The following is a 56351-nucleotide window of genomic DNA, read 5'->3' on the forward strand; positions in this document are numbered from 1 at the left end:
CTTCGTGCGTGAATTTATCGGAACGGAGCGGATCGAGCGACAGCGCACGTTCAATCTCCAGCAGCTGCATGAATTCCGTTTCCTGTTTACTGCCGGGAAGGCGGCAGAGGTGCTTCCGATTGCAGGAAGTGCAACTATCGAGCACGCGTTCGAAGCGCTTGAAGCGAGTGGCTCGAGCTTGCTTGCGATCGAGCTGGAAGACGGAGAAATCGTTTATGCAGGGCACCGGGAATTGATGCAAGCTGCACTTGCTGCGGGGAAAGGGGAGCGGCATGGCCAACTTTCTTGAACTTGTATCAGCACGGCAGGACATGATTTTGGACGCATTCATGGAACATCTGTATTTATCATTCATTGCAGTTGCGGTGGGCATCGTCATCTCACTGCCGCTCGGGATTTTCGTCGCGCGCTACCGTAAGTTTGCAGAGCCCATCATTGGCGTCACAGCAGTTTTCCAGACGATTCCGAGTCTCGCGCTATTCGGCTTCCTCGTGCCGATCTTAGGCATCGGCTCGACGACGGCACTTGTTGCACTGATCATTTACGCACTTTTACCGATTTTACGGAATACATTCACAGGTATCACGACGGTCGACCAGTCAATCATCGAAGCGGGACGCGGAATGGGCATGACCCGCACACAAATTTTGCGCCAGATCGAATTGCCGCTAGCCTTGCCATTCATCATGGCGGGGATCCGGACCGCGACGGTGCTGACTGTCGGCATTGCGACGCTGGCAACATTTGTCGGAGCGGGTGGTCTTGGGGATATCATCTACCGCGGGCTGCAATCATATAACAACGGCCTCGTCTTGGCAGGAGCACTGCCGGTGGCGATCCTAGCCATCGGATTCGATCTGGTCCTGAAGTGGATCGAGAAGAAATCGACGCCGAAAGGCTTGAAAATGTGAGGAGGAGAAGTGATGAGGAAAGTTTCAGCAGCGATTGTGCTATCTGTCGGCCTACTATTATCGGCTTGCGGTTCAGGAGGGGAAGACCCAATCATCATCGGGGGCAAACCTTGGACCGAGCAATACATCTTGCCACATATTTTAGGGCAATACATCGAAGGGAACTCGGACTATACGGTCGATTACAAGGAAGGGCTCGGCGAGGTATCGATTTTGACGCCAGCTTTGGAACAAGGGGACATCGACCTGTACGTGGAATACACGGGAACTGGCTTGAAGGATGTCTTGAAGCGTGAATCGGAAAGCGGCCAGTCCGCTGAAGAAGTGCTCGCGATTGTCCGTGAAGGCTATGAGGATGAGCTCAGCGCGACGTGGCTGGACCCGCTCGGCTTTGAAAACGGCTATACGCTCGCCTATGCGAATGACAGCGGCTTCAACGCTGAGACCGCCTCTGAGCTAGCGGAAATCAGCCGCAATGAAGACTTGGTATTCGGAGCACCGCACTCTTTCTACGAGCGCCAAGGAGACGGCTACGATGATTTGACGGCGACGTTCGGCTTTGAATTCGCAAGTACGGAAAGCTTCGATCCGTCGATCATGTACGAAGCACTGTCGTCAGGACAAGTGGACGTCATCCCGGCCTTCACGACGGACAGTCGGATCGATATGTTCGAGCTGAAGACGACGGAAGATGATCTGTCGTTCTTCCCGAAATATGAAGCGGCACCAGTCGTCCATTTGGACACGCTGGAAGAATATCCGGAACTGGAGGATTTGCTGAATGAATTGGCTGGCCAGATTTCGGAAGAGGAGATGCTCGCGATGAATGCACGCGTCGATATGGATGGTGACCAGCCGCAAGATGTGGCAAGAGATTTCCTCGTTGAAAAAGGGTTGATTGAGAAATAAATGCACGCATCCATGATGGTTTTAAAAAAGGAAAGGTTCTTCCGGAACTTTCAGACTTGACGGAATTCGGTGAATACGTTAAGGTAGGAAACAACTTATCCAGGTAGCTGGTTAAGTTCATTTGAGAGATGAGCAGAGTGTCGAGTGAGAAGAGCAGAGCGCAAAATCTGAGACTGAGACGAGTAGGCAGGAGAAGGCATGAAGAGAGTCAGCGGCTGGTGGGAGCTGATTGTCGTCCCTGTGCGAATGGACTTAGGAGAGCTTACCTGAAAACGGACGTGAGTAAGGGAGACGTATCCCTGCGTTAAAGGGCAAGGCGAAGAGCCTTTAGTTGAGTGAGTGCAAAATTGCATTAATGCGTGGTGGTACCGCGGTTTATTCCGTCCCCGCAACCGGTGATATCCGGTTGCGGGGATTTTTGTATTCCCAAAAAGACGAGACGAGCAGAGGAGAGATCGAGATGAGAAACTTCACAGAACAAGAAATGATGGGCCGGGCCTTGCAGATGTTGGAAGGCAAGATGGTAAAAGAAGAGATGGTGGAGCTATTGAAGATGCTGCACGCCAAAGGGGAAACAGCCGATGAAGTCGTCGGATTCGTCAAAGCGATGCGACAAAAAGCGGTGCAGTTTCCGGCACTGCCGCAAGCGCTTGCGGACATTTGCGGCACAGGAGGCGACCGCTCGAACAGCTTCAACATCAGTACATTGACAGCATTCGTCCTGGCGAGTGTGGGCGTACCAGTCGTCAAACATGGCAACCGCAGCGTCTCGAGTAAGACAGGCAGCTCGGATGTATTGGAGCGCTTGAACATTCCGATCGGCGCAGAACCGGAGGAATTGCCGCATCTTCTGGACCAAAGCGGGCTTGTATTCTTGCATGCACCAGCGGTTCATCCGGCGCTCGGACCGCTTCGGGAAGTACGAAAGGCAATCGAGACACCGACCATATTCAACTTGGCGGGTCCGCTCGCAAATCCATTGCCGATCGCTTATCAAATGACAGGAGTCTACGCGGAGCAGCTATTGAAGCCGGCTGCGGAAGCACTTGTCCGTCTCGGCAGAAAACGTGGCGCAGTCGTCCACGGTGCCGGTGGCTTGGATGAATTGACGCTTGCTGGAACGAACCAATTGATGGTTTTTGATGAAACAGGGGTGCGTCACATGACGTTGCACCCGGAAGAAGTGGGATTACAGACAGCGCCGATCGAGGCGATCAGAGGCGGCGAGCCAGAGCAGAACGCAGAGATTTTCCAGCGTGTCCTCGCCGGCGAACACGGTGCATATGTCGACACGATCGCATTGAACGCAGGTGCATTTCTCCACGTGAGCGGAGCAGCAACGACATTTGCAGAAGGCGTGGCACAGGCGAAGGATGCCATCGTCTCCGGGCAGACAGCGAAGACATTCGAGATACACCGCCTTGCAGCCGGGGTGCTTGTATGAACATCCTGGAGCGGATCATCGCAACGAAGCGTGAAGAAGTGGCAGTCATGGAGCGGGAGCTTGCACCTGGGGAAGTGCAGCAACGGCCGAAGCTGAAGGAACGGCTGCTCGAAGCGAACGGCGTCATCGCAGAAATTAAACGGGCTTCTCCGTCAAAAGGGAATATCCGGTTGGACGTTGACGTCGTAGCGCAAGCGAAGATTTACGAACAGGCTGGCGCTGCAGCCATCTCGGTGCTGACGGACGAAACATATTTTAAAGGATCGATTGAAGATTTGAAGCAAGCAGCAGCGGCGGTTTCGATTCCAGTGCTGTGCAAGGACTTCATTGTCGATGAGCGTCAGATTGACCGTGCAAGGAATGCAGGAGCTTCGATTATCCTGTTGATCGTGGCAGCTTTGGAGGATGCAGAATTCAGATGCCTGCACGACTATGCCGTAAAGCTTGGTCTGGAAGTGTTGGTGGAAGTGCATACGGAAGAAGAATTCGAGCGGGCACTAGCAGTCGGAGCGGAAATCATCGGCATCAACAACCGGGATTTGAAGAGCTTCACGGTGTCGCTTGAACGGACACTGGAAATCGCTGCGAAATTCCCGGCAAATAGCGGGCGTGTGCTGATCAGCGAAAGTGGCATCAAGACGGCAGTAGATGCAGCATACGTTTTCGGACACGGAGCTTCCGGCATCCTCGTCGGCGAAAGCTTGATGCGTGCGCATAATCCGGGCCAGTGGATCGGACAAGCGACAGGGGTGAATGTGTAATGGCGAAAGTGAAGATTTGTGGATTGATGGAACCATTACACGTCCAATCAGCGAAAACGGCTGATGCGCTCGGCTTCATGTTTGCACCGAGTAAGAGACGTGTCGAAGTGGAGCAAGCCGTGAAGCTTGCGCGGCTTGTGCCAGAAGGAACGGAGAAGATCGGCGTCTTCGTCAATGAAGAAATTGCAGAAATTGAGCGCATTGCCGAACAAGTACCGCTGACGATGATTCAATTGCATGGAGATGAGTCGGATGAATTCGTCCAGCTAATCAAGCTGCCGGTCATCAAAGCCTTCTCGATCCGGACGGAAGAAGATGTGGAGCGGATGGAGCAGTCGTCAGCGGATTACGTCCTGGTCGATGCACCGGGTGTGGAATTCCGCGGCGGCAGTGGCAAAGTGTTCGACTGGTCGCTCTTGAAAGACAGCGCGATTTCCCGTGACCGGCTGATTCTTGCCGGCGGCCTCGGCTTGCATAATGTGCAGTCGGCAATCCAGCAAGTACAGCCGTACATGGTGGATGTATCGAGTGGCGTGGAAACGGACGGTGTGAAAGATTCAGCGAAAATAAAAGAATTTATTCGACAAGTGAGGAGGGCGAAATGATGGAAGCAACGATGAAGCAAAAAGGGTTTTTCGGTCAGTACGGAGGTCAATTCGTCCCCGAGACATTGATGGCGGCAGTGAAGGAATTGGAGAGCGCCTATGAAGAAGTGAAAGAAGACAAAGAGTTCCAACAGGAATATGCACACTACTTGAAAGAATACGTCGGACGTGAGCAGCCGCTGACTGTAGCTGACCGGCTGACGGCCGCTTGGGGAGGCCCGACCGTCTATTTGAAGCGGGAAGACTTGAACCACACAGGCGCACACAAAATCAATAACGCGCTCGGACAAGTACTTCTGGCGAAACGGATGGGGAAACAAAAGATTGTCGCGGAAACAGGAGCCGGTCAGCACGGTGTCGCGACCGCGACCGTTTGCGCATTGTTCGGACTGGAGTGCATCGTCTTTATGGGAGAGGAAGATATCCAGCGCCAGCAATTGAACGTATTCCGCATGAAGATGCTCGGTGCCAAAGTCGAAAGTGTCAAAAAAGGCAGTGCCACATTGAAGGATGCAGTAAACGAAGCACTCCGCTATTGGGTCGCGCACGTGGAAGACACACACTACTTGATCGGTTCTGCGCTCGGACCTCATCCGTTCCCTGAAATGGTCCGTGATTTCCAGCGGATCATCGGAGACGAGACAAGACGCCAGTCTCTCGAAAAAGAAGGACGTCTGCCGCATGTGGTCGTTGCATGCGTCGGCGGCGGCAGTAACGCAATCGGTATGTTCACAGCATTCCTGGAAGATGAGGAGGTTCGTCTCGTCGGTACGGAAGCGGCGGGAGATGGAGTGGAAACCGGCAAACACGCAGCGACGCTGACGAAAGGCTCGGTCGGTGTATTGCACGGCGCATTGATGAAGTTGCTCCAGACGGAAGACGGGCAAGTAAGCGAAGCACATTCTGTTTCTGCCGGACTCGACTATCCTGGAATCGGCCCGGAGCATGCGCATTTGGCTGACCTTGGCCGTGTCGAATACACGGCGATCGACGACACGGAAGCGCTGGAAGCGGCGATCGAATTGGCGCAGCTTGAAGGAATCATTCCGGCCCTAGAGTCGGCGCACGCGATCGCACAGGCAAAAAAAGAAGCGGCCCGTATGGAGAAAGGCGAGATTCTCGTTATTTGCCTATCAGGACGGGGCGATAAAGATATGGCGACATATGAAAAGCGTTTGGAGGGATTCGCATGAAGCAGCTGAAAGTGTTGAAGCAACGTGGAAATAAAGCGTTCGTCGCCTACATCATGGGCGGGGACGGCGGGCTTGATAAGCTGCGCGGCCAAGTGGCGGAGCTAGTTGAAGCGGGTGTCTCTGCTGTGGAGATCGGCATTCCCTTCTCAGATCCTGTAGCAGACGGTCCAGTCATCGAAGCGGCAGGGAACCGTGCGCTGAACGTCGGTGTGACGTTACGCGGCGTGTTAGAAGAGCTGGCGGGTTGGAAAGACGTCGGCGTGCCGCTCGTCATCATGACGTACTTGAATCCTGTGTTGCAGCTGGGCAGTGCACCATTCGCCGCTGCATGCAAAAAGGCAGGTGTTGCGGGTGTCATCATCCCGGATCTGCCATTCGAGCACCAATCACTCATTGGCCCGTCCTTGAAAGAAAACGGCGTGGCGCTCGTACAGCTCGTGACGTTGACGACAGAAGACAGTCGTCTCGATGCTATCCTGGAAGTGGCAGAAGGCTTCATTTACGCGGTCACGGTGAAAGGCATCACTGGCGCACGGGAAAGTCTTCCGGAGACTGTCACGGCGTTCATGGAGAAGCTGCAAGGCAAGACGGATCTCCCGGTCTATGCAGGCTTCGGAATTTCGAACGAGCGGCAACTGGAATCCTTGCGGGAGAATGTCGATGGATTCATCGTCGGCACGGCAATTGTCCAAGCTTTGCATGAAGGCCGCTTCGAAGAAGTCAAACCGCTTATCCGTGCAGCAACTGCACCTGTTTCGGTATAATCGAAGCAGGAGGGATGATGCATGTTCACACCTGTTGCAAAAGATTTCTTTGAAGGACCGACACTTGAATTGTCCCGGCGTTTGCTCGGACAGCTTCTCGTCCATGAACTACCGGAAGGGACGATTGCAGGTAGGATCGTCGAAACGGAAGCTTATATGGGAGCGGAAGACCGAGCGGCCCATAGCTTCGGCAACCGCCGCACGAAACGGACGGAAATCATGTTCGGGGAAGCGGGACTGACCTATACGTACCAAATGCATACACATACACTCGTCAACGTCGTAAGCGGACCGGTGGGCACGCCGCGGGCCATTTTGATCCGCGCAGTCGAACCGCTCGCAGGGCTGGAGGAAATGGCGTTGAGGCGCGGCGAAGGGATGCCGATGAAGCAATGGACGAACGGCCCGGGCAAGCTGACGAAGGCGATGGGCATCACCATGTCGGCATATGGCCATGACTTGCGTGAGACGCCTCTATACATCGCACAAGGCGATTCCGTCCATGCAGTCGCGGCTGGCCCGCGGGTTGGTGTCGGCGGTTCCGGTGAAGCAGCCGCTTACCCGTACCGCTTTTGGGAACAGGACAACCCATACGTATCCAAGTTCCGTGTTTAGAAATTTCCAGCCGTGGAATACAGGTAAGGGAAGATCAAATAAAAGGAGTGGTACGAATGGCGAAGATTGCAACGCTTATTACTGACATGTTTGAGGACATCGAATATACAGACCCGGCCAAGGCTTTCAACGATGCAGGCCATGAACTGTTCACGATCGAGAAGGAAGCAGGGAAGGAAGTGACCGGCAAGCAAGGCGAAGTGACGCTGACGATCGATCAAGGCATCGACGACGCGAATCCGGACGATTACGACGCATTGTTCTTACCGGGCGGCTTTTCTCCTGACCAGCTGCGCGCGGATGACCGCTTCGTGAATTTCACGAAAGCCTTCATGGACGCGAACAAGCCGGTCATGGCAATTTGCCACGGACCGCAATTGCTGATTTCCGCGAAAGCGCTGGAAGGGCGCAAGGCGACAGGCTATAAATCCATTCAGACCGACATGGAATACGCCGGTGCAAAACTCGTGGACGAAGAAGTGGCAGTGTGCCAGGACCAGCTGGTGACGAGCCGTCAGCCGGATGACATCCCGGCCTTCAACCGCGAATCGTTGCGGGTGCTTGAGCAAGCGTCGAACTGATAAATAGAAAAAGGACTGTCCCGCTTAGCGGGGCAGTCCTTTTTCATGTGGCACTTTTTTAAAACAGCTTGGCCATGTAGATTTCATCATGCGAAACGTCGTCGATCATCAACGCGCGTCTTCGGATGCCTTCTTTGACAAAGCCCATTTTCTCGTAAAGTTTGATGGCGGGGTGGTTCTCTGCCGCGACTGTCAGTTCCAGACGGGTGATGCCACGCTCTATCGCCCATGCTTCCGCCTGTTCCATAAGTTGCTGGCCGATTCCTTTGCCGTGGGCTTTTTGATGGATCCCGATGACGATGGAAGCACGGTGTGCAACGCGGTTCTGTGGATTGCCGATAACGAAGAGGTAACCGATATGCTCGCCGTTCAAGTTGGCCATCAAGATGGTTGAATGCCCTTCCTTCTTCCACCCGATAATGGTTTTGCGTGCTTGCTGTGTCGACTGGACGCGCTCATCCGCATCGTAGAGCATATATGGAGAGTGGGACTCCACCGCTTTTTGGAGCATAATCAGCGAACGGGCATCTCCGTGCTCTGCTGGACGGATCAGGAGGATATCGTGGTTGCCCTCATCTTCGTGTATAACTTCAGAATCGGTTGCATCCGCTTTTTGGAAAAGAACATAATTGTTCGTCTCGACTTCGCTGACAATATAGCCGGCATCGGTCCAAGCACGGAAATGTTTGGCAGGCAACTTGTTCTTCTTCCACCAGCTTTGGTTCAAATATGCGGCATTCGGCAATTGCTGACCGATGATCTGTTCGATCTCGCCGAATGTGAGGCGCATGGAGGACTTGGAAGCCGAGGCGAAATACGTAGCAAGGGGAATGTATTTCTTTTCCATTGTGTTAGTCATAGCAACCTTCCTTTGGGTTTATTATTTTCCTGTAAGATAGGTGGATTATACCATGAAAATTCAAAAAATGCGACTTTTAAGAGAAAAAAAGACCAATTCTATACAAATTCTTATAGCATACTTCAAACTACTGCTATGCAGTTTAGGTAAGAAGAGGGAAAATGTGGGAGAGATTCCCACAACCAAACTCTTTCTGCTTTTATCTTTTCAGACATTCGTTAAATTGTGGTAAAATGAAGCTCGAAAAGCAATCATAGTTTCAGGAGGTATTTATGATGGAAAAGGTTTTAGTGCTCGGACATAAAAATCCGGATACAGACTCGATTTGTTCAGCGATTTCATACGCTTATTTGAAAAACCAGCTAGGACTTCAAGCAGAACCGGTGCGACTAGGCGACACCAACAACGAAACGCTATATGCATTGAAGCAGTTCGGATTCGAAGTACCACGTCTGATTGAGAAAGCGGCGCCTGACGCGAAGCAAGTCATCCTTGTCGACCATAACGAGCGTCAACAAAGTGTGGATGACATCGAGGATGTACAAATCATTGAAGTGATCGACCACCACCGCGTGGCGAATTTCGAAACGGCGGAGCCGCTCTATTTCCGCTTAGAGCCAGTTGGCTGTACAGCGACGATCATCTTGAAGATGTACAAAGAAAATGGAGTGGAAATTCCAGCAGGCATCGCTGGATTGATGTTGTCTGCAATCATTTCGGATTCCCTTCTGTTCAAATCGCCGACATGTACGGAGCAAGACGTCGTAGCTGCACGTGAGCTAGCGGAAATCACTGGAATCGACGCAGAGAGCTACGGCCTCGAAATGTTGAAAGCCGGAGCGGACTTGAGCAACAAGACAATCGAAGACTTGTTGAGCATTGACTCGAAGGAATTCGAAGTGAACGAACATCGTTTCGAAGTGGCGCAAGTGAACTCGATCGGCGTCGATACGATCATCAGCCGCCAAATGGAATTGGAGCCATTGATCGAAGCGCAGATTGCGGAGAAAGAATTAGACTTGTTCATGTTCGTCGTCACGGACATTTTGACCAACGATTCCACGGCGATCGTCCTTGGTAAGAGAGCAGGTATCATCGAGGCGGCATTCAAATCGAGTGTCTTCGAAAACCGTGTGCTGCTGCCGGGCGTCGTATCACGTAAAAAGCAAATCGTTCCGGTTATTACAGAAGCATTGAGCTGATTCCCCCAGGGGAGTCAGTTTTTTTGTTGCGCTTCCGTTGAGCAAATTCATTGAGCGCTTTGAATGCACTTGCTATAGTGATTAGCAAGAGGTGAAAGACGATGAAAATTGAAGTATGGTCAGATTACGTTTGTCCTTTTTGTTATATCGGCAAACGGACATTAGAACAGGCACTTGAGAAATCAGGCTATAGCAGCCAAGCGGAAATCTCCTTCAAAGCATACGAACTTGATCCGCATACACCGCTTGATAGCAAGGTTTCGGTCTACGAAGGCTTGGCGAAGAAAACCGGACAGACAGTTGAACAAACAAAGAAAATGACGGAAGGCGTGGCAGCCCATGCACGCTCGGTGGGTCTTGAATATAATTTTGATCAAATGATGCAAGTGAATACATTCACTGCACATCGCTTAGTGAAATGGGCGGGAACGCAAGGGAAAGAAGCGCCGCTTACGGAGCTGCTGATGAAGAACTATTTCATCGAAGGCAAGAATGTCAGCGACCAGCATATCCTCGAAGGTGCCGCGGAGGCGGTCGGGTTGCCGCGTGAGCAGGCGACAGCAGTCATCAAGTCAACTCAGTTCGAACAGGAAGTGCGGGCGGATATCGAAGAAGCCCGTCAAATTGGTGTGCAAGGCGTGCCATTTTTCGTCGTGAACCGCAAATACGCGATTTCCGGTGCACAGCCGCTCGAAGCGTTCGTCGAAGCGCTCGAGCAGATTGGCGAAGAAGAAGGGGTCCGTCCGGCTTCAAAACCGCTCGGCCGGAAAAAAACACAATATTGCACAGGTGAGTCCTGCTCATCATGAATCCGCAGCAAAGAAGCCTTGAAGTGAAAAACTTCAAGGCTTCTTTGTGCTTATGCGGAATGCGGAAAGGGTAGGGAAGGAGTAAACAGCTTTGTAAGGAGGTTGACGTATGGCACAGGAGAACGATAATCGCACACGGAGAGAGCCGGGCTCATATTGGATGGCAACCAATGAAATTCCGACGTATCCATCACTTCAAAGCAATGAATCGACCGATATCGCAGTAATCGGTGGAGGCATCGCCGGTATCATCACTGCTTACTTATTGGCGAAGGAAGGAAAGGAAGTAACGCTTCTTGAAGCGGGGAGACTGGTGGGAGGCGTGACCGGCAATACAACTGCGAAGATTTCTGCGCAACATGGCACTATTTATTCGACGTTGATGAAGACGGCAGGAGAGAAAGAAGCACGCCTCTATTATGAAGCGAATCTGGAAGGCTTGCAGTGTATCGAAAATCTTGCTCAGGAACTTGGCATCGACTGCATGTTTTCACGAAGAGACGCATTCATCTATGCGAATACGGAAGCGGGGGCCAAGCTGCTTGAGAAAGAGGCGGATGCTTACTGGAAGCTCGGCATCGACGGAGAACTCGCAGTCGTGGACGCACAGGCGGAGCTGCCGTTCGATATCCGTCAGGCACTCGTCATGCGGAACCAGGCGCAATTCAATCCGGTGCAATTTCTCGGTGGACTCGTGAAGGAACTGGAGAAAATGAACGTCAAGATTTATGAAAACACACGCGCCGTCAAATTGCTCAGCAAACACGATCCGGTCATCCAGACAGAGAACTTGTCGCGCCTGATGTGCAATAAAGTGATCGTCGCTACCCACTACCCATTCAACGACAGTGATGGCCTATATTTTGCCCGGATGGCGGTCAATCGCTCTTACGCGATCGCTGCGAAAGTGTCCGGAAAAATTCCGCAGGGCATGTACATCAGTGTCGATCAGCCGAAGAGGTCTCTCCGGTCGATCGAACAGGAGGATGGCGAGTCCTTGTTGATGATCGGCGGGGAAGGACATGGCAGCGGGAAGCAGACAAAAGACACGATGGAATATTATAAGAATCTCGAGCAGACAGGGAGAGAGCAGTTCGGCCTTGAAGAAACGTTATATCATTGGTCTGCTCAAGACATGTCGACGCTCGACAAGATTCCATATATCGGGACCATCACAGCGGGCTACGACCACATTCTCGTTGCGACCGGCTTCGACAAATGGGGCATGGCGCACGGGGCAATTGCAGCCAAGCTGCTGACGGATCAAGTGATGGGTCGCGACAACAAGTACCGCGGGATGTACAAGCCGACGCGCTCCAAAATGAAGACGGTCGATGCGGTAAGTTTCCTGAAAGACAATGCATCCGTCGCCAAGGAATTGGTGAAAGGAAAACTGAAGATGCCGTCAAAAACCATCGACTCGCTCAGCAACGGTCAAGGTGCGCTCGTCAAACATCAAAATGAACGGGCCGGCGCATACCGTGACAAATACGGTCAGCTGCATCTCGTCGACGCAACATGCACGCACATGGGCTGCGAAACAAAATGGAATGAAGCGGAACGTTCATGGGACTGCCCGTGCCACGGCTCGCGCTTCTCTTATACGGGCGAAGTGTTGAATGGACCGGCTGTCAAACCACTCAAGAAGCTGGAAGAATAAAAAACCGGAGGAAATCAACTGATTTCCTCCGGTTCAATAAAGGCGGAGGCAAAGTTGCGCTCCGCTATTTTTGGGTTACTGAATTATTCAGCTTGTGTCGCCTCAAGTTCAAGGTTCAACTTGATGTCTTCGCCGACCATAACGCCGCCTGTTTCAAGCGCTTGGTTCCAAGTCAGGCCGAAATCTTTGCGGTTGATTTTACCTGCAGCGCTGAATGCTACAACTTCTGCGCCCCAAGGGTTTTTCGCTTTGCCACCGAATTCTACATCGAAAGTAACCGGTAGTGTCACATCTTTGACTGTCATGTCACCAGTCATTTTATAGTCATCGCCATCTTTTGCGATATCCGTTGCAGTGAAAGTGATGTGCGGATATTTTTCAGCTTCGAAGAAATCTGCTGATTTAAGGTGCGCATCGCGGTCAGCGTTATGCGTTGTGATGCTTGCTACATCGATTTTGAAATCGATATTCGCACCTTCCAAGTTGTTCTCGTCCGCTTCGATCGTTGCTTCGAAATCTGTGAAATTCCCTTTTACTTTTGAAATCATCATATGTCTTACTGAAAAACTAACTTCCGAGTGAGCGCCATCCAAATTCCATTTTTTCATCGTGAATTCCTCCTAAGATTTTTTATCTAGATTCACTATAACAAGTAATTATCTCGAAATCAATATATATTAATTAAAAGTTTTAATTTTTGTTTTGAAGCGGATTTGGAGAGGGTGGATTTGCGAATATCCACTCATCGCCAAATCTCCTGTCCTTTCGGCCTAATCCGCTTGTTTTCGCTTGTCAAGGCCGCTTGAAAATTGCATACTATTAAGAGCTGATTATCTTTGAAGGGATTTGCTTTGAATGACGAAACAAAAATGGGCGCAGGAGTTGCGTCAATTATTACCGGAAGAACGTATTTTAATGGACGAACCGTTAAGCTTGCATACCATGACGAAGATGGGCGGGCCAGCGGATATTTTCGCTTCTCCGACAAATGAGGACGAAACCGCAGCGGTCGTGAAGCATGCATATGAACATAAAATTCCACTCCTATTACTTGGCAATGGATCAAACATGGTCGTCCGCGATGGCGGCGTGCGCGGCATCGTTTTGAATTTGAAAGAGCTGGTCGATATCCGGATGGAAGGCACACGTCTTTATGCACAGGGCGGCGCGGATATTAAAGCCGTGTCACGTCTTGCGGCAGGAAGCGGCATGACCGGATTTGAATTCGCATGCGGCATCCCGGGTTCTGTCGGTGGTGCGATGGCAATGAACGCCGGCGCATACGGTGGCGAAATCAAGGACATCATCGTCCATGCGACCGTCTTGACGAAACAGGGCGAGAAGCTCGTTTTATCGAAAGACGAACTGGAGCTCGGTTACCGGAAGAGCATCATCACGAAACAAGGCTTCTACGTGTTGTCGGCAGAATTCGAACTTGAAGCCGGCGATCAAGCGTTGATCGATGCGAAGATGAGCGACCTTACGTACCAGCGCGAATCGAAGCAGCCACTCGAATTCCCATCAGCGGGGAGCGTCTTCAAACGCCCGCCGGGGAACTTCGCGGGCAAATTGATCCAGGAGAGCGGCATGCAGGGCCGCGGATTCGGTGGCGCGGAAGTTTCCACGAAACACGCCGGATTCATCGTCAACAAAAACAATGCAACGGCAAACGACTACATCCAGACGATCGAAATGGTGAAACGTGCGGTGTTCGAGAAATTTGGCATCGACTTGGAACTCGAAGTGAAGATCGTCGGCGAAGACGCAGTTCAATAATTCTATGAAGCAAACGGAGAAAAAGGGAGTGTCCTTTTTCTCCGTTTTTTTTGTGGTAAAGTTGTGCGATTGGCGATACTGCAACTAAATGCTCCTGCATCGCTTCGCTGCTTCAATCTTCTTTCGCCATCCGAAAGGGATTTGGAAATACTTGCCGAATCATTAAGTGAAGGTGAGAGAAGAAGGGGAGGAACACATCTTGAAGAAAAAATGGGTGAAGTGGGTACTGGGCATCGCCGGGGGATTGCTCGTGTTGGGGGTGCTGGCAATCATTCTTGTAAACGCTTACGTCAATAAATCGACACCACAAATTTCGGGGGAAATGAACGTCAATATTTTGGATGCGAACGTCGAAGTGACGAAGGATGATATGGGCGTGCCGCATATAGTCGCGGAATCGGATGCCGATTTGTACCGCGCGCAAGGGTTCGTCCAAGCGCAAGACCGGATGTTCCAGATGGATCTGTCGCGGCGCCAAGCGAGCGGGATGCTGGCGGAAGTGATCGGAGCGGATGCGGTCGATACGGATAAATTTTTCCGGACGTTCAGTCTGCGCAATGCTGCAGAAAAATCATGGGATGGCTACGACGAAGAAGCGCAGCAAGTGCTTGAATGGTATGCCGATGGAGTGAATGCCTTCATCGAGCAGGCAAAAGAGGAAGACACGTTGCCGTTCGAATTCACGCTGCTCGGCTATGAACCGAAACCATGGACAGCGATCGATTCGTTGACCATCGGGAAATTTATGGCGTATGACCTCGGCGGACACTGGACGTCACTCGCTGCACGCCACTGGGCATTGAACGAATGGCCGGAGGAGAAGGCACGGGAGCTGTTCATCACCTACCCGGAAAATGCGCCGGCAGTGATCGAGGCGAACCTTAAAAATCCGGTGAACGTTGCGGGCAATTTCGACTTGTCGCTCATCCCGCCTGAATTCAACGGCTCGAACAACTGGGTCGGGTCAGGAGATAAAACTGAGAGTGGAATGCCATTACTTGCGGACGATCCGCATCTTGGACTAAGCACGCCGTCGATTTGGTACCAGATGCACTTGCAGTCGCCGGACCAGAATGTCAGTGGTGTCATCTTCGCTGGAATCCCGGGCATCATTCTCGGGCATAATGAAGAAATCGCATGGGGCGTGACGAACGTCGGGCCGGATGTGCAGGATTTGTACATCGAAACGGTCAATCCGGACGACACGACGCAATTTCTTTATGAAGGGGAATGGGAGCAGGCGGAAGTGCGTGATGAACCGATTTTGGTGAAAGACGGCGAGATGGTCGACTTCAATGTCGTCGTTACGCGCCACGGCCCGGTCGTCTCGGATCTGCTGTATGAAGAGGAGGATCCGGAAGCAGTGTTCTCGATGCAATGGACTGCGCTGGAGCCGACACTCGAACTACAGGCGGTACTGAGCTTCAACAAAGCATCCGACTGGGAGGAATTCGAGCTGGCACTGGAAGATTTCCAGGCGCCTGCACAAAATTTCGTCTTCGCTTCGACGGACGGGACGATTGCCTATAAAGCGAACGGCCGCATTCCGATCCGTAAAAGTGGTGACGGACAGTTGCCGGTGCCAGGTGACTCCGCAGACTACGGCTGGGATGGCTATGTACCGTTCGACGAATTGCCGACCGTCGTGAATCCGGCGGAAGGCTTTATTGCGACAGCGAACAATGCGGTGGTCGATGAGTCATACGACTACCACATCACGGACTTCTGGGCACAGCCGTACCGCTATGAGCGCATTGTGGAAGTGCTCGAGGCGAACGATGATTTGACGAAAGAAGATATGATGGCACTTCAGATGGACCAGCAAAACTTGTATGCGGAAGAATTTTTACAGGACATGATCGCGGCAGTCAAAGAACAGACGGATGTGCACGACGATTTGTTCGACGTCTTGACTGCTTGGGATGGTGTGGACGGCGAAGACCAGGCAGCGCCGCTCGTCTTCCATAAATGGATGAAGCAGCTGCCCGAAACGATCCTGTCTCCGCAAATGCCAGAGGACGTTTATGAGATGCTGCCGGGGAAAAACCACATCACGGATGAAATGATGCGCGATGCCTTTGCCGGAGAGGCGGGCGTCTGGGTGGAAGAATATGGTGGCGTTGAAAAGTGGCTGACCGATGCACTAAATGAAGCGCGGGGTGACATCGAAGAAGCATTCGGTGACGATCCTGCAGACTGGCAGTGGGGCGAGTTCCATCAGCTCGTGTTCCCGCATCCGGTTGCCGGTGCTTCACCGATTCTTGAACAGTTCTTGAATCCGAAGCCACGTCCGGTCGGCGGCTCGAATGTGACGGTCCAAGCTGCTGCCTTCAATGAAGACGGGGAAGCGAACCACGGAGCGTCTTGGCGTTTCGTCGCAGACCTCAGTGATTTGCGGAGTGCGTATCACATTGTCGGGCCGGGGCAGAGCGGCCATTTCAAATCCGACTTTTTCCGCAACCAGGTGGATGATTGGGTCGAAGGCAAGTTCCATGAAACGCGCATCGATGGCAGTGCAGAAGGGGAAGTGCTGACACTAATCGCGGAATGATCGGAGTCGGAGAGGGAAGTCCGTCTGCAGTTTGCAGACGGCTTTTCTTTTTACATAAGAACAAGCGGCTTCCGTGCCTGCGATTCGACGAAGAAGGACAATTTGCTTATAATAGGGGGAAGTATTTCACAAGGACAGAAACCGGCTGCAGTTGAAGGGGCGGAAGAGATGGAGGATTTAGTGTTGAAGTTGATTGAATGGACGATGGAAGAGCAGGAACAACTGATTGAATTCATGACGACCAACTCCTGGCCGTACCACGGGCATGAGCACCCGGTGCGGGCATTGATCGAGAAGACGATAGAAGAAGGTGGGTATCAATCCGACCAAGTGACGACGTTTTGGATCGTCAACGACGAAGAGACACAAGTCGGACTCGTGAAGATTTTCGACTTGCAAGACGACATTCCGATGTTCGATTTGCGCATCGCAGACCCGTACCGGAGCAAGGGTTATGGTCCGAAAGCGCTTAAGATGACGGCGGACTTCGTCTTTTCATTGCCAGAACAAAAAATCCGGCTGGAAGGCAATACGCGGCATGACAACTTCGCGATGCGGAAAGCGTTCGAACGGACGGGCTTCGTGAAAGAAGCACATTTGCGCCAGGCGTGGTTCTCTCCGAAAGAGAACCGCTATTACGACGCTGTCACATACGGCATGACACGAGAAGACTGGCAAGCGGGCATCGCGACGCCAGTCATGTGGGACGATGCGCTCGCTGAATTGAAAGAGCCGCCGTTTAACCCGGTACTACTGGACTTCCCGGACGAATTCGAATCAGATCGCCTCTTGATCCGTGCTGCGAAGCGGGACGATGCGGCGCAAAGCTACGAAGCGATCGTGCATTCGATTGAAGCGTTCAAGCCATGGCTGCCATTTGCACAGAACAAGCCGGAACTGAAGAACATCGAAGCGAATTTGATTGAAGCGGAAGCGAACTTTAAGATGCGAAAAGATCTGCGCCTGCACTTTTTCCTGAAAGAGACGGGGGAATTTATCGGTTCGACCGGCTTGCACCGGATCGACTGGGACGTGCGGAAGTTCGAGATCGGCTACTGGGTGGACACGCGTTTCGAAGGAAAAGGGTTCGTTACCGAAGCGGTCGATCGGATCACGCGTTTTGCATTCGAGGTGCTCGAAGCGAACCGTGTGGAAATTCGCTGCGATCCGGAGAATGTCCGGAGCCGTGCAGTTGCGGAGCGTCTTGGCTTCGAGCTGGAAGGCATCATGCGCAAGGAGTCTTTGTCGAAGATCGACAACCGCCTGCGCGATACATGTATTTACGCCAAAATCAAAGAATAGAAAAAGAGCCGTGCCATGAATGGTCCGGCTCTTTTTATTTGGCTATCCAGCCCTTCTGCCCGAGAAGAGATTTAGAATCAGGATGACGGCAGCGACGATCAATAATAAGTGAATCAGTCCGCCGGCGACGTCCATAAGTAGTCCAACTAACCAAACTGCGATGATGATAGCGAATATAATCCAAAGAATCCGTGCCATTCTCTCCACCTGCCTTTCTCTTGATAGTTATTAATTACCCCGCGTCAAGATGTTTGAAACATAGAGCGGGCGCGTGAAGTTGTCTCGGAATGTGCGGTGTAGTAAACTGAATAGAGCCGAACGAAGGAGGAGAAAGAGTTGCCGACTCCGAGTATGGAAGATCATATTGAAATTATTTATTCCCTTATTGAACAGAAAGGGTACGCAAGAGTATCAGATATTGCGGAAGTATTATCCGTCTTGCCCTCTTCTGTTACGAAGATGGTCCAGAAACTGGATAAGGACGGGTATTTGATTTATGAACGTTACCGGGGGCTTGTGCTCACATCGAAAGGCCAGAAACTGGGCAAACGCCTTGTCCAGCGCCATGACTTGCTGGAGCAGTTCCTGCGGTTGATCGGTGTGGACGAACACAGGATCTATGAGGATGTGGAAGGGATCGAGCACCACTTGAGCTGGAATTCGATCGACCGCATTGCAGACCTTGTCCAGGCGCTTGAAGAGAATGAGGCATTCAGGGGGAAACTTGAAACCTTGCGCGAAGAACAAAAATAGAATGAAGAAATAGGAGGGTGTTTGCATGGCATTACATCCAGGTGAAACAGCAAAACTGACGATTAAAGAACGTGGTACGTCCCAGTGGATTTTGACAGACGGAGAAGCGGAAGTGCCGATGAACATTTCGGAGATTGAGGAAGGGCAGGAATACGGCGAGGAGATTGAAGTATTCCTTTACCGCAACCGCCAAGGCGGCGTATCCGCCACACCGATGATCCCGCATATCACACAAGGCGTCTACGGCTGGGCAAAAGTATTGAAAGTGTCGCCGCGTGAAGGAGCCATCGTCGATATCGGAACGACGCGTGAAGTGTATGTCGACCGCGAAGATATGCCGAAAATCGCTGAATTATGGCCGAAGCAAGGAGACCACCTCTTCATGACGATCCGTACAGGCCGTGATGGGGAGTTGTTCGGGCGTCTTGCGACGGAGGATCTGGTCGAGGAAATCTCCGTACCAGCACCGGACGAAGTGTTCAACAAAGATTTGAAAGCACGCCCTTACCGTCTGTTACCGGTCGGGACTTTCCTTCTCACAGTACCTGAGATGTACCGTGTTTTCGTTCACGAGACGGAGCGGACGGAAGAGCCGAGACTCGGTGAAGAAGTGAGCGTCCGCATCATCGACGTAAAAGAGGACAAGACATTGAACGGATCGTTCTTGCCGCGTAAGCAAGAGCGCCTGTCGGACGATGCCGAAACGCTTCTTGCGTATTTGAAGGAAGTCGGTGGAAGAATGCCGTTTACGGACAAGTCTTCGCCGGACGAAATTTATGAAATGTTCGGCATGAGCAAAGCGAGCTTCAAGCGCGCGCTCGGCCGTCTCTACAAGAACCGTCAGATCATTCAAGAGGATGGCTGGACAAGCTTGACGGAGTGAACATGCAACCTTTCTGACGGATAATCGTATTTATACGGTGAAAGGGGTAGTTTTCCATGAAAAAAATCATAGCAGTTTTAATAGCAGTTCTTGCGATGTCCACGGTGCTTCCTGCGGCAGGACTTGCGAATGTCACACCGATTAACGAGAAACTCGGCGTGCCGATCGTTGTCTACGGCGGGAATTTGACGGAGGCCGAGCGTGAAAGCGTTGCGAGCAGCCTGAAAGTCGCGGATGAGGCGGAAGTTGAAGTGATCGAAGTGACAGGGCAAGACCTCGTGACGTACATCAAAGACGGTAATCCACGTGCAAATATGTATTCTTCTGCGAAAATCAGTCATAAAGATGCGGGCGACGGCCTGGTCATCCAGATTGTCACACCTGATAACATCACAGAAGTGACAGCTGAAATGTACGCGAATGCGATGCTGACAGCTGGAATCGAAGATGCCACGGTGGAAGTCGCTGCACCGAAGCCGGTTACGGGCCACTCGGCGCTTGTCGGCATTTACAAAGCATATGAAGTAGCAGGCGTAGAGCTTGATACGGAACGTACGGATGTAGCGAATGATGAGCTGACTGTTGCAACAGAGCTTGCGGACAGTGGTGTGGACGATGCGAAAGTAAGTGAGCTGCTGACAGAGATCAAGCAGCAGATTGCTGAGCTGAATCCAGCGACACGTGAAGAAGTCGAGCAGATCGTTTCCGATCAATTGGAGCGCCTGCAGATCGAGTTGAGCGAAGAGGATCGTCAATTGTTGATCGACTTGATGGACCGGATCCGCCAGCTGGACATCGATTTCTCGAAGTGGTCTACACAATTGGAAGACTTGAGCAAGACGATCGAAGGCAAAGTGGCAGATCTGATCGATAACGAAGGCTTCTGGGAAAGCGTCAAACGCTTTTTCCGGAACATCGCGGATTCAGTCCGTTCATGGTTCAACTGATCGACCTGAACCGCTCCGGGAGCATCACTGCTTCCGGAGCGGTTTTTTAAAAATTCAATCGAAGCATCGTTGTTGTGGTGATCCGATAAACATGCTAAACTGTAGTTAATATCTCGAATTCAAGATAAAAGGAGGAGCTTTATATGAAAGTTGCAGGAATTCATCACGTATCGGCTTTGAGTGCGGACATTGTAAGAAACCATGACTTTTTCACACGGATTCTCGGGATGCGTCTCGTGAAGAAGAGTGTTAACCAAGATAACCCGTCTTCTTATCACTTGTTCTATGCGGATGCAGTCGGGACACCGGGGACGGATATGACATATTTCGATATCCCAATGGCGGGGCGTACGCACCCTGGCGTCTCGAGCATCAGCAATACAGGCTTCCGGATCAAGAGTGAAGAAGCGCTTGCCTACTGGATCGAGCGCTTCAAAGAACACGGTGTGCCGTTCGGCGAAGTGAAGAAACGTGCTGGCCGCAAGACATTGACATTTCAAGACTTCGAAGGCTCCAGATTGATGCTCGTGGTCGATACGGGCGGAGGGATTGATTACGGAATTCCATGGACGGGCGCGGATGTTCCGGAAGAGTTCGCGATTGTCGGCCTTGGCCCTGTGCGCTTAACGGTACGGAGCGGGGACAAGACCGCGCGCGTGCTGACAGACATCCTCGGCTTCAAGCAAATTGGGTCCTATGCACCGGAAATGGAAGGCATGCCCGAAATAATTGTGTATTCAGCAGGAGAAGGCGGCCCTGCAGGCGAAATACATTTAGAGGTGCGCAGCGATTTGCCGCGTGAACGCCCTGGCAGAGGCAGCGTGCACCACGTCGCATTCCGCATCAAAACGTACGAAGAGTACGAAAAGTGGGATGTGTTCTTGAAGGGAAATGGGTTTACGACTTCAGGAGAAGTGGACCGCCATTACTTCAAGGCGATTTATTTCCGCGAGCCGAACGGCATTTTGTTCGAACTTTCGACTGATGCTCCTGGGTTCGCTGTCGATGAATCGCTGGACAGCATCGGACAGACGTTGGCATTGCCGCCGTTCTTGGAGCCGAGACGGGAAGAAATCGAAGCGTCACTGCGCCCTTTGTCGATCAACCAATAAGTTTGGAGGGAATCGAAATGGAATTAGAACTGATAGAGCTTGGACAGGATGAGTTTGCATTCCGCCGTGTGGAAGATGGGAAAGTGATCGCTGAGATTACATGGACAGAGCTTGCGGACGTGATGGTCGTCGAGCACACATTCGTCGATCCATCCTTGCGTGGTCAAGGAGTGGCGAAGAAGCTGCTGGACCGTGCCGCTGACTATGCACGGGAGAAGTCTTACAAGATGGAAGCCGTCTGTTCATACGTTGTGACAGCTTTCGAACGCTACAAAGATTATGACGACATCAAAATTTGACCAAATAAAAAGCAATCCGCTGATCGATTCAGTGGATTGCTTTTTATGTTGTTGACGATGGAATGTTCACTGCCATCTGCCTCCTCATAAACCTGTCAATAGGACAACAATCGCAGTCAAAATCGATGCGCCTCCGATTCCGTATAAAAAGTCCGCTTGGTTAAAAATCAATTTCTTTTCCATTCTGTAAGAACCCCTCTCTTGTTGTCGATATTAGGAATTTACCCGGAAAATAAGGGATTTAAACCATTTTGCACAAATTTCTGCGATTCGGCTCAAGGGAAAAGGACCGAAACAAGGATTCCGACCGAAATGGAAAAATTGGTTGAAACAACCGGGGGCGGGGAACGTATAATAGAGAGGACTACATAAATTATTAGAAAGGGTGTAACTTATGCATGAAAGACCAATAAGCAGAGTCGGCGAAATGGTGCTCGGCATTGTCGGCATCGTTTTCAACATCATCGCAATCATTCTGACTTTGATGATCGTCCTAGGAGTATCCGGATTCGAAGGAACAGAAGAACACAATCAGATCCAGCAGGACTTGCTGAATGATCCTACCTTTACGGATCCACAAGAAGCACAAATGGCCATGGATATGTTCAATGGAATCTTAGGGTTCTTCGGAATCTTCGGTTGGGTCTTCATCGCGATCCTGATCATTTCTACAATCTTGGCAATCGTAGCGCTTGCGAGCTTGAAGCGGAACGCGAAACTATCGGGTGTCTTCTTCATCCTGGCAGGCGTCTTTGCAGGAATCCTGTCGCTGACATCGGTCCTCTTCTACATCGCGGCCATCATGTGCTTCGTGCGCAAGACGCCAATGAGAGAAGACGAGCTTCTCAGAAAAGCGGACCAAGACATCCAAACGCAGGAAACGCCGTACCGCCCATTTTGAGTAGAAAAGCGGAAGTGCCCGTTTAGACTCGATAGGCATAAGGCAGTTCGGCGAAGCGGCGTTTTTTGCCGCGTAGCCGGAATGACTTATGCCCCGAGAGTCTGGGCGCTGGAGTCTGGACAAAGAAAAGCGGAAGTGCCCGTTTAGACTCGATGGTCATAAGGCAGTTCGGCGAAGCGGCATTTTCTGCCGCGTAGCCGGAATGACTTATGCCCCGAGAGTCTGGGCGCTGGAGTCTGGACAAAGAAAAGCGGAAGTGCCCGTTTAGACTCGATGGGCATAAGGCAGTTCGGCGAAGCGGCGTTTTCTGCCGCGCAGCCGGAATGACTTATGACCCGAAAGTCTGGGCAATGAGAAAAGCCATCCCGCGCACCAGTTTTCACTGGCGCATGGGATGGCTTTCTTCATGTTATAAAGCAGGCGCTTGGTGCAAATAAACATATTCGGATGTCTGAAGGGGATGTCCTTCGAACAACTCTTCGAACTCTTCGACGAACTGGAAGCCCATCGCTTCGTAAAAGTTGCGGCCGGAGCGGTTTTCACTTTCGACATAGACGAACAGGCGGGTGCCGGGGTCCAAATAACTCAATCCGCTATGGAGCAACTTCTTGCCGTATCCAATGCCTTGCGCATCCGGCTTTAAGTAGATAGCGATCAATTCTGCGTCTCCATCTTGATCGGTCTTCGTAAAGTTAGCGAAACCGACTGGTACTCCGTCTTGCTCCGCGATCAGCAAAGTTGTCCGTTTCAGACGCATATCCAGCATCGGGACGGAATACGATTTTTCGAGAAAGCGTTTTTGGATGTCAGCGGGGATGATACCTTCATACACATCATTCCAGCTAACACGTGCAATTTCCTGGACAGCCGAGATATCCTTGGATGTACCGATGCGTATCATGTCATCACCTCAAAACTCTTTTGGTCATCATACCAAATTATTTTTTCTCTGGCTATACATGTGGAATAATGGAGAAAGAATGGAGGGATTCAAAATGGGATGGTCCATACATACATTTGAAGAATTTACACTTGAAAAATTATATGCATGCTTGAAGCTACGCGTCGATGTCTTCATCGTCGAACAAGGATCACCGTACGAGGAAATCGACGATCGGGATCAAGCGTCCATGCACTTGCTGTACGAAGAGGAAGGGAAGATCCTGGCGTATGCACGTCTCGTACCGGCCGGTGTCAAGTACGACTCGCCCTCGATTGGCCGTGTCATCGTACATCCAGATGCCCGCGGACGCGGATTTGCCAAGCATTTGATGGAGCGGAGCCTCACTTACATCCAGGAGGAATGGAATCCGGAAGCGATACAACTGCAAGGTCAGACATACTTGGAAAAATTTTATCAGTCCTTCGGATTCGAAACGGTATCGGCCCCTTACGATGAAGACGGAATCCCGCACGTTGACATGAAATTTTCAAATTCCAGCAGGAGATCGGGAGAATTTCTCGAATAGGTTTAGAAGCATGAAATAAAGGCTATAGGAATAAGTGAACCATTGTGACTATACGGGGAAATGATTAAGAGAAAGGGTGTTTGAACATGGCGAAAAAAAGAGGATTATTACTAGCAGGGTTAGCAGCAGGTGCGTATGCATATTTCAGAACTCCGGAAAACCGGGAAAAGGCGACGGTCGCATTCAATAATGCGAAAGCGAAAGTCAATTCCTACTTGGAGTCCCAAAACCTAGACAAAGAGAAAAGTACACCTGTAGCGGACGATCCGGACTTCGATGCACCAGAAGAGAACCAGATGGTGGACGAAGGTGCAATGACGACTGTTCAATATAAGAACGAAGAGCAACAGGAAGAATTGGAAGAACAGAAAAACGTGAAACTTGCAGCGAATGATACGAGCGCAGAGAAGTCCGAGAACACGGACGTCGTTTCACCTGAAAACAAAATCGGTACAAAAAACCTGTAATCCATGCATAACGAACAACAAAAAACGCTTGAGGAATGAACATTCCTCAAGCGTTTTCCTGCGATTTTTTGAGGGTCAGCAAGAAGTTCAGCAGTGCGACTCCGACAAGGATACAGCCGCTCAGGATGAATCCGCCGCTCGCATCCAGCGCCAAAGCACCGGTGATACTGGAGCCTGCCACCACGCCGATCGAAAAGAAAGCGTAGAACAAGCCGTACGCACGACCGCGCGTGTCTGGCACTGTCGAATCGATCAGCAAGGAGTTGATCGAAGGGAACAGGAACGCGAACCCGACGCCGTACAAGCACATGATGGCGTATGTAATCGAAATATCCGACACCGTGCTGAGCAGAAGCTGTGAGCTCCCCATCAGCACAAATCCGATGATCATCGTGATTCGCGGCGGGATGCGGTCGAACAGCCGATTGATCGGCAATAGGAAGACGAAGATCGCAGCGATTCCGAACGTGCTGAGCAACAAACCACTCGTTTCGGAAGGATGGCCGTCCGACACGACTTTCAGTGGCAGCATATAAGCGAGTACGCCTTGGGAGAACATCAGGAAAAAGGCGCCGGAAAATGCTTGGATCAGTCCGACGTTTCCGAACATCACCTTCAGTGGAACCGCGACTTTCGCTCTCCTTTCCTTCTTCGCTGAATGCTTCCGCAAGAACAGGAAGGAGAGCAAGCCGACGAGGAGGATAAGCGTCCCAGTGACGAACATCGTCTCAGGCACGCTCGTCCGGCTCGTATAGATTGCGCCGAAAGCGGGGCCGGTGATCGCTGCGATGCCAACGAATGCGCCGGAAACAGCAGCTCCTTTCCCGCGTCTGCTCTTATCGGTATTGTTGGCCAAATACGTGAAGGCCGCAGGGACGGTCAACCCTGCAGCAAGTCCATGGAAAAAGCGGATGGCAAGCAAGCTATACGGTCCTTCTGCCAGGCCGTATGTATAGAGAGTAATGCTTGTCGCTACGAGACCGAGGATTAAAACGGCGAACGGTCCACGGCGGTCTGCATAGATCCCCGATATGAGGTTGCCGACCGTGTTCGATAAGGAATACATCCCGACCGCGAGCCCTGCCAGGAACGGTGTCGAACCAAGGGCGACCGCGAACGGGCTGATGATCGGCAGCTGTGCGAACAAGTCGAAGAATGCAAAGAAAATAATCAAATACACGAAGAATTTCAAAAGTGTTACCTGCTTTCTGTAGAGAGGTTCTTTTTCCCATAATCGGGTAGAGTAGTACATAACTATTAAGAATAAACGGTGTGCTGTTATTGGGAACTACACCTTTTCACACAATAATGGAATATGAATGAACAAATCTAATACTAGTATACCATCGGAGGGGACTGCAATGAAAAGAGCGATGTTCATCGTCAATCCGTCAGCAGGAAAAGAGAAAGCCGCGGACTACAAAAAACTGGGGATCGAGACGCTTCAGGACCTCGGGTATGAAGTTGATACGCGCGAAACGGAAAAAGAGCTGGACGCAACGAATTTCGCGCGGGAAGCATGTCAAAATGAATATGATTTCGTCGTCGCGATGGGTGGAGACGGCACGATCAATGAAGCGGTCTCAGGTCTTGCCGAACAACCGCACCAACCGCTATTCTCACTCATTCCACTCGGGACAGTCAATGATTTTGCCCGGGCACTCGGCATTTCGCTGGATCCGCCGGAAGCAATCGAAGCACTTCGGACCGGAACGGAAAAACGGGTCGACATCGCAAAAGTCGGAGATCGGTACTTCATGAACATTTTGGCGCTCGGCAAGATCGCAGAGTCCACATCCGAAGTTTCGGTCGAACAGAAAACGAAATTAGGTGCTTTCGCTTACTTCATCGAAGGCGTCAAAGCCCTGACTTCGGATGAACAGATGGAATTCACCGTCACGCACGATGCGGGTGAATGGACAGGCGAAGCGAAGCTCGTACTTGTTGCATTGACGAACTCAGTGGGTGGCTTCGAGAACTTGGCCCCGGATGCATTGACAGACGATGGACTATTGCATGTCTACATCGTGGAGAATGCAGCACTGCCAGTTTTCGTCCGGATCGCCGGAGCATTGCTGCGCGGCCAGTTGGAAAAAGATCCTGCCGTCCAGGCAATCCATACGACAAAAGTGGCCATCGATACGAGTGAACCGGTCTTATGCAACATAGACGGCGATGAAGGCGATCCGACACCTCTCATGGTCGAGGTCATGCCACGACATATCCGTGCGGTTGTGCCACCGGACCCGAAAAAGTAAAAAATGTGGAACTTTTTTGGAAGTGAGTCGTACTAGTAGATGACGCAATATCGCAAAACAGTCACACGAGCAGATATTTCTAATAAAAACATATAAAATATTGTAAGTTTTAACGTTAAACGCTACTCTGAAACACACTTTAAGTATATAGTAGGAATATGACTTCTTAAATTTGTATAAAGAAAGACGGGGAAAAGATGAATTTAATTGCTGCACCATCCATTCAAGAAACCATATCCAAGATTTTCATGGAAGAGTCGGAAGAACTGACGCACTTTCAAGGAATCGAAGAGTTCTTCGAGATCGAGACCCAACTCATCTACGAAATCAACCATTTGGAAAAAGAACGGGCGAAGCAATCGCTCCGTAAATTGATCGATCTTATTTCGATGCGCGCACAAAAAGAGACGATCAAGGCGGTTCGTTACTATTATATCGTCCTTGCATCCGTGATGGCACGGAAGCTGCATGAGATGCGTGTGCCACCGAAAAAAGCATTCGCATTCAATTACGCATGTATCGAAATGGTCGATAAACATATGAATGACACGGAATTCCTTTTTGTCGCAGACGAACTGATCGAATTCTTCATCTCGGTCGTATCAGAACGAAAACAGCCTTCCTTCGGGCACCAAACCGTCAACAAAGTCGTATTATACATAAACGATGAAGTGGAACGCGATTTGTCTGTAGAAGAAATCGCAAAACACTTCAACATTTCCACGAGCCACCTGTCACGTATTTTCCGAGAGCACGCGGGCATAACATTGGTGGAATACTTGAACGTACGCCGGGTCGAGGAATCCCAGTATTACTTACGTCATTCCGACAAAGGGATCTCGGAAATCTCGAAGCAATTCCACTTCTGTAACCAAAGCTACTTCACTCGGATCTTCAAGAAATATACGACGGTGACGCCGAAGCAATTCCGCGACAGCCAGCATATTCCATACTTCCGTTACAATCTGCCGGAGTCACGATAAGGAGAGTCAGCTCTCCTTTTTTTTGTTCACAACTTTATGGGAAGACGCTATTTTTATGACGAGGCGTTTGTAAATTGATTACGTGATAAGGTATACTTCTAAGGAGTAAAAAAAGGTGTAGGTGACTAAATTGAAAAAGAAAAGTACACTGCTGTTTATGTTGACAGCTGCAGTTCTCTTGCTGAGTGGATGTGCTGCTGTAGAGAAGAAGGAAGGTTTTTTCTATAGCGTATTCGTTCAGCCGTTCGACTTGAGCCTTGATTATTTAGGGAATCTCTATAACGGAAGCTATGGTCTGGCGATCGTGACGATCACGATCATCATCCGTCTTGTGTTGATGCCTTTCATGCTGAAGACGTACAAGCGTCAACAAGGGATGAAAGTGAAGATGGACCGGATGCGCCCGGAAATGGAAGATATCCAGGCGCGCATTAAAGCGACGAAAGATAAAGAAGAGCAAATGAAGCTTCAGCAGGAAATGATGGGGCTTTACAAAAAACATGATGTCAACCCGCTGAATATGGGCTGTTTACCGATCGTCATCCAGATGCCGATCATCATGGGCTTGTACTTCGCGATCTTGCATTCGCCGGAAGTACGCTCACACGAGTTCCTATGGTTCAACCTCGGGACACCCGACGTCATCATGACGCTCATCGCTGGTGCCGTGTATTACGTCCAAGCAAGAATTTCGCTTTGGACAATGCCGGAGCAGCAGCAAAAGCAGATGAAACTATTCATTTATATTTCACCGATTATGATCATGTTCATCTCTTTCACGTCGATGGCCGCGCTCCCAGTATACTGGGCAGTCGGCGGGATCTTGCTGATCATCCAGACGTTCATCGGACGGAAGTTCTACTCGGCAAACCCTGAGATCGCACTTGAATCTGTGGAAGAAAAGAAATAAGCTGATTTCGAGCGAGCCGGCTGAAGTGCCGGCTCTTTTTTAAGGAGTTGATTGGGTGAATCCGAAAATTTTACAAGGCGTGGCGCTTGCTGTGCTGAGCATCACGGCACTGTTCTTCCTGATCCGCGGGCAGATGGAGATTGCTGTCCTCTTCATGACTGTCCTATTCGTGATGACGAACAGCTTCCGTTACCGTCAGATGAAGGCACAAGGCATGGACCGTGAAGCAAAGTGGATGTTCGGCATGGCTGTCATTTTTGCCATTCTGTTCTTCGTCGTCCTCGCGACCATCCTTTTATAAGAACCGAATGTCCGGCAGCCGTTTTGATGGCCGCCGGGCATTTTTGTTTGTCCGACCGGAGCTATGCCGGAAGGGAAATCCATGTGGAGACGTGATAGAATAAAGAGGAACTCAAGAGAAAGTAGGCGTGTTATGCAATCTCGTTACTTAGCGAAACAGAAGAAGAAAAAAACGTGGATCATTTGGTTGCTTTCGATTCTTGGTGCCGTCTTGCTCGGTGCTGCCACTTACTGGCTGTACCTGCACGACTGGGACCCGGAGGAAAGCTGGAATAAACTTGTGGAACAAATCCAATCGGCGCAGGATGACACGGCAGAGCCTGCGAACAATCCAGAAGAAGTAGTGAAGCCGGAAGAAACATTGCTGCCGGAAGACGACGGGGAACCGGTGCCGGAACTTCCTGAAGAAGAACCGGCTGAAGAAATCATCGATGCGACGAAATATCCGGAAGGTATCGAATTGCCAGCAGAGCCGACCGTCATCAATGATATTTTACTAGCGAACAAGCAACACCCATTGCCATCGACGTATGCGCCTGGTGAATCGCCGGAAGCACGTACGGCATTCGAAGCGATGAAAAAAGAGGCGGCTGCGGCTGGAATCGACCTCGCTGCATTTAGTACGTACCGGGACTTTGGCCGTCAAAAAGTCCTTTATGACGGATATGTAGCGAAGGACGGCCAGGAAGCGGCTGACCGTTACAGTGCACGTCCAGGCTTCTCGGAGCACCAGACAGGACTAGCATTCGATATCGGGGAAGTCGGCCAGGAAGTGCACTGGGCAGCGTCTTCGTTCGGTGATACTCCGGGAGGGAAGTGGCTTGCGGAAAATGCGCACCGCTTCGGATTCATCTTGCGGTATCCTGAAGGGAAAGAGCAGCTGACCGGCTATATGCATGAGTCGTGGCACTTCCGTTTTGTCGGAACGGAAGTTGCGAAGATCATTTTCGAACAAAAAATGACGCTCGAGGAATACCTCGGCGTCATACAAGCTTCATAAGATCGGTGACAAGAGACGTGCAATGGATTCTTTCGTTTTAATCATTCGTGTACGCGTATAATATTTTTCGAATGTCAATTCGGAAGACAATTCAATGTCTTGGCGGAACAGTTCAGCGAGTTCCGTCGAGACTTTTTTGTCGTAAATGAATGCGTTGATTTCGAAATTCAATTTGAAGCTCCGCACATCGATATTGGCGGTTCCGACCGTCGAAGCCTTGTCATCGACAACGATCATCTTCGTATGGAGGAAGCCGTTCTCGTAAATATAGACGCTCGCACCGGCTCTGAGCAATTGCCCGACGTACGAGTAAGTCGCCCAGTAGACGAACAGGTGGTCAGGCTTGTTCGGAATCATGATGCGGACATCGATGCCTGATAAGGCCGCGATGCGGATCGCATCATAGAAGCTGCTGTCCGGGATGAAGTAAGGTGTTTGGATATAAATATATTCCTTGGCCATATTGATCAACTTCAAATAGCCGTCTTTGATCTGCTCCCATTCCTCGTCCGGTCCACTTGAGACGATCTGCATCGCCGTCGAGCCTTTTGTCGGGGCCGTTGGGAAGTAGTTTTCCGCGTAGGCGATGTCTTGTCGTGAAGATGCTTGGTTCCAGTCAAGGATGAAGCGCGTCTGGAGCGGATGCAACGCACTGCCCTCGAGCCGCAGGTGGGTATCGCGCCAGTAGCCGAATTTCCGGCTCAATCCGATGTATTCATCACCGACGTTAAAGCCGCCGACATAGCCGACTTTGCCGTCGATGACGACGATCTTCCGGTGGTTCCGGTAGTTGAGCCGGGGGTTGATCAGCGGCAGGAACGAAGGGAAGAAGGTCTCGACTTCGCCGCCCGCTTTAATGAATTCCTTGAAGCGGCGTTTGCTCAAACCTCTGGAGCCCATGTCATCATACAGGAGCCGGACAGTCACGCCTTCAGCGGCCTTGGCGGTCAAGGCATCCATGATGCGCGTGCCGAGGCCGTCCAGCCGGAAAATATAATATTGGACGTGAATATGATCTTTTGCCTGCTTGATGTCTTCCAGTAGCGAATCGAATTTCTCCCGCCCATCATTGAAGATCCGGACGGAGTTATCTTGTGTCAAGATCGCTCCGTTGTTTCGGAGGTGGAGATAAATCAGCTCGTCATATTCTTCGGGTGTCTCGTTCTTGAAATTGAATTTTTCGTCGTGCAAAGCATTCATCTGATGGGCGATCAAGTTCTCGATCCCGATTTTTGTCTGGCCTTCCCATTTGAACAGCGTTTTCTTCCGCAGTTGTCTTCCGAGCAGCAAGTAGATGAAGAACCCTAAAATCGGGATGAAGAAGAGGACGAGCAGCCATGCCCAAGTGGAAGATGCATCCCTGCGTTCCAAGAACACGAGTGCAGCGGCCAAGAAGATGTTCAATATAAAAATCAATGTCGTAAGAATGCTGATTATCGTTAAAGTCATCCCATCACCTTTTCCCATTGGTTGCTTAAGTTCCATTATAGCCTATTGCAGAAAACGCCGTACGAAATCATGTTCCAAAAAAGACGCACTCACGAAAATCTTGAGTGCGTCTTTCTATCAGCTGATGTTCTGTTCTTCCTTCAAGTCTTCGACGACACTTTCCACTTCGAGACGGGTCATCTTCTCTTTCCCGTCTTCCAATGCTTTCAATGTCTTATGTGCAAGTGCTAATGGCACTTTGCAGAACATGAGGATGCGTTTGTTCTTGATCGGTTTGATGTATGCGTCGGCAAGTGCCAGATTTTCCTTTGCGTAAGCGAACATATCATCGCGCGTCCAGCCTGCTGGAACGAAGGACACACCGCGCTCCCTGTCTTCGTCGAAGTTCCGCAGCATGTTGACTGCCTGAAGTCCACGACCGAAGCCGATCGCAAGGTCCTGATCCGTCTCGGTGCCGTCATGCCATTTCCACAGATCGGCGAGCATCACGCCGACGAGTCCTGCGACGTAAAACGTATAATCGTCGAGGTCGGCACGGTCATTGATGACCCAATCCTTCTCGACCCATTTGGCCATTCCATCCGCCATCAAGGCAGTTGATTCCTGGATTTGGCCGCGGATTTCCGGAGGGCAGACGGTGAGCCAGTCACCGAGGCGAATCGACACATCCGGAAGTTCATCTACATAAGGAGCGATCAAGTCAGCATAGGTCTGCTCGTCGAAAGGTTGTTTGAGCAATCCACTGACGGCTGTCAGCATCTCGATCTTCGCCTTATCCGACAGGTCCGGATGGTCCTCGATTTCATCGATGGCACGCATGCAGAGATAAGCGGATCCTACAGTCTTTTTCAGAGAGGATTCCAAGAAGCTGATGGGGATGAAAAACGTCCGACTCGTCTTCTTCAGCATGTCCATGGATTCTTTCTGTAAATTCTTGGTGCTACCCATATCTATTCCTCCTTCAGTCTCGACCATCACACATGAAGCGTGGATTCGGTTGCTGCCTGAGCGGTTGCTCAAGAAAGCTTGTATATTAAATATAAACTATCTACTCGAAAATACAAATCTTACCTCGGGGAAGCTGCATCAAAAAAACCTGTGCACTTGGTTTGCACAGGTTTTCAGGAAGGATGGAAATATTGCCAGGCTTCCTGGATTCCACCGGCACACGGTTTCGTTGCGCGGAAGATGTTCGGGTGTTCGGGACATTCTTTCAATTCAGGCTGAGCGTTCCCGACGATGACGGAAGGCAAACCGAGTGTCAGCATTTCCAGGTCATTTCCGGAATCGCCTGCGACCAGCCATTTGGCGGCGTGGAGCTGATATTTTTCTTTTAAATAAAGGAGAGCCTGGCCTTTGCCGCTGTGGGCGGGCAAGATGTCGACATCACGGCCACCGCTGTAGATGAGTTTATGGGGAATCTCGTTTTTCTTTAAGTGGTTTTCCAAGTTTAGTAAAGCTTCTTCTGAACGTGCGAAGAAGGAGCAGCGGTTTGTAACAGGCAGCAGCTGCTTTTCGATGCCTTCGATCTGCGCTGCGATAGCATCGATCTGGTCAGGCATCCAGCCTTCATCGATCTTGGCGTGCCAGTCCTCGTCCATGACGAACTCAGGGCCTTTCCGGATCTCTGTTCCGACGTCCGTGACGAGCAGGTCAGGGGCGGGGAGACCTTCTTCTTCCATCAGGGATAGGGCCGACTGGAAATGGCGTCCCGTTACGTAGACGAGTGTGACGTTATAAAGTTGTTTGGAATAAAACTCCAGCAGATTGCGAAGCTCTGCTGAATCTCCGACGAATGTCCCGTCCAGATCAGTGGCTAATAGATGTGTTGTAGCGTTCACTTATCATCACCTCATACAAAGAATTGATTCTTTCAGATATGGAAGACCACTGGAACTCGCGCTCGGCCACTTGCATTGCCTGCTGGCCAAGCCGGTGAGCAAGAGAGGCATTGGTTGCCAATTTCTCCATGGCATTTGCTAAGTCGAACGGATTCTTCGATTCGACGAGCAGTCCTGAATAACCGTCCTGCACAACGTTCTTCAGCCCGCCGACTTTACTTGCGATGACTGGGCTTCCGCACGCTTGTGCTTCTGCTGCGACCATACCGAATGATTCGTAATAGCTTGGAACAATCGTTGCGGTAGCTGAATTGAATAGCAGGGAAAGCTGTGTCTGGTTTTGGGGACCTAGAAAAATGACATGTTGTTCGATGCCTCTGACTGCTTTCCTCAAGTTAAGGTCTGTCGGTAAATTCGTTTCGAAATCGATTGCGTTCGCTTCTCCGCCGGCAAGCACGAGCTGCGGAGTGAAACGGTCGCCTGCTCTATGGACAAGACGCTGGAAGGCGCTGAGAAGGGTATGGATTCCTTTCGTTTCTTCCAATCTTCCGGCAAAAACGAATAACGGCGTCTGGAAGCCGAGACGTTTCCGGATGTGGCCGCGGTTTTGGCGTTTCTGGAACACCTTATCGACACCGATCGGAATGACTGAAATCGGTGACGGATGTTCGACGAATTTTTCGATTAAGGCTTTTTCACTATTGGTTGTTGCGAGTACTTGATCGGCTGTCTGTAATATGGCTGTTTCGGCTTTCATGCGCCGCAGGTCCGGGATGCCGACCGCAACTTCTTTTGCCCAGCCGAGCGAATGTGATGTATGCATGAATGGAAGCCCGAAATCACGCTGCAGCCGCATACCGAGCAGGCCCGACAGCCAATAATGGGTATGGACCATATCATATTCCTTCAAATTAAGTGCGGATTTCATTTCTTTATAAAATGCCGAAAGCATCTCATACATTTCGTTTTTCGAAATAAATCCTTTGAAGCCGGCTTCGATGCGGATGACCCGGCAGTTCTTGCCGAAATGTTCAATCCGCGGGGCGAAGCTGTCACACCAATGGGTGACGATATCTATTTCCCATCCATGGTCTTCAAGAGAGAGGGCTAGTTGCTTGACGTAATTGTTTTGGCCGCCTGACTGTTTACCGCCCAGCTTTGCCAATGGATCACCATGGTCAGAAACAAAAAGCATTTTCTTACGCATTGCACTCATCTCCGTATTATTTGATTTTATAGGCCAAATGAAAATAAGCCCGCTCTTTTCTATACCCTATTTCCATCCAGTTGAAACCTTTTTCGATATTTTTTGTATATTTCGATAGTTCCATCAAGAAAGCATGACAAAAAGATGCCGTGGCATTTTCCCATGGCATCTCTTGTTTTCATCAGATTGTTCCATTCAAATGACAGTCAATCCGTACTGTCGACAAATTTTCCGTGCTCAGGCACAGCACGAGCAGGGAAATGATCGGCAAGTTCGACCAGCCCTTTTGCCAGTTCAGCTCCATGCATCGGCTTGCCGTGGCCGGTTGCTGCAGCATTCGGTTCGAGATCCGCAAGCTTGACCACAGATTCCCAGGCAGCACGCCAGTCGGTCGTCAAATAGACAGGCGGGCCGTGCACTTCTTTCTTTTGCATCAGCACTTTGTAAAGAGAGTCTTGTTTGACGGTGATGAAAGCATCGCCAGCGAGCAGGAAGCGTCCTTGCTCGCGGAAAAGGGAAACGTGTCCCGGTGTATGTCCTGGTGTATGGATCCAGCGCCATCCGGGCATCGGCGGCACGGAATGATCAGCCGGCAACTCCTTTAGATGTTCAGAAATATCGATGGCTTCGATCGGGAACAATTTCGACAGTTTGGCGACCATACCACCTTCGACGGTCACATCAGGGTCCGGGTAGTTTTCTTTGCCCGTCAAGTAAGGGAACTCAGCTGGATGGGCATAAACGAGAACCGGGAAGCGATCCAGGATTTCTGCGATGCCACCGATATGGTCAAAGTGGCCATGTGTCAGGACGATGGCTTGCAGCCGGTGATCCGGACCAAAACGTTCTTCGGCTGCTTGGAGAATTTTTTCGCCGGAGCCTGGCGTGCCTGCATCGACGAGCACCCAATCGTTGCTGATTGCCGGATTGCCGATCATGAACGCATTGACGACTTGCACGGCATAGCAATAAACTTCGGGGTCGACTTCCTTGCCGGAGCCGCTTCGGATGGAAGTGACGGGCAGGATGCGATTTGTAGAAGAGCTTGTTTCCATAGGGAGATCCTCCTTCATCGTGAAAAATGGGTTATAACTCGTTTACCCGAAAACAGGCGCCTCAATCCGGTTCATTGTCGTAAAGGGTTCTTTTCGGTAGAATGGAATCGAAAGAAATCCAAGCAAATAGGAGAATTCAAATGAAATCGGTCATTATTATCGGAGCAGGCATATTGGGGGCTTCTACAGCCTATCACGCAGCGAAGGCAGGGGCGCAGGTCACTGTCATCGACCGTGCGGATGCCGGGCAGGCGACGGGAGCGGCAGCGGGCATCGTCTGTCCGTGGATTTCCCAGCGGCGTAACCAAGCGTGGTACCGGATTGCGAAGAGCGGGGCGAAGTATTATCCGAGACTCATCGAGGAGCTGTGGCAGCTCGGCGAAGAGAATACCGGTTACAAGCAAGTCGGCATCGTCAGTATCCATGAAGACAGCAAGCTCGACAAGATGGAGGCGAAGGCACGGGAGCGGTTCGAAGATGCACCGGAAATGGGAGTCCTCGAACGGTTGGATGCAGAAGAGACGAAGCGCCGCTTTCCTTCATCATCGGGTGAATACGGCTCGCTCTATGTTAGCGGGGCTGCGCGGGTCGACGGCGGAGCGGTGCGCGATGCATTGCTCCGGGCAGCTGTTTCGAACGGGGCGGTCATCGTGGACGCGGACGCCAGTCTCGAGCGATTGCCGTCGGGTGAAATCGGTGTCCGGGCGGCTGGCCAGCTGTCCACAGCGGACGCCATCGTTTCGGCAGGAGGGGCATGGGCGGCAGAGCTCTTCCGTCCGCTTGGATTGGAAATGGCCGTCGTGCCGCAGAAGGCGCAAATTCTGGAGCTGCAGACAACAGACCGGGAGACGGGCGACTGGCCGGTCGCAATGGTGCCATTCGGCCAGTATATCGTCCCGTTCCCGGACGGGCGGATCGTGGCTGGAGCGACGCATGAAAACGACGCCGGCTTCGATACGCGGCTGACGGCAGGTGGACTGCATCACATTTTGGATAAAGTGCTGGATGTGGCACCAGGATTCGGGGATGCAACATTCACGAAAGCAATCACCGGGTTCCGTCCGTCGACGCTGTCCGCACTGCCGTTCATCGGGAAAGTGCCGACACTCACGAACGTCTTCGCAGCGAATGCGCTCGGAGCATCCGGACTGACAGCTGGCCCATATTTCGGGAAAGAGCTCGCGAAATTGGCACTCGGCGGAACGAGTGAATTGCCGCTTGAAGAGTATTCGATTGAAGAAGCGTTCGGGGGAGGACGCTGACAATAAGAAGAAGACGCAGCGAATCAAACATTCGCTGCGTCTTCTTTTTGGCTTCCAGTAATCTGTTCGTAGACGTCCAGAATGAACGTCTTGTATGGCAGATCAGGCATCGGCAAGATATTGTTTTTTGCGATGCTCGCGTGCTGGACGGCCAAGTCATGGTCGCCGAACTGCTCGTAGATGAGCGCCATGTACGCGTCTTTCTCGTAATTCATTGACAAGTCGTAAGGGTGGTGTAGAAACTCCCAGCTGACGTGCTGGCTGAACCAGTGAAGCGCGTCTTCCAATCTCCCGAGCCCGTAGAGCGCTTTTCCTTTTTCCAAATAGAAAAACGGGTGGAGGTTCGGGGAAATCGTACCGAGTAACTGATCGATCGCTTCGAGCGCTTTATCGAACTGCTTACTGAACGTAGTGAAGTAATGGATTTCGACAAGCTCGGTGAAGGAAATGATTTCGGTATCATCCGTGAAGTCCGCGAACAGGCGCAGCTTCCCAATGTAATGATCCTTCGTCTCGATATCGCCTTCGAGCAGCGCCTGGTAGCTGCCGATCCGGTACAGATCATTGGTCCGGTAGTAAATGTCCTTTTCGCGGGAATAGGCAATCGCTTCGTTCATCACTTCCGTCGCTTTGTCCATTTGTCCGACAGCCGAGTAGAGGATACTCTCAAAGTAATCGAAATCCAACTTCTTGAGCGGGTCGAGTACGGCTCCGCGCTCCTGCAGTGCTGCACGCGACTCAAGCAATTGTTCGAGGGCATCTCCGTAACGGTGTTCGGCGAAGATCGTCGTCAGCTTGAACAAATGGATATCGGCCACTTTCGACAGCAAACTGAGGTCTTCGTAAAGGGTCCCGGCTTTTTCGAGGAAAGGCTTCCAGTCCCCTTGCTTTGTGTAATAGAGACATCGGCTGTAAAGCTCATACAGCCGGGCCGACTCGTAACGCTTCGGCAACTTCTCCAAATACGGCTCGATGAGCGGGATGATGCCTTTGAACTCTTCAGTGACTTCATTGGTCGCTAAACGGTTCAGTTTTTCCGCTTGATCGAGCACATCCTGCAGTTCCTTCGCCGAAACTTCCTCAAGCAATTCATTCTTATCAACGTCTAGCCGCTTGGCGATATAGGACAAGCTTTCCATCGAAGGATTTGCCTTATCGTTCTCGATCAAGCTCAGCATGCCTTTTGTCAGGCTGTCACCAGCGAGTGCTTGCAAGGTGAAGCCTCTTTCTTTCCGCAATTTTCTGATCCGTGTTCCTACTGTTTCCATGCTCTCATCCTTTTGTGTAGGTTGTAAGTTAAATTATATTAAACTTCCGCTTGTATTGCCAGTTTTTCTTTGATATATTTTGTTTAATTAAATTAAACTAAACTTGAAGGGGTGGGGAAATGGATTCCTCCTTGAAGCACAAACGCGCAACGTATCACTTGTACACATTCACCATCAGTAAATTGATCGCGACCTTTGGCAGTTCGGTCTATGCATTCGGTATCAGCCTGTATGTCCTGGCGTTGACGGGCTCTGCCGCAAGTTTCGCGGTCAACTTGATCTGCAGCATCGTACCAAGGACCATTCTCGCGCCAGTCGCAGGATTCGCAGCGGATCACTATCCGAAAAAGGTCATCGTCATTCTGTCGCAAATTGCAAGTATCTTAGCGGTAGGAGGATTGCTCCTCTATAGTATGTCGTTCGGTCTGTCACTCGTGGCAATCTACGTGACGACGGCGTTCCTGTCCGTGTCTTCGATGTTCACGACCGTGACGTTTTCGTCATCCATCGCCAACTTGATCGACGCGGACCGAATCCAGCGCGCGATGGGCTTCAATCAATCGGCGATGGCGATTGCAACAATCGGCGGGCCGGTTGTCGGTGGTATGCTGTTCGGCTTTGTGTCGATGGAAATCTTCCTGCTCATCCAAGTCGTCGCTTATTCGCTTGCGGTCTTGCTCGAGTCGACCATGAATTTCAAGCTATATACGAACCGTATGGAAGGGACAGAACAGAAGGAGTCGTTCTTCGAAGGCATGAAGGAAGGCATCACTTATTTGCGCAGCAACCGTGTCATCGTGGTCGTCATCACGATGGCGCTCGGCGTCAATTTCTTCTTCTCGGCGCTGATGATCGGATTGCCTTTCATCGCGATTGAACAACTGCAAGTGGAGGCGACGCATTTCGGCTTCATTGAAGCGATGCTGGCGGTTGGGATGCTGTTGTCATCGATCTATTTTGCTGCGCGGAAGCCGGTTCAACAGCCGCTGCTTTTCGCGAAGCGTGGCGTCTTGACGATGTCGGTCCTGCTCGCGGGCATGTCTGTGCCGTTGCTCTTTGTATTCGGCTATTGGATGAATGTTTCTTATCTGCTCACCCTGATGCTCGTGTTCGGGATCACGAATGTTTTCGTCAATACTCCCATCGGCGTCATGATGCAGACCGATGTCGATGAAGAATTCCGCGGCCGGGTCTTCGGTTTATTGGAATCGATGGCAATGGCGATGATGCCACTCGGCTATTTACTATTCGGTCTCCTGTATGACAAGTTTCCTGCCGAATGGATTGTCATTGGCTCGAGTCTTTGCCTGATTGCGTTCACCTCCTACTTGATGCGCCCTGCGGTTTTGCGTGAAGCGAACAGCAAGCCGGTGCCGGCAGCAACGGGGCTGGCTGAATAAAAGTGGCAGTTGTTTAAGAAACCGGCAAAGCGGGAAAATTCGTTGCATATGCGTTTGAACGAAAAAGAGGAGGGCGAAACGAATGGACAAAAACAAACCGAAGCATCTTCCTGGCCAGGAACAGGACCGGCAGCCTGGGTTCGAAAATGAAATGGATCCCCGTCCTGAGTTTACAGAAAATTTGGCGGGCAAAGCACAGCGGCTCCCTGGCAAGGCGGCGCTCGTCACAGGCGGCGACAGCGGCATTGGGCGCGCAGTAGCGGTAGCTTTTGCGAAAGAAGGGGCGGACGTCGCCATTTCCTATCTTGATGAACATGAAGATGCGGAAGAAACGAAGAAGATCGTCGAAGCGGAAGGACGTAGATGCCTTCTGTATCCAGGTGATATCGGGGATGAGGCATTCTGTAAACAGATTGTCGATCAAACGGTCGAGGAATTCGGCAAGCTCGACATACTCGTGAACAACGCAGGTGAGCAGCATATGCAGATGTCCTTGAAAAATATCAGCGCGGAACAGATGGAGCGGACATTCCGCACGAATGTCTACAGCATGTTTTTCCTGAGTAAAGCTGCTTTGCATCACATGAAACGGGGAGCATCAATCGTCAATACGACATCGATCACGGCTTTCCGCGGGGAACCGAGCCTCATCGATTATTCCTCTACAAAAGGCGCGATTCTGTCATTCACGCGCGCACTGGCAGGTTCTCTCGCAGAGGAAGGGATCCGGGTGAACGCAATAGCGCCAGGTCCGATCTGGACACCGCTCATCCCGGCTTCTTTCCCGGCGGATATAGTCGAGGACTTCGGGTCGGACACGCCGATGAAACGTGCGGGACAGCCAGATGAACTTGCGCCGGCATATGTGTATCTTGCTTCGGATGACGCTTCATATGTCACCGGGCAAGTGATCCATCTCAACGGAGGTTCTTCCTACTGACCAAAAAGCTTCCGCATCTGCGGGAGCTTTTTTTATGGACGGTCCAAGCTTTTCAACTGTCCCGACCTTCACAGTTGAAGGTCCATTTGTGTGTGCTATAGTATAAAGTGCTGGAAGACCCGGCACTTTATCTGAATGATAGGAGTGAACCGTTTGAAGACGGACGCTGAAGTGAACCGCCTGGATTTGATTGATTTATTGAGTGACCGCCATAACATGGTCCGTCGCATTTCGGGCAACGCCTGGAACGAAGCCAATGAGATTAAAATCTCGAGTTCGGAATGGTACATCCTCGCACGGATCTACCGGAAACAGCCGACAATTTCGAGTGTGACGAAGAGCGTGGATATTTCACGGCAAGCCATCCACAAATTCATTAAAAACCTTGCAGCCAAAGGGCTGGTGGAAATCCATAACGTAGAAAACAATAAAAAAGAAAAATGGATTCAATTGACGGACCTCGGGGAAGAATGCTATGAGAAAAACGAAGTCCTGAAAGACGAATTGGAAAAACGGATCGCCGAGACCATTGGACAAGACAAGATCGATACGTTGAAAGTGATCTTGAAATCGGATTGGGGAATTTAACGGCGAAAAAGCGGCCATCACAGTGAAGTTCACTGTGATGGCCGCTTTTTGGATAAGCATATTAAGCGATTTTCGCTTGTCGGGAAAGGGATAATGAGATTGCTTCGTTGATTTCGCTGTAGGTTCTTTTCAGCGCGAAAGCCAGTTCCTTGAAGAAGATGGATTGAACCGTATTCAAGATTTTCTGATCGCGGTCTTCGAGACGTCCCGAAGTTTCCTTCAGTTCGAAATCTTTTCGTTTCAATGTATTGATCAATTTGGCGATTTCTTTCCGATCGCCGCGGTTGACGACTTCGTTATACGCTTTGTAACGCGCCTGCCCGTCTTCAATCCAGTCGATTCCTTCGAAGTTGAATGAATCAATGATCTCAGCCGCTTCTTCTTTCTTCAGAAGGGGGAGCATCGCAACTTTGTCATTATCGACCGGGATGGTGATGGTCATCCGGTGGCCGTTCTCTAATGGGTGCAACACATAATACTGTTTTGTCACACCATCGATTGTTTCTTCGCTAATATCATCAATTCTGCAAATGCCGTGGACGGAGTAAATAACTTGATCCTCAATTTTGAACATCTATATCCTCCTATATACTCGTAATCGCTACTTCCTCTATTATACCGCTTTTACAGAAAATTGTCAACTTGGTTGACGTTCTGAGCGATTGCAGGACATTTTAAAGAAGAAAACAGCTCCGGAAAGACGGTCGACCGAATTTCCGGGGCTGTTGCGTTTCTTAGTTTTTCACTTCTATTCCGACTGTGCGGAGTGACTTCTGTGAACGAAGGAACAGGATGATCAAGCCGATGGACAGCACGGACAAAGCGGCAGACAGGAAATAAACGGAGCCTGACTGCATCGTCAGCATCCACGTGAACACGAGCGGCCCGATGATCCGGCCGAGGTTGTCCATCGAATACGTCATGCCGGCAGCTGTGCCGTATTTGCCGCCGGACTCTTTGGAAGTCAACGAGACGAGTGCAGTACGGGCAAGTGCGTTGCCGGCGGTGAAGATGCTGAGTGCGACACCTGCGAACACAAGGCTCGACGTGAACGGCAGGAGTACAAGGCCGATTGCAGCGATGACTTGGGCAATGATAATCCATTTCGTCTCTTGGCCGTTCTTGATGCGGCGGACGACCCCGCCTTGGATCGCAGCATCGACCAAGCCGCTCGCGATGAACAGGTAGCCGAGCTGAAGCGGAGTGATCTGGATCTGTTCGATCTGGAACAGCTGGAATGTCGCTTCCAGTCCTGCGAGCAAGAACGTCACCATGAAGGACATCAGGAACAAATAGCGGATTCGGTAAGACCAAAGTTTACTTGCACCTTTCGGCAGCAGCGCCCGCTTGACCGCTTCGCCGGTTCTTTCCGGCTCCTTCAAGATCAGGCCGGCATAGCCCATCAGGACAAATGCGAGGATGCCTGACACGAGGAATGGAAGCGATAGCGAGATGGCGCCGAGCAGTCCGCCGATCGCTGGGCCAAAGATAAAGCCGAGCCCGATGGACATGCCGAGGAGGCCCATGTATTTGTTGCGGTCTTCTTCAGTCGAGATATCCGCGACAAACCCGGTTACAGCGGTGTACAGTGCGCCGGAGAATAGTCCGCCGACTACACGCGAAGCATACAACAACGAGAGGTTGTCGATGAAGAAAGAGAACAAGAAGAAGCTCATGCTGAAGCCGAACAGGCCGATCAAGATCAGTTTCTTCCGGCCGGTCCGGTCGGAATACTTGCCCCACAGCGGCGCGGTCAAGAAGGAGGCGAGTGCATAAACGGTCAACAACCCGCCGACATGGATGTCTCCATAGCCTTGTTGGACGATTACTTCCGGCAGAACCGGTATGATAATGCCGAACCCGAGGTAAACGAAGAATTGGACGGACATTAATAAAAGGATGATTTTTTTCAAAGCGGATTCCTGCTTTCTAAGAGATTCCTTTCCATTCTACCCTTTCCACCAAATTTCCGTAAGGGGCACGTATGAAGAAAAGCGGTGCGGGCACCTTGATTATGAACGAATATGAAAAAAGACCAGCAATCCGAAGATTCACTGGCCTTTGTGCCGGGTGGGGTGGGTTGACATAATCCGCGATGCCCGGTTATTTGGTGGAAATGCCCGGTTAAATGCCGCGTATCCCCGGTTAAAGCAGGCGGATCCCCGGTTAAGTCTCAAAACATGCACTCACTCCTGGAACATGCCCACTTCGTATCCTTGTTCCTCGATCGCTTCTGCAATCGATCCCATGTCCGTTTTGGACTCATCGAAAGCAATCTCGACCGAGCCGCCTTCCAGCGAGACGTCGACGTTCTCTACGCCGTCCAGTGCCATGGCGCTTTCCGTTACGGACTTCACACAACTTTGGCAACTCATGCCGCTCACTTGCAGTTGAATCTGTTTTGTCATGATGGAACACTCCTTTTTTCGGCGTAAAGCCTGCTTGTTTGTTAGTTCCATCCTACCTGCAAGGGGGAGGTGGAGCAAGTGTGAAACTTTACACTTGTAATATAAATGAAAAGTTTGAGTTCCAAAAAAGATGGTATTATATACATAGACACAAAAAAGTCAACTAATTCACGCAACAGATTCGATAGAGCGCGCGTCCTTATAGAAGAGGAAATCCAAGCGAAGAGGTGAGAAGGATGGCAAAACATGCAGAAGTGAGCAAAATTGTAACGAACCTGGCGAGACTCGGAATCCAGACAAAAATGACGAAATCACGCGGTGAAGTTCTCAAGGCTTTAGCGTTGCCTCAAATTCCACAGCCTCGCGCGCAAGTTTAATTACAGACAAAAACTCCGGTCCACTTGTTTCAAGTGCGACCGGAGTTTTTTTACGCATGTTCTTTTTCGTTGTCGAACATATACGTCTTGTGGTGGAACTTCATACTGAAGACGATGCCGATCGCGAACATATTCCCGATCAGCGAACTCCCGCCGTAACTGATGAACGGCAGTGGAATCCCCGTAATCGGCAGGAGCTGGATCGTCATGCCGATGTTTTGAAACACGTGGAACGCGATCATTGCGATGATTCCGGCACATACATACGTACTGAAGACGTCCTTCAATTGCAGTGTGATTTTCGTCAAATGGTAGATCAGCATGAAGAACAGGATGATGACGACGCTTGCCCCGATGAACCCGAAGTCTTCCGAGATGACCGTGAAGATGAAATCGGTATGGTTTTCAGGGACGTATACTTGGCGTCCTTGGTAGCCTTTCCCGAACACTTCGCCGGATCCGATCGCGTTCATCGCAGCGATCAAGTTGTAACCACCGGATTCAGCGTACGAATAGGGGTCGAGCCACGTGTAGATCCGCTCGAAGGCATAAGGCTTCAAGCCGAGCGTCCGCGATAGGAAGTCCTGCATGTTGACGGCCATCCACAGCAGTGTGACGCCGAGAACTGCAACACCGCCGAATAGCGGCAGGATGTATTTCCAAGAGATTCCTGCAACGACCGTCACAGCAAGCGTGATCGCGATGAAGACGAGTGCTGTTCCGAGATCGGGCTGTTTAAGAATGAAGGCAAGTGGAATCATCAGCAGTCCGCCGATTTTTGCGAGCAAAAATGCATCTGTCTTCAAGGTTTTCAAAATGAATTTCTCGTGATGCGTCGAAATCATTTTGGCCAGCGCCAGAATGTAGAAGGTTTTCATGAATTCGGCCGGCTGGATATTGACGAACGGTGTATGGAACCACGCTTTCGCCCCGTTGACCGGTGCGGCGATCTGATTCGGTCCGTCGGGTGCGACCATCAGCACGAGCAGCGTCAAGATCCCGAACGCGTATAAATAGTAGGCCATGCGTTTGTACTGTTCTTGGTCGAAGTACATAAGAACCGCGATCATGACAGACGCGACGATATAGAACAGCCCTTGCCGCGGCACGAAATTCGTCAAGTATTGGCCGGATGTCTGCGCGGAGGAAATGGCGACCAGGCTGACAAGGGCAAAAAGGAATAGAATGAATGCGAGCGGCCAATCGAAGCGATCGGAGAAGCTCTTGTGGTTTTGCATAATAGGTTCACCTGTACTTTAGTTTGAGATTCGTCTTACATTATAGCGCATAATCACTGATTGCGCTTCTCCCAAAAAATATGACGGCTGAGACAGTCAGATGTTTCCTGTTTTCGGGAAATGACCGTATAATAGCTAGTAAGAATAGAGGTGGGGAACAATGGCGAAAAAACCGCTGCAATCGGATGTGTATATTCAACATTTGTATGTTTACTTTAACGAAGCTGAACAGTTCGCCCTTTTTAGTGGAATGTCGTTTGCGCATTTTCTGGACGCGATGAAGATGCCGGAGCATTTATTGCTGCTGAATCATTCATACGAAGATGCTTCCTTCAACATGCATACGCAATTGGAGTTTGTTTCAAGGGAGGAATACCCGCTTCTCAGGAAATGGCAATTGCAGAAAAAGGCGCAGCTCAGCTGGATTGATTTCCGGAGCGAAAAACAAGTGAATGCATTGACTCCGCTGGAACAGGCTGAACTTTTGTATATCGGCCATAAGAAAGAGGCGCTTCGCCCGCCGTTCTACTCAACCCTTCAAAATGAGTTCGTCTACTTGTCAACGGAAGAACAGCAAATGACGAAAGTATACTTCCGCCGGCCGGAACGGCTTCACGAATTGATCGGCAATTATTTCACGATGCTGGCAAGACGGGAAGCGACGGGCTTGAACATTTGGCGGCGCAAGGCGAAGGAGCTGGTCCCGGACATTCCGGAGGCGCTGCTTCGTTCTTTGACGACGGACTATCAGGATGGCATCCTCATCTCGCTTGCGGATCCGGAGAAGACGAAGAAGACCATCGAGCTGCACGTCCGTACGGTAGGGGAAGTGTCTTTCGCCGATGAGTTCTGGTCGGAGATCGAAGAGTCGACGGTCCTGCAGGTGACGAAGAAGATTACGTACGACAAGAAGATGGACCAATGGGCAGCCGCCGGCGTGTGAGCTGAGCGGGCGCGCGAGGCGCATCGTTTTCCAAAGCGAAAGCGACAGCCCGATGCGGTTCGTGTTAAAATGGACCTTAATTGAACACGGAAATGGGGAATTACGATGAAACGAGCAATTGGTTTATTATACGGCGGGAAATCTGCTGAGCATGAAGTTTCTTTGTCGACCGCCCTTGCGGTAAGTAAGGCGCTTGATTTTGAAAAGTACGATGTGTATCCAGTCTACATCACGCATGACGGCGAATGGCGAAAAGGTGCACGCCTGGCTGAAACACCGGAAACGATCGAGCAACTGGAGCTCGGAACGGCAGACGGCACGAACAAGCCGAACGACGTGTCGAGTTTCTTGCTGACGGCGGATGCAGCTGCACTTGATGTGATCATTCCACTTCTCCACGGACCGAACGGGGAAGACGGCACGGTCCAAGGTTTGATGGAAGTGATGAACTTGCCATACGTCGGAAACGGCGTCCTCGCTTCGTCTGCCGGTATGGACAAAGTGGTCATGAAGCAGTTGTTCGAGATTGCGGGTCTAAAGCAGACACCGTATGTCTACTTCCTGCGCAATGAATGGAAGTTGAACCAAGAAGCATTGCTTGACCAAGTGGAGAATGAACTGGTTTGGCCGGTATTCGTTAAGCCTGCGAACTTAGGTTCAAGTGTCGGCATCAGCCGCGCGGAAAACCGCGTGGAACTTGTGGAAGCGGTGCTTGAAGCGCTGAAATTCGACCGGAAAATCGTCGTCGAACAAGGCGTTGTTGGACGGGAAATCGAAGTCGGCGTTCTCGGCAACGATACACCGGAATGTTCGGTAGCTGGAGAAATCAAGCCGCTTAAAGCATTTTACGATTACCAGGCGAAGTACAAGGACGGCAACACAGCGTTGATCATCCCGGCGGAACTGGAGTCTGCAGTCTACGAGAAACTGACGGAAGATGCCATCAAAGCATTCAAGGTGCTGGATTGTTCAGGCCTTGTCCGCGCAGACTTCTTCGTCACGGAAGATAACGAGATCCTGATCAACGAAGTGAACACGATGCCAGGCTTCACGCCTTTCAGCATGTTTCCGCTCCTGTGGCAGCATAGCGATGTGACGTATCCGGAGCTGATCGAACGATTGATCGAGCTTGCCACCGAGCGCCATACTGAAAAACAACAGCTGCAAGTGAAAATGAACTGACTGGAGCGTAATCATGATAAAAACAATCGAACAATTGGCCGACTGGCTGGAGATCAAACCGACTGAAAAAGGAGTCGTCATCACAGGTGTTTCGATCAATACCCGGACGTTGAGACCCGGAGACTTGTTCATCCCTTTCCGCGGGGAGCAGGCGAATGGGCACCGTTATGTAGAACAAGCTTTCGAAGCCGGCGCCGCTGCTGCACTATGGCAGAAGGACGAACCGAATCCACCGAAACATCTGCCATTACTGATCGTCGAAGATTGCGAAGTGGCACTCCAGCAGATGGCACGTTCCTACAGGAATGAATTATCTGCGACGTTCATCGGCATCACCGGCTCGAACGGCAAGACCTCGACGAAGGATCTTGTCGCAAGCGTCTTGAAGCCGTATTTCAAAGTCCAGAAAACAAAAGGCAACTACAACAATGAACTCGGCCTGCCATTGACGATTCTCGACTTGGACGAAGACGTCAAATTCGCTGTACTCGAGATGGGCATGAGTGGGTTCGGACAGATCCGTTTCTTATCGGAACTGGCACGGCCGGACTATGCCATCATCACGAATATCGGAGAAGCGCATATGCAAGACCTCGGTTCACGTGAAGGCATCGCCGCGGCGAAGTTCGAAATCGTGGCAGGTCTGGAGAGCCACGGGAAATTATTTTACGACGGAGACGAACCGTTATTACAGCCGTTCGTCGAAGAATTTCCGCAGGCAGTTTCATTCGGGTTCGACCAGAACAACGAACTGGCGGTGGCGGATATCGAAGCGACCGAATCAGGGAGCAGCTTCCGTGTGAGCGGCATTATCGATGCGACGTTCTCAATCCCGGTTCTCGGAGAACATCAAGTGAAGAATACATTGTCCGCGATGCTTGTTGCACTTGAGGCAGGCTTGTCAGAAGAGCAGATCAGGCAATCGCTGCAGACAGCTGCCTTGACGGATATGCGCATGCAGATCGTACCAGCGATGAACGGTGCAACGTTCATCAACGACGCTTACAATGCAGCACCTTCTTCGATGAAGGCGGCACTCAGATTCATCCATGAAACGACGATGAAAGAAGACAAGTGGCTCGTTCTTGGGGACATGCTCGAACTCGGCGACAGGGAACAGGCGTATCATGAAGAACTCGCGGAATTCATTAATGATGATATCCGAGGTATCGCTTTGTACGGTCCACGCATGAAGTGGCTTTACGACAAGCTTGAAGGCACCTACAGCGGTATTTTGAAGTGGAGCGAATCAGAGTATGACGACATCGTCACACTGCTGGAAGAACAACTGGCGGCAGAGTCCATCGTCCTCGTCAAAGGCTCGCGCGGCATGGCGCTTGAACAAGTCATCGACCCATTCGTCAAATCATGAAAGTAGGGAGAACGGATTGAGAACAGGCGTTTTATTGATCCATGGTTTTACCGGCGGACCCTTTGAAGTCCAGCCATTAGCGGATTACATCGAAGAACGGACAGAATGGCTTGTGGAGATTCCGACACTTCCTGGACACGGGGAGAAGTTGAAGCTGAAGAACGTGTCTGCCGAAAGCTGGATGATGGAAGCCGAACTTGCAATCCGTAAATTGAAAGAACAGGCCGACCGGATCATCGTGGTCGGCTTTTCAATGGGAGGATTGATTGCGATGTACTTGGCGACGCGCTATAAGCTTGACCGTCTTGTCCTGCTGAGCGCAGCGGTGAAGTATATCAACCCGGTGCAATTGCTCGAGGAGATCCGGAATTCGGCACGCGATGCGATGAGCAGGAAACTGTCGGAGAATCCACTCTTCCATCTATATGAATACAAGCTGATCCACACGCCGATTTCGGCAGCGGTGGAATTCCTGCGCATCGTCCGGTTTGTCGAACCTTATTATAAGAGCATCAAAGTGCCAGTGATCATCGTCCAAGGGGAGAAGGATGGCATCGTTCCGCCTTCTGCTGCGAACTTGATCTTCGAGACGATCGGTTCAGAGGAGAAGCTCCTGATCACCTCGGCGAATTCCCAGCACCTGATCTGCTACAGCGATGATTCGGAAGACTGGTTCGAACATGTTTTGGCATTCATGCACGAAGATGACGTAAACTGATAATTGGAACCTTTTCGTATTAATTGCATGCTTCCATTCTTTGTGCTACTCTGTTTAGAGCAATGGATACATTTTAAGACACTCTTCTTGGATGAAGAGTTTTTTTGAGCAAAACGGTTTGCTCTTTACAATAGGGTCTACACAATTAGATAACCCGCCGGCAGACCGCTCGGCAACGACCGGGCTTTTCCTGTTCACACATCCCTCTGACTTAAACTACAGAGTATGATTTTCGACGTGAAATTCCACGCAAAGGCTCGACTTTGTCATGAATTCATCTAAAAGTGTATCGTTTGTGAATAAAAAGATGAAGACAAAAGGAGATTGAAATAATTTGGTAAAATTTTCAGAGTTAAATATTAGCGAAACAACATTGAAGTCCGTAAAACGTATGGGCTTTGAAGAGGCGACACCGATCCAGGAAGGAACGATCCGTCTCGGTATGGAAGGCAAAGACATTATCGGGCAAGCACAAACAGGTACTGGTAAAACAACTGCTTTCGGTATTCCGCTAATTGAGAAAGTCGACACAAAGAATGGTCAAGTTCAAGGATTGGTCATCGCACCAACACGCGAATTGGCGATTCAAGTATCGGAAGAGCTTTACCGTCTAGGAAAAGACAAGAACGTCCGCGTTCTTTCTGTTTACGGCGGACAAGAAATCGGCCGTCAGATCCGTGCGCTTAAAAACCGTCCGCAGATCATCGTCGGTACACCAGGTCGTCTGATCGACCACATCAACCGCCGTACGTTGAAGTTGGACGACGTGAACACGCTTGTTCTTGACGAAGCGGATGAAATGCTGAACATGGGCTTCATCGAAGATATCCAAAAAATCATGGCAAGCGTGCCTGAAGAACGTCAAACGCTTCTATTCTCTGCGACAATGCCGGATGCTATCCGCCGCATCGCTGAGAAGTTCATGAAACAACCGGAAATCGTCAAAATCAAATCAAAAGAAATGACAGTCGAAAACATCGAACAATTCTTTGTCAAATCTGTCGAGCGCGAAAAATTCGATATTCTTTCACGTCTATTGAACGTTCACCAACCGGAACTGGCGATCGTCTTCGGACGTACGAAGCGCCGCGTTGACGAATTGGCGCATGCACTTAGCATCCGCGGCTATTTGGCTGAAGGCATCCACGGTGACCTTAGCCAAGCGAAGCGTATGTCTGTGTTGAAACAGTTCAAAGCGAACAAAATCGATGTACTGGTTGCGACGGATGTTGCAGCACGCGGACTCGATATTTCAGGGGTTACACACGTCTATAACTTCGACATTCCACAAGACCCGGAAAGCTACGTACACCGCATTGGACGTACGGGCCGTGCCGGCAAAAAAGGTGTGGCAGTAACATTCGTTACACCACGCGAAATGGGTTACCTTGGAATCGTCGAAAGAACGACGAAGAAGAAAATGCAAGCATTGGTTCCTCCAACTGCGGACGAGGCTGTACTAGGCCAAAAACGCGTAGCAATGGAACAATTGCAAGAAATGACAGAGAAAAACAACTTGGGTGACTACCGTGAATTCGCAGGCCAGATGCTTGAGAACTTCGACGCAGTCGATCTTGTTGCAGCAGCGCTTAAAATGATGACGAAAGAGCCGGAAGATACACCGGTTCAAATCACAGAAGAGCGTCCACTCCCATCTCGCGGCGGTAAGCCAAGAGGCGGAAGCGGAGGCCGCAGCGGTGGAAGCAACTACCGTGGAGGCAGCCGTTCAGGTGGCGGACGTCCATCATCATCAGGCCGTCCATCAGGTCGCTCATCAGGCGGAAGCAGCAGCCGTCGTGATGGCGGCGGAGGCCGTCCAGGACGCACACGTCGTTTCGAATCATAAGAATGAACGTTACAACCGCTCTGAGCGTCGGGAAACCGACTGCCGGAGCGGTTTTTTTCTTGTTCAAGTAATTGCCACTGTATTTGCTTGAAACCATTCAGCTATTGCACCGTAAGATAAGGTGTGAAACACTGAGGATAGACACGAGATGATTGGAGAGAAAAAAATGGACAATCAACCGAAAAATAAGATTTCCCGGAAAGGTTTGACCGTCTGGCGGATGTACGGCTTCTTCGAAACGGCTATCGTCTTGCTGCTTGGCATCGGTGCAGGCGTCATGACCTATTTCTTTGAATGGCCGACATGGCTTTATGCTGTGTATGCGGCAGTCATCGCCTTGTTCGGCTTCTTCCTGATTTACTTGTTCCCGAAAGTCCGCTGGCAGCGCTGGCGCTATGAGGTGCGGGAGCAGGAGATCGAATTGCAGCACGGCTTGTTCATCGTCAAGCGCACACTCGTCCCGATGGTCAGGGTCCAGCATGTCGATACCGAACAAGGGCCGATCCTGCGCAAGTATGACCTTGCCCAGATTTCCATCTCGACGGCTGCGACTACACACACCATTCCTGCGCTCGTTACAGCGGAAGCGGACGAGTTGAGAAACAGGATTTCGGTGCTTGCAAGGGTGGCGGAAGACGATGTCTGAAGAACGGTATAAGCTTCATCCCATCACGATCTTCCTGAACTTCCTGAAAGGTGCCAAAGAGCTGATCCTCCCGTTCGCATTCATTTTCGGGGTCAATTTATTTACAGGGGACGGCTTCAGCTTGGATTGGCAGACGATGATTCCGCTCGCCATCGCAGCGGTGGTCCTGGTCTTCCCGCTGATCACCGGCTTCATCAAGTGGAAGCGGTTCGTCTATTGGTTCGAAGAAGGGGAATTGCGGATCGAATACGGCTTGTTCGTCAAGAAAAAACGGTACATCCCGTTCGAGCGCATCCAAAGCTTGAATTATATAGAAGGGATCTTCCACCGGCCGTTCGGGCTCGTGAAAGTGAAAGTGGAAACGGCAGGCTCCGGCAAAGAAGGGGAAGCGGAGGCGGAACTGACAGCCATCCCGCGAGCTGATGCCGACCGGATCGCTGAGAAGATCGAGGAAGCGAAAAGCGGTGGCGCCATTCTTGTGGAACCGCTTCTGACAGAAGAAGGGGAAACTGTTCCGCAGCAGGCACCACCTGTCAAAGTGGAAGCGGTCACGAAATACCGCATGTCTAACAAAGACCTGGTCGTGCTCGCGACAACTTCAGGCGGGATCGGTGTCGTCATCTCGGCAGTTGCGCTTTTCCTGTCGCAGTTCGCGGATCTCATCCCGTACGAAAAGATTTATGACGAAGTGATGGTCTTCTTGAAGTTCGGTTACATGTTCATCGCGTTGGTCATTTTCTTAGGACTTCTCTTGGCGTGGGGAATTTCCGTCTTGATGACGTTCCTCGCCAATTACCAATTCACGATCCAAACGGACGAAGACCATATTTACATTACACGCGGATTGCTTGAAAAGAAGAAAATCACGGTTCCGTTCAACCGGATCCAAGGCATTAACATCACGCAAAACCCGCTTCGTCAGTTGTTCAATTACGGTGTGGTGACAGTGGAGAGTGCGGGCGGTGGCGGGAGCGACAAAGACGAGAAGATCAAGCTGCTGCCGCTTGTCAAGAAACCGGAAATGCTTGCGATTCTGACGGACCTGTTCCCTGAGATGGAGTGGCAGGCGGAACTGGTGAAGGCACCAAAGCGAGGCCTTCATTTCTATTACCGCCTCGACTTTATCTGGATGGTTCCGCTGATCGGCGGGCTCAGTTACTTCCTGTTCCCATACGGCTTGTTCTCGCTGCTCGTCCTTCCGCTCATTTTGGCGTTATCAGTCTGGCAGCACCGGACAGTCGGCTATGCATTGACAGGGAAGCAGCTGACGATGCAGTTCCGGACGTTCAGCAAGCACACGTATTTCCTGCTGCGGAAGCGGGTGCAGGCGGTCGAAGTGACACAAAGCATCTTCCAGCGCCGCAAAAGCCTTGCATCCATTCAGGCGACGATCATGTCAGGGATGCTCGGAATGACTGCACGCATCAATCACATGGAAGTGGAAGACGCGGGCAAGATCCTCGCCTGGTACGAACCTTCCAACAACAGTCAAACAATCGAAACAACAGAAAAAGGGTCGCCGGAAATTTCCGGCTGACCCTTATTTCTGTTTTCTCCAGCTGACGATCCGTTTCGGATGGAAGTAGCTCAGTCCGATGAGGAATCCTGTTACCATCCCGGCGATGTGGGCTGTGATATTGATATTCGGCGTCAAGAATGTCATGACGACACTGATGACGATAATCGGTAAGATGATCTGGCGCAGCTGCGGCAAGGAACGTCCTCCATGGTAAAGGAGTGCGCCGTATGCCCCGAAGATCCCGAAGATTGCACCGCTCGCGCCGACATGTGCGTAATCGAGCGGCTGCAGGAAATAGGTCGCGGCCGTTCCGAAGAAGCCGGCAATCAAATAGATATTGATGAAGCGGAATTTCCCGGTCAGCCGTTCAAGTTCCGGACCGAAAATGAATAGGGCGAACATGTTGAATAATAAGTGCAGCCATCCGGCGTGAAGGAACATCGGCGTGATGAACCGCCACCACTCACCTGAAGCAATCAGGAAGTTCGATCCGACACCGTAATAGTATAAATACTCTCCGTAGTGGGGAAGCCATGTGATAAGATGGATAAGGATATTGATGGCAAGGAGTGCTGATACCACTGGATATTTCTTTAAATAAACGGAAAAACTTTCTGTACGAACAAACATATTGTCACCTCGGTTTCATGAAATCCATTATACCTTTTCCGGCAGGTGGAATGAAAGGGGGAGCTCCTCGATGATCACTGGAATCGGCTTGGATATGATCGAATTGGACCGGATCCGACGGCTGGACGAGCGGTCGCCGAAATTCCGGACACGCGTGTTGACGCCAGCGGAGCTTGTGGATTACAACGGGTTAGCAGGTCGCCGCCGGACAGAGTTTCTGGCGGGGCGTTTTGCGGCGAAGGAAGCATTCGCCAAGGCGATGGGAACGGGGATCGGTGTGCACTGCTCATTCCAGTCCATCCAGGTGCTGCGCGGAGAAAATGGACGCCCCCGTATTTATTTCAATGAGCAGGAGCGCGGCTTTGTGAGCATCACGCATACGAAAGGCTTTGCGGCAGCCCAAGTGGTTTTAGAGACGTAAATGAAGAAAATGGGGGGAATGGGATGTCTTATCGCCCAACGAAAGCCACGATTAACTTGGCTGCAATCAAACGAAATGTGGAGAACTTCCGGGAGCACGGGAACGGTGCGGAGGTCATCGCGGTTGTCAAAGCGAACGGTTACGGCCACGGCATGCTGCCGGTAGCGGAGGCGGCACTCGAAGCGGGTGCGGTCATGCTCGCTGTCGGCACCCCGGACGAGGCGGTCGAACTGCGCCGGCAAGGTGTTCAAGCGGATGTACTAGTACTCGGTGCGACGACTGCAGACTTCATTCCGTACGCACAGCAGGAGAACATCATCGTCACGGCGATTTCGTTCGATTGGATCGAACAGGCGCAGGCGTCGTTTGATGCCGCCCTGCCGCCGCTCCGTGTCCACTTGAAAGTCGATACCGGCATGCGGCGCATCGGCGTCCATGAATCCGAAGCGGTCCGGGCTGCACGCCTACTCGAGCAGTCGGAGCTGACATTCGTGGGAATCTATACACATTTCGCGACAGCGGATGAACTGGAGAGCGAGCTATTCAATGAACAAGTCCGTCGTATCAAGGAAGTCATCGGCGAGTTTGCGAATTCCGGGCTGTTTGTTCACGTTTCGAACAGTGCGGCAGCACTCCAGCACCCGGAACTCGCATGCGATGCGGTGCGCGTCGGCATCGCCATGTACGGCATCCCGCCGTCACGAGACGTGCAAGATTTGCTGCCGTTCCCGCTCTATCCTGCGCTCAGCCTGGAAACGGCGATCGTCCACGTCAAGCGCGTGGCGGCAGGTGAGAGCATCAGCTACGGTGCGACGTATACGGCAGAGCAAGATGAGTGGATCGCTGCACTGCCGATTGGTTATGCCGACGGGATGCTGCGTGGACTGCAAGGGCAAGAAGTGATCGTGCAAGGAAGGCGTGTCCCGGTTATCGGACGGATCTGCATGGACCAATGCTTGATCCGTTTGCCTTACGAAATGAAAGTGGGCGAAAGCGTGCAATTGATCGGCGTTCAAGGAGAAGAGCGGATCTTCATCGACGAATGGGCAGAACGGCTCGGTACGATCCCTTATGAAGTACCATGTATTTTGACTCAGCGCGTCCCGCGGGTGTACAGCGAAAGTGCTGTCACGGAAAATTACTCTTTCCAGCATAGAGATGCAATGATAAGATAAGAGACAGACATATAGCAGAGAGAGAAATGGCATTTCGGAGGTGTGGGCTGTGTACGGTAAAACAGAGACAAGAGAAGTGGTAGTCAAACTTCCCAAGCAGATGATTTCAGAACTGACAGCGCATTCAGGCAAACGTGTCCATGAAAGCGGTGATTATGTTTATGTTTCGACAAGACGGGAAACAAAAAGCATATACGATTCTAATCAAATTCGGGAAGCTATGATCAAAGGCTACGTAGAGATGTCACAAATCAATCTATCTATCGCTTGTGAATGTTCTCATGCTGAGTACGAAGCGGAGCATACGACTGTGCGACTCGTAAGCGGGGGTTGAGAATTTGAATGTAAAACGCGGTGATGTTTTCTTTGCAGAACTTTCACCGGTGGTCGGGTCTGAGCAAGGCGGGACCCGCCCGGTACTGGTGATTCAAAACGATATAGGGAATCGCTTTAGTCCGACCGTTATTATCGCTGCAATCACAGCGCAGATCCAAAAAGCGAAGTTGCCGACTCACGTAGAGATCGAAGCCAGGAAGAATGGCTTCGACCGTGATTCGGTCATCTTGCTTGAGCAATTGCGCACGATTGACAAATCGCGTTTGACTGACAAGATCACCCACCTTGACGAGAAACTGATGAAGA

61 protein-coding genes and 1 other annotated feature (2 of these 62 running past the window's edge) are annotated in these 56351 nt (G+C 51.0%); of the genes, 45 read left to right on the top strand and 16 right to left on the bottom strand.

The genetic code is table 11. From position 1 onward, the window contains the following. The 10 genes from GIW82_RS10725 to GIW82_RS10770 all read left to right on the top strand — a co-directional run. On the top strand, nucleotides 1-289 hold the final stretch of the coding sequence (locus GIW82_RS10725) for an ABC transporter ATP-binding protein (protein WP_154749942.1). It extends 692 nt beyond the left edge of the window; the window shows 289 of its 981 coding nt (coding positions 693-981); its start codon lies beyond the left edge, outside the window; its stop codon occupies nucleotides 287-289. Continuing rightward, nucleotides 273-911: an ABC transporter permease gene (locus GIW82_RS10730; RefSeq protein WP_154749943.1), complete on the top strand. Its 639-nt coding sequence runs from the start codon at nucleotides 273-275 to the stop codon at nucleotides 909-911. The genes GIW82_RS10725 and GIW82_RS10730 overlap by 17 nt, the downstream gene beginning before the upstream one ends. Nucleotides 912-923: 12 nt before the next feature. Further along, the gene (locus GIW82_RS10735) at nucleotides 924-1820 is read left to right on the top strand and encodes a glycine betaine ABC transporter substrate-binding protein (protein WP_154749944.1); all 897 of its coding nucleotides are present in this window, start codon (nucleotides 924-926) and stop codon (nucleotides 1818-1820) included. Nucleotides 1821-1980: 160 nt separating this feature from the next. Next, nucleotides 1981-2211: a binding site (T-box leader), on the top strand. A gap of 69 nt (nucleotides 2212-2280) precedes the next feature. Further along, entirely contained in the window at nucleotides 2281-3264 is a 984-nt protein-coding gene (trpD, locus tag GIW82_RS10740; RefSeq protein WP_154749945.1) for an anthranilate phosphoribosyltransferase, read from the top strand. Then, nucleotides 3261-4025, top strand: coding sequence for an indole-3-glycerol phosphate synthase TrpC (gene trpC / locus GIW82_RS10745; RefSeq protein WP_154749946.1), 765 nt, complete (start codon nucleotides 3261-3263; stop codon nucleotides 4023-4025). Before trpD ends, trpC begins: the two co-directional genes overlap by 4 nt. Next, nucleotides 4025-4630 (top strand): phosphoribosylanthranilate isomerase, encoded by a 606-nt coding sequence (locus GIW82_RS10750; RefSeq protein ID WP_154749947.1) that lies wholly within the window; start codon nucleotides 4025-4027, stop codon nucleotides 4628-4630. Before trpC ends, GIW82_RS10750 begins: the two co-directional genes overlap by 1 nt. Continuing rightward, on the top strand, nucleotides 4627-5823 hold the full coding sequence (trpB, locus tag GIW82_RS10755; RefSeq protein ID WP_154749948.1) for a tryptophan synthase subunit beta: 1197 nt from the start codon (nucleotides 4627-4629) through the stop codon (nucleotides 5821-5823). Before GIW82_RS10750 ends, trpB begins: the two co-directional genes overlap by 4 nt. Continuing rightward, nucleotides 5820-6587, top strand: coding sequence for a tryptophan synthase subunit alpha (gene trpA / locus GIW82_RS10760; RefSeq protein WP_154749949.1), 768 nt, complete (start codon nucleotides 5820-5822; stop codon nucleotides 6585-6587). Before trpB ends, trpA begins: the two co-directional genes overlap by 4 nt. A gap of 21 nt (nucleotides 6588-6608) precedes the next feature. Beyond that, entirely contained in the window at nucleotides 6609-7202 is a 594-nt protein-coding gene (locus tag GIW82_RS10765) for a DNA-3-methyladenine glycosylase (RefSeq protein ID WP_154749950.1), read from the top strand. Between the two features lie 56 nt (nucleotides 7203-7258). Further along, the gene (locus GIW82_RS10770; protein WP_154749951.1) at nucleotides 7259-7783 is read left to right on the top strand and encodes a type 1 glutamine amidotransferase domain-containing protein; all 525 of its coding nucleotides are present in this window, start codon (nucleotides 7259-7261) and stop codon (nucleotides 7781-7783) included. A gap of 58 nt (nucleotides 7784-7841) precedes the next feature. Here the strand turns inward: GIW82_RS10770 and GIW82_RS10775 are convergent, their stop codons facing one another. Beyond that, the gene (locus GIW82_RS10775; RefSeq protein ID WP_154749952.1) at nucleotides 7842-8642 is read right to left on the bottom strand and encodes a GNAT family N-acetyltransferase; all 801 of its coding nucleotides are present in this window, start codon (nucleotides 8640-8642) and stop codon (nucleotides 7842-7844) included. Nucleotides 8643-8917: 275 nt separating this feature from the next. Between GIW82_RS10775 and GIW82_RS10780 the strand changes: the two genes are divergently transcribed. From GIW82_RS10780 to GIW82_RS10790, 3 genes are all read left to right on the top strand, one after another. Then, nucleotides 8918-9844, top strand: a complete 927-nt coding sequence (locus tag GIW82_RS10780; RefSeq protein ID WP_154749953.1) for a manganese-dependent inorganic pyrophosphatase — start codon at nucleotides 8918-8920, stop codon at nucleotides 9842-9844. Nucleotides 9845-9945: 101 nt separating this feature from the next. Beyond that, nucleotides 9946-10653, top strand: a complete 708-nt coding sequence (locus tag GIW82_RS10785; RefSeq protein ID WP_154749954.1) for a DsbA family oxidoreductase — start codon at nucleotides 9946-9948, stop codon at nucleotides 10651-10653. Between the two features lie 109 nt (nucleotides 10654-10762). After that, on the top strand, nucleotides 10763-12313 hold the full coding sequence (locus GIW82_RS10790; protein WP_154749955.1) for an FAD-dependent oxidoreductase: 1551 nt from the start codon (nucleotides 10763-10765) through the stop codon (nucleotides 12311-12313). An 83-nt stretch (nucleotides 12314-12396) separates the two neighbouring features. On the opposite strand, the gene GIW82_RS10795 is transcribed toward GIW82_RS10790, so the two are convergent. After that, nucleotides 12397-12921, bottom strand: a complete 525-nt coding sequence (locus GIW82_RS10795; protein WP_154749956.1) for a YceI family protein — start codon at nucleotides 12919-12921, stop codon at nucleotides 12397-12399. Between the two features lie 247 nt (nucleotides 12922-13168). On the opposite strand from GIW82_RS10795, the gene murB reads away from it, so the two are divergent. The 3 genes from murB to GIW82_RS10810 all read left to right on the top strand — a co-directional run bounded on the left by murB (nucleotide 13169) and on the right by GIW82_RS10810 (nucleotide 17942). After that, nucleotides 13169-14089 (top strand): UDP-N-acetylmuramate dehydrogenase, encoded by a 921-nt coding sequence (gene murB, locus GIW82_RS10800; RefSeq protein WP_154749957.1) that lies wholly within the window; start codon nucleotides 13169-13171, stop codon nucleotides 14087-14089. A gap of 199 nt (nucleotides 14090-14288) precedes the next feature. Beyond that, nucleotides 14289-16640, top strand: coding sequence for a penicillin acylase family protein (locus GIW82_RS10805; RefSeq protein WP_154749958.1), 2352 nt, complete (start codon nucleotides 14289-14291; stop codon nucleotides 16638-16640). A 183-nt stretch (nucleotides 16641-16823) separates the two neighbouring features. Then, nucleotides 16824-17942, top strand: coding sequence for a GNAT family N-acetyltransferase (locus GIW82_RS10810; RefSeq protein WP_154750034.1), 1119 nt, complete (start codon nucleotides 16824-16826; stop codon nucleotides 17940-17942). A gap of 42 nt (nucleotides 17943-17984) precedes the next feature. On the opposite strand, the gene GIW82_RS10815 is transcribed toward GIW82_RS10810, so the two are convergent. Continuing rightward, a complete protein-coding gene (locus tag GIW82_RS10815) occupies nucleotides 17985-18140 on the bottom strand; it encodes a lmo0937 family membrane protein (protein ID WP_154749959.1) in 156 nt (51 codons plus the stop codon). Nucleotides 18141-18278: 138 nt separating this feature from the next. Between GIW82_RS10815 and mntR the strand changes: the two genes are divergently transcribed. The 6 genes from mntR to GIW82_RS10845 all read left to right on the top strand — a co-directional run bounded on the left by mntR (nucleotide 18279) and on the right by GIW82_RS10845 (nucleotide 22837). After that, complete coding sequence (gene mntR / locus GIW82_RS10820) at nucleotides 18279-18695, top strand: transcriptional regulator MntR (protein ID WP_154749960.1); 417 nt, start codon at nucleotides 18279-18281, stop codon at nucleotides 18693-18695. A 25-nt stretch (nucleotides 18696-18720) separates the two neighbouring features. Then, the gene (locus tag GIW82_RS10825; protein WP_154749961.1) at nucleotides 18721-19578 is read left to right on the top strand and encodes a CvfB family protein; all 858 of its coding nucleotides are present in this window, start codon (nucleotides 18721-18723) and stop codon (nucleotides 19576-19578) included. A gap of 56 nt (nucleotides 19579-19634) precedes the next feature. After that, nucleotides 19635-20525: a DUF1002 domain-containing protein gene (locus GIW82_RS10830; protein ID WP_154749962.1), complete on the top strand. Its 891-nt coding sequence runs from the start codon at nucleotides 19635-19637 to the stop codon at nucleotides 20523-20525. 143 nt (nucleotides 20526-20668) lie between these two features. After that, on the top strand, nucleotides 20669-21637 hold the full coding sequence (locus tag GIW82_RS10835; protein WP_154749963.1) for a ring-cleaving dioxygenase: 969 nt from the start codon (nucleotides 20669-20671) through the stop codon (nucleotides 21635-21637). Between the two features lie 17 nt (nucleotides 21638-21654). After that, nucleotides 21655-21936, top strand: coding sequence for a GNAT family N-acetyltransferase (locus GIW82_RS10840; protein ID WP_154749964.1), 282 nt, complete (start codon nucleotides 21655-21657; stop codon nucleotides 21934-21936). A gap of 394 nt (nucleotides 21937-22330) precedes the next feature. Further along, on the top strand, nucleotides 22331-22837 hold the full coding sequence (locus GIW82_RS10845; protein ID WP_154749965.1) for a DUF4064 domain-containing protein: 507 nt from the start codon (nucleotides 22331-22333) through the stop codon (nucleotides 22835-22837). A gap of 409 nt (nucleotides 22838-23246) precedes the next feature. On the opposite strand, the gene GIW82_RS10850 is transcribed toward GIW82_RS10845, so the two are convergent. Then, nucleotides 23247-23738 (bottom strand): GNAT family N-acetyltransferase, encoded by a 492-nt coding sequence (locus tag GIW82_RS10850; protein ID WP_154749966.1) that lies wholly within the window; start codon nucleotides 23736-23738, stop codon nucleotides 23247-23249. Nucleotides 23739-23832: 94 nt separating this feature from the next. Here GIW82_RS10850 and GIW82_RS10855 point away from each other — a divergent pair, with 94 nt between their 5' ends. Continuing rightward, nucleotides 23833-24306: a GNAT family N-acetyltransferase gene (locus tag GIW82_RS10855; protein ID WP_154749967.1), complete on the top strand. Its 474-nt coding sequence runs from the start codon at nucleotides 23833-23835 to the stop codon at nucleotides 24304-24306. 86 nt (nucleotides 24307-24392) lie between these two features. After that, complete coding sequence (locus GIW82_RS10860) at nucleotides 24393-24773, top strand: hypothetical protein (RefSeq protein ID WP_154749968.1); 381 nt, start codon at nucleotides 24393-24395, stop codon at nucleotides 24771-24773. A gap of 46 nt (nucleotides 24774-24819) precedes the next feature. Here the strand turns inward: GIW82_RS10860 and GIW82_RS10865 are convergent, their stop codons facing one another. Next, complete coding sequence (locus GIW82_RS10865) at nucleotides 24820-25965, bottom strand: MFS transporter (RefSeq protein WP_154749969.1); 1146 nt, start codon at nucleotides 25963-25965, stop codon at nucleotides 24820-24822. A 169-nt stretch (nucleotides 25966-26134) separates the two neighbouring features. Here GIW82_RS10865 and GIW82_RS10870 point away from each other — a divergent pair, with 169 nt between their 5' ends. The 5 genes from GIW82_RS10870 (at nucleotide 26135) to GIW82_RS10890 (ending at nucleotide 30224) form a co-directional block, all read left to right on the top strand. Next, nucleotides 26135-27031, top strand: coding sequence for a diacylglycerol/lipid kinase family protein (locus GIW82_RS10870; protein ID WP_154749970.1), 897 nt, complete (start codon nucleotides 26135-26137; stop codon nucleotides 27029-27031). 197 nt (nucleotides 27032-27228) lie between these two features. After that, the gene (locus GIW82_RS10875) at nucleotides 27229-28014 is read left to right on the top strand and encodes a helix-turn-helix domain-containing protein (RefSeq protein ID WP_154749971.1); all 786 of its coding nucleotides are present in this window, start codon (nucleotides 27229-27231) and stop codon (nucleotides 28012-28014) included. Nucleotides 28015-28144: 130 nt separating this feature from the next. Then, nucleotides 28145-28924: a membrane protein insertase YidC gene (gene yidC, locus GIW82_RS10880; RefSeq protein WP_154750035.1), complete on the top strand. Its 780-nt coding sequence runs from the start codon at nucleotides 28145-28147 to the stop codon at nucleotides 28922-28924. Nucleotides 28925-28979: 55 nt separating this feature from the next. Beyond that, nucleotides 28980-29225 (top strand): hypothetical protein, encoded by a 246-nt coding sequence (locus tag GIW82_RS10885; protein WP_370456207.1) that lies wholly within the window; start codon nucleotides 28980-28982, stop codon nucleotides 29223-29225. A 132-nt stretch (nucleotides 29226-29357) separates the two neighbouring features. Next, nucleotides 29358-30224, top strand: coding sequence for a M15 family metallopeptidase (locus GIW82_RS10890; RefSeq protein WP_154749972.1), 867 nt, complete (start codon nucleotides 29358-29360; stop codon nucleotides 30222-30224). Here GIW82_RS10890 and cls read toward each other — a convergent pair. The 5 genes from cls to GIW82_RS10915 all read right to left on the bottom strand — a co-directional run bounded on the left by cls (nucleotide 30219) and on the right by GIW82_RS10915 (nucleotide 35776). Continuing rightward, nucleotides 30219-31673, bottom strand: coding sequence for a cardiolipin synthase (gene cls / locus GIW82_RS10895; RefSeq protein ID WP_154749973.1), 1455 nt, complete (start codon nucleotides 31671-31673; stop codon nucleotides 30219-30221). The genes GIW82_RS10890 and cls overlap by 6 nt on opposite strands. Nucleotides 31674-31790: 117 nt before the next feature. Continuing rightward, nucleotides 31791-32621 carry a squalene/phytoene synthase family protein gene (locus GIW82_RS10900; RefSeq protein ID WP_154749974.1) on the bottom strand — a complete coding sequence of 277 codons (831 nt, stop codon included), beginning with the start codon at nucleotides 32619-32621 and terminating at the stop codon, nucleotides 31791-31793. A gap of 173 nt (nucleotides 32622-32794) precedes the next feature. Beyond that, nucleotides 32795-33514 carry an HAD-IIB family hydrolase gene (locus tag GIW82_RS10905; RefSeq protein WP_370456208.1) on the bottom strand — a complete coding sequence of 240 codons (720 nt, stop codon included), beginning with the start codon at nucleotides 33512-33514 and terminating at the stop codon, nucleotides 32795-32797. Continuing rightward, entirely contained in the window at nucleotides 33483-34721 is a 1239-nt protein-coding gene (locus tag GIW82_RS10910) for a glycosyltransferase (RefSeq protein WP_154749975.1), read from the bottom strand. Before GIW82_RS10910 ends, GIW82_RS10905 begins: the two co-directional genes overlap by 32 nt. Nucleotides 34722-34927: 206 nt before the next feature. Further along, nucleotides 34928-35776, bottom strand: a complete 849-nt coding sequence (locus GIW82_RS10915; protein ID WP_154749976.1) for an MBL fold metallo-hydrolase — start codon at nucleotides 35774-35776, stop codon at nucleotides 34928-34930. Between the two features lie 140 nt (nucleotides 35777-35916). Between GIW82_RS10915 and GIW82_RS10920 the strand changes: the two genes are divergently transcribed. Then, a complete protein-coding gene (locus GIW82_RS10920; protein ID WP_154749977.1) occupies nucleotides 35917-37038 on the top strand; it encodes an NAD(P)/FAD-dependent oxidoreductase in 1122 nt (373 codons plus the stop codon). A gap of 23 nt (nucleotides 37039-37061) precedes the next feature. Here GIW82_RS10920 and GIW82_RS10925 read toward each other — a convergent pair whose 3' ends face one another. Then, nucleotides 37062-38306: a helix-turn-helix domain-containing protein gene (locus GIW82_RS10925; protein WP_154749978.1), complete on the bottom strand. Its 1245-nt coding sequence runs from the start codon at nucleotides 38304-38306 to the stop codon at nucleotides 37062-37064. Nucleotides 38307-38425: 119 nt separating this feature from the next. Here GIW82_RS10925 and GIW82_RS10930 point away from each other — a divergent pair, with 119 nt between their 5' ends. From GIW82_RS10930 to GIW82_RS10940, 3 genes are all read left to right on the top strand, one after another. Then, nucleotides 38426-39706 carry an MFS transporter gene (locus tag GIW82_RS10930; protein ID WP_154749979.1) on the top strand — a complete coding sequence of 427 codons (1281 nt, stop codon included), beginning with the start codon at nucleotides 38426-38428 and terminating at the stop codon, nucleotides 39704-39706. An 82-nt stretch (nucleotides 39707-39788) separates the two neighbouring features. Next, on the top strand, nucleotides 39789-40646 hold the full coding sequence (locus tag GIW82_RS10935) for an SDR family oxidoreductase (RefSeq protein ID WP_154749980.1): 858 nt from the start codon (nucleotides 39789-39791) through the stop codon (nucleotides 40644-40646). Between the two features lie 135 nt (nucleotides 40647-40781). Beyond that, nucleotides 40782-41234, top strand: coding sequence for a MarR family winged helix-turn-helix transcriptional regulator (locus tag GIW82_RS10940; protein ID WP_154749981.1), 453 nt, complete (start codon nucleotides 40782-40784; stop codon nucleotides 41232-41234). A gap of 61 nt (nucleotides 41235-41295) precedes the next feature. Here GIW82_RS10940 and GIW82_RS10945 read toward each other — a convergent pair whose 3' ends face one another. From GIW82_RS10945 to GIW82_RS10955, 3 genes are all read right to left on the bottom strand, one after another. Further along, nucleotides 41296-41808 (bottom strand): CarD family transcriptional regulator, encoded by a 513-nt coding sequence (locus tag GIW82_RS10945; protein WP_154749982.1) that lies wholly within the window; start codon nucleotides 41806-41808, stop codon nucleotides 41296-41298. Nucleotides 41809-41968: 160 nt separating this feature from the next. Continuing rightward, nucleotides 41969-43147, bottom strand: a complete 1179-nt coding sequence (locus tag GIW82_RS10950) for an MFS transporter (protein ID WP_154749983.1) — start codon at nucleotides 43145-43147, stop codon at nucleotides 41969-41971. A gap of 273 nt (nucleotides 43148-43420) precedes the next feature. Next, nucleotides 43421-43642 carry a copper ion binding protein gene (locus GIW82_RS10955; protein ID WP_154749984.1) on the bottom strand — a complete coding sequence of 74 codons (222 nt, stop codon included), beginning with the start codon at nucleotides 43640-43642 and terminating at the stop codon, nucleotides 43421-43423. A 236-nt stretch (nucleotides 43643-43878) separates the two neighbouring features. Between GIW82_RS10955 and GIW82_RS14755 the strand changes: the two genes are divergently transcribed. Further along, complete coding sequence (locus GIW82_RS14755; protein WP_195914028.1) at nucleotides 43879-44019, top strand: Lmo0850 family protein; 141 nt, start codon at nucleotides 43879-43881, stop codon at nucleotides 44017-44019. A gap of 50 nt (nucleotides 44020-44069) precedes the next feature. On the opposite strand, the gene GIW82_RS10960 is transcribed toward GIW82_RS14755, so the two are convergent. After that, a complete protein-coding gene (locus tag GIW82_RS10960; RefSeq protein WP_154749985.1) occupies nucleotides 44070-45257 on the bottom strand; it encodes an FtsW/RodA/SpoVE family cell cycle protein in 1188 nt (395 codons plus the stop codon). 160 nt (nucleotides 45258-45417) lie between these two features. On the opposite strand from GIW82_RS10960, the gene GIW82_RS10965 reads away from it, so the two are divergent. The 7 genes from GIW82_RS10965 to GIW82_RS11000 all read left to right on the top strand — a co-directional run bounded on the left by GIW82_RS10965 (nucleotide 45418) and on the right by GIW82_RS11000 (nucleotide 53501). Further along, on the top strand, nucleotides 45418-46200 hold the full coding sequence (locus GIW82_RS10965; protein ID WP_154749986.1) for a hypothetical protein: 783 nt from the start codon (nucleotides 45418-45420) through the stop codon (nucleotides 46198-46200). A 105-nt stretch (nucleotides 46201-46305) separates the two neighbouring features. Continuing rightward, a complete protein-coding gene (locus GIW82_RS10970; RefSeq protein WP_154749987.1) occupies nucleotides 46306-47382 on the top strand; it encodes a D-alanine--D-alanine ligase in 1077 nt (358 codons plus the stop codon). Between the two features lie 13 nt (nucleotides 47383-47395). After that, a complete protein-coding gene (locus tag GIW82_RS10975) occupies nucleotides 47396-48754 on the top strand; it encodes a UDP-N-acetylmuramoyl-tripeptide--D-alanyl-D-alanine ligase (RefSeq protein WP_154749988.1) in 1359 nt (452 codons plus the stop codon). A 16-nt stretch (nucleotides 48755-48770) separates the two neighbouring features. Further along, nucleotides 48771-49472, top strand: coding sequence for an alpha/beta hydrolase (locus tag GIW82_RS10980; RefSeq protein ID WP_154749989.1), 702 nt, complete (start codon nucleotides 48771-48773; stop codon nucleotides 49470-49472). Between the two features lie 334 nt (nucleotides 49473-49806). Beyond that, nucleotides 49807-51318, top strand: a complete 1512-nt coding sequence (cshA, locus tag GIW82_RS10990) for a degradosome RNA helicase CshA (protein WP_154749990.1) — start codon at nucleotides 49807-49809, stop codon at nucleotides 51316-51318. A gap of 166 nt (nucleotides 51319-51484) precedes the next feature. Next, nucleotides 51485-51964, top strand: a complete 480-nt coding sequence (locus GIW82_RS10995; protein ID WP_154749991.1) for a PH domain-containing protein — start codon at nucleotides 51485-51487, stop codon at nucleotides 51962-51964. Further along, nucleotides 51957-53501, top strand: a complete 1545-nt coding sequence (locus GIW82_RS11000; RefSeq protein WP_154749992.1) for a PH domain-containing protein — start codon at nucleotides 51957-51959, stop codon at nucleotides 53499-53501. Before GIW82_RS10995 ends, GIW82_RS11000 begins: the two co-directional genes overlap by 8 nt. Before the next feature lie 3 nt (nucleotides 53502-53504). Here GIW82_RS11000 and GIW82_RS11005 read toward each other — a convergent pair whose 3' ends face one another. Beyond that, a complete protein-coding gene (locus GIW82_RS11005; protein ID WP_154749993.1) occupies nucleotides 53505-54113 on the bottom strand; it encodes a rhomboid family intramembrane serine protease in 609 nt (202 codons plus the stop codon). A gap of 70 nt (nucleotides 54114-54183) precedes the next feature. Between GIW82_RS11005 and acpS the strand changes: the two genes are divergently transcribed. The 4 genes from acpS to GIW82_RS11025 all read left to right on the top strand — a co-directional run. Beyond that, complete coding sequence (gene acpS, locus GIW82_RS11010) at nucleotides 54184-54534, top strand: holo-ACP synthase (RefSeq protein ID WP_154749994.1); 351 nt, start codon at nucleotides 54184-54186, stop codon at nucleotides 54532-54534. 23 nt (nucleotides 54535-54557) lie between these two features. Further along, nucleotides 54558-55709, top strand: coding sequence for an alanine racemase (gene alr, locus GIW82_RS11015; RefSeq protein ID WP_154749995.1), 1152 nt, complete (start codon nucleotides 54558-54560; stop codon nucleotides 55707-55709). Nucleotides 55710-55809: 100 nt separating this feature from the next. Then, the gene (locus GIW82_RS11020) at nucleotides 55810-56043 is read left to right on the top strand and encodes a transcriptional regulator (protein WP_154750038.1); all 234 of its coding nucleotides are present in this window, start codon (nucleotides 55810-55812) and stop codon (nucleotides 56041-56043) included. A 4-nt stretch (nucleotides 56044-56047) separates the two neighbouring features. Then, on the top strand, nucleotides 56048-56351 hold the 5' portion of the coding sequence (locus GIW82_RS11025) for a type II toxin-antitoxin system PemK/MazF family toxin (RefSeq protein WP_154749996.1). Its footprint extends 47 nt past the window's final position; only the first 304 of its 351 coding nucleotides appear in the window; it begins with the start codon at nucleotides 56048-56050; its stop codon lies off the right edge, out of view.

The organism is Planomicrobium sp. YIM 101495, assembly GCF_009707665.1.
Lineage (GTDB): Bacteria > Bacillota > Bacilli > Bacillales_A > Planococcaceae > Planococcus.

What these genes read in the sequence shown, in the direction of transcription:
- GIW82_RS10730 (WP_154749943.1), top strand. Translation starts at nt 273, where the DNA reads ATGGCCAACTTTCTTGAACTTGTATCAGCACGGCAGGACATGATTTTG.
- GIW82_RS10735 (WP_154749944.1), top strand. Translation starts at nt 924, where the DNA reads ATGAGGAAAGTTTCAGCAGCGATTGTGCTATCTGTCGGCCTACTATTA.
- trpD (WP_154749945.1), top strand. Translation starts at nt 2,281, where the DNA reads ATGAGAAACTTCACAGAACAAGAAATGATGGGCCGGGCCTTGCAGATG.
- trpC (WP_154749946.1), top strand. Translation starts at nt 3,261, where the DNA reads ATGAACATCCTGGAGCGGATCATCGCAACGAAGCGTGAAGAAGTGGCA.
- GIW82_RS10750 (WP_154749947.1), top strand. Translation starts at nt 4,025, where the DNA reads ATGGCGAAAGTGAAGATTTGTGGATTGATGGAACCATTACACGTCCAA.
- trpB (WP_154749948.1), top strand. Translation starts at nt 4,627, where the DNA reads ATGATGGAAGCAACGATGAAGCAAAAAGGGTTTTTCGGTCAGTACGGA.
- trpA (WP_154749949.1), top strand. Translation starts at nt 5,820, where the DNA reads ATGAAGCAGCTGAAAGTGTTGAAGCAACGTGGAAATAAAGCGTTCGTC.
- GIW82_RS10765 (WP_154749950.1), top strand. Translation starts at nt 6,609, where the DNA reads ATGTTCACACCTGTTGCAAAAGATTTCTTTGAAGGACCGACACTTGAA.
- GIW82_RS10770 (WP_154749951.1), top strand. Translation starts at nt 7,259, where the DNA reads ATGGCGAAGATTGCAACGCTTATTACTGACATGTTTGAGGACATCGAA.
- GIW82_RS10775 (WP_154749952.1), bottom strand. Translation starts at nt 8,642, where the DNA reads ATGACTAACACAATGGAAAAGAAATACATTCCCCTTGCTACGTATTTC.
- GIW82_RS10780 (WP_154749953.1), top strand. Translation starts at nt 8,918, where the DNA reads ATGGAAAAGGTTTTAGTGCTCGGACATAAAAATCCGGATACAGACTCG.
- GIW82_RS10785 (WP_154749954.1), top strand. Translation starts at nt 9,946, where the DNA reads ATGAAAATTGAAGTATGGTCAGATTACGTTTGTCCTTTTTGTTATATC.
- GIW82_RS10790 (WP_154749955.1), top strand. Translation starts at nt 10,763, where the DNA reads ATGGCACAGGAGAACGATAATCGCACACGGAGAGAGCCGGGCTCATAT.
- GIW82_RS10795 (WP_154749956.1), bottom strand. Translation starts at nt 12,921, where the DNA reads ATGAAAAAATGGAATTTGGATGGCGCTCACTCGGAAGTTAGTTTTTCA.
- murB (WP_154749957.1), top strand. Translation starts at nt 13,169, where the DNA reads ATGACGAAACAAAAATGGGCGCAGGAGTTGCGTCAATTATTACCGGAA.
- GIW82_RS10815 (WP_154749959.1), bottom strand. Translation starts at nt 18,140, where the DNA reads ATGGCACGGATTCTTTGGATTATATTCGCTATCATCATCGCAGTTTGG.
- GIW82_RS10825 (WP_154749961.1), top strand. Translation starts at nt 18,721, where the DNA reads ATGGCATTACATCCAGGTGAAACAGCAAAACTGACGATTAAAGAACGT.
- GIW82_RS10830 (WP_154749962.1), top strand. Translation starts at nt 19,635, where the DNA reads ATGAAAAAAATCATAGCAGTTTTAATAGCAGTTCTTGCGATGTCCACG.
- GIW82_RS10835 (WP_154749963.1), top strand. Translation starts at nt 20,669, where the DNA reads ATGAAAGTTGCAGGAATTCATCACGTATCGGCTTTGAGTGCGGACATT.
- GIW82_RS10840 (WP_154749964.1), top strand. Translation starts at nt 21,655, where the DNA reads ATGGAATTAGAACTGATAGAGCTTGGACAGGATGAGTTTGCATTCCGC.
- GIW82_RS10845 (WP_154749965.1), top strand. Translation starts at nt 22,331, where the DNA reads ATGCATGAAAGACCAATAAGCAGAGTCGGCGAAATGGTGCTCGGCATT.
- GIW82_RS10850 (WP_154749966.1), bottom strand. Translation starts at nt 23,738, where the DNA reads ATGATACGCATCGGTACATCCAAGGATATCTCGGCTGTCCAGGAAATT.
- GIW82_RS10855 (WP_154749967.1), top strand. Translation starts at nt 23,833, where the DNA reads ATGGGATGGTCCATACATACATTTGAAGAATTTACACTTGAAAAATTA.
- GIW82_RS10860 (WP_154749968.1), top strand. Translation starts at nt 24,393, where the DNA reads ATGGCGAAAAAAAGAGGATTATTACTAGCAGGGTTAGCAGCAGGTGCG.
- GIW82_RS10870 (WP_154749970.1), top strand. Translation starts at nt 26,135, where the DNA reads ATGAAAAGAGCGATGTTCATCGTCAATCCGTCAGCAGGAAAAGAGAAA.
- GIW82_RS10875 (WP_154749971.1), top strand. Translation starts at nt 27,229, where the DNA reads ATGAATTTAATTGCTGCACCATCCATTCAAGAAACCATATCCAAGATT.
- GIW82_RS10890 (WP_154749972.1), top strand. Translation starts at nt 29,358, where the DNA reads ATGCAATCTCGTTACTTAGCGAAACAGAAGAAGAAAAAAACGTGGATC.
- cls (WP_154749973.1), bottom strand. Translation starts at nt 31,673, where the DNA reads ATGACTTTAACGATAATCAGCATTCTTACGACATTGATTTTTATATTG.
- GIW82_RS10900 (WP_154749974.1), bottom strand. Translation starts at nt 32,621, where the DNA reads ATGGGTAGCACCAAGAATTTACAGAAAGAATCCATGGACATGCTGAAG.
- GIW82_RS10910 (WP_154749975.1), bottom strand. Translation starts at nt 34,721, where the DNA reads ATGCGTAAGAAAATGCTTTTTGTTTCTGACCATGGTGATCCATTGGCA.
- GIW82_RS10915 (WP_154749976.1), bottom strand. Translation starts at nt 35,776, where the DNA reads ATGGAAACAAGCTCTTCTACAAATCGCATCCTGCCCGTCACTTCCATC.
- GIW82_RS10920 (WP_154749977.1), top strand. Translation starts at nt 35,917, where the DNA reads ATGAAATCGGTCATTATTATCGGAGCAGGCATATTGGGGGCTTCTACA.
- GIW82_RS10925 (WP_154749978.1), bottom strand. Translation starts at nt 38,306, where the DNA reads ATGGAAACAGTAGGAACACGGATCAGAAAATTGCGGAAAGAAAGAGGC.
- GIW82_RS10930 (WP_154749979.1), top strand. Translation starts at nt 38,426, where the DNA reads ATGGATTCCTCCTTGAAGCACAAACGCGCAACGTATCACTTGTACACA.
- GIW82_RS10935 (WP_154749980.1), top strand. Translation starts at nt 39,789, where the DNA reads ATGGACAAAAACAAACCGAAGCATCTTCCTGGCCAGGAACAGGACCGG.
- GIW82_RS10940 (WP_154749981.1), top strand. Translation starts at nt 40,782, where the DNA reads ATGATAGGAGTGAACCGTTTGAAGACGGACGCTGAAGTGAACCGCCTG.
- GIW82_RS10945 (WP_154749982.1), bottom strand. Translation starts at nt 41,808, where the DNA reads ATGTTCAAAATTGAGGATCAAGTTATTTACTCCGTCCACGGCATTTGC.
- GIW82_RS10955 (WP_154749984.1), bottom strand. Translation starts at nt 43,642, where the DNA reads ATGACAAAACAGATTCAACTGCAAGTGAGCGGCATGAGTTGCCAAAGT.
- GIW82_RS14755 (WP_195914028.1), top strand. Translation starts at nt 43,879, where the DNA reads ATGGCAAAACATGCAGAAGTGAGCAAAATTGTAACGAACCTGGCGAGA.
- GIW82_RS10960 (WP_154749985.1), bottom strand. Translation starts at nt 45,257, where the DNA reads ATGCAAAACCACAAGAGCTTCTCCGATCGCTTCGATTGGCCGCTCGCA.
- GIW82_RS10965 (WP_154749986.1), top strand. Translation starts at nt 45,418, where the DNA reads ATGGCGAAAAAACCGCTGCAATCGGATGTGTATATTCAACATTTGTAT.
- GIW82_RS10970 (WP_154749987.1), top strand. Translation starts at nt 46,306, where the DNA reads ATGAAACGAGCAATTGGTTTATTATACGGCGGGAAATCTGCTGAGCAT.
- GIW82_RS10975 (WP_154749988.1), top strand. Translation starts at nt 47,396, where the DNA reads ATGATAAAAACAATCGAACAATTGGCCGACTGGCTGGAGATCAAACCG.
- GIW82_RS10995 (WP_154749991.1), top strand. Translation starts at nt 51,485, where the DNA reads ATGGACAATCAACCGAAAAATAAGATTTCCCGGAAAGGTTTGACCGTC.
- GIW82_RS11000 (WP_154749992.1), top strand. Translation starts at nt 51,957, where the DNA reads ATGTCTGAAGAACGGTATAAGCTTCATCCCATCACGATCTTCCTGAAC.
- GIW82_RS11005 (WP_154749993.1), bottom strand. Translation starts at nt 54,113, where the DNA reads ATGTTTGTTCGTACAGAAAGTTTTTCCGTTTATTTAAAGAAATATCCA.
- acpS (WP_154749994.1), top strand. Translation starts at nt 54,184, where the DNA reads ATGATCACTGGAATCGGCTTGGATATGATCGAATTGGACCGGATCCGA.
- alr (WP_154749995.1), top strand. Translation starts at nt 54,558, where the DNA reads ATGTCTTATCGCCCAACGAAAGCCACGATTAACTTGGCTGCAATCAAA.
- GIW82_RS11020 (WP_154750038.1), top strand. Translation starts at nt 55,810, where the DNA reads ATGATTTCAGAACTGACAGCGCATTCAGGCAAACGTGTCCATGAAAGC.